The following is a 56571-nucleotide window of genomic DNA, read 5'->3' on the forward strand; positions in this document are numbered from 1 at the left end:
GCCCACGCGGTTGCGTGGTTTGCGCGCCCCAACCCGCACAGCCGGTCCGGCTTGTGCGTGCTCCGCCCTCCCGGCGGTGAGGATGTTCTTGGCGGCGTTCACGTCGGCGTGCTCGATGTGTCCGCACGAGGTACACCGGAAGACCGCTTGGCTCTCGCGGGACTTCCGATCCACCACCGTGCACACGTTGCACCGTTGACTGGTGTACGCCGGATTCACAGTGATCACATGGGTACCCGTATGTCGGGCCCTGCTGCGGGTGGCCAGCTCGATCCGATGCCAGCCCTTGTCCAGGATGGTGCGGTTCAGGCCGGACTTGCTCGCCGCCCCATTGACAAGGAACACGCCCGGCCGTCCAGGATCCGGCCTGGGCTCGACTCCAGCGGTCATGTTCCTGACCGCCAGGGCCTCGAACACGATCAACTCGAAGTCCGCCGCCAGGACATGAGCAGTCCTGGCGGCGAAGTCCTGTCGGCGGTTGCGGATCTTCCGCGCCAGGTCAGCGACCCGCGCGGCGGCTCTCCTCCGCCGGGCCGACCCCCTCATCGTCCTGGCCACGTCCCGCTGGAGCTTCCTGGCATGCTCGACCTCCCGCTCCCGAGCGAACACCTGGTGATGGAAACGCCCGTCCGAGCGGGTCACGACCTTGACCACGCCCCGGTCGACGCCGACCGCGCTGCCCGGATTCGCATGCCGTTCAGACGTGGTCAGGCCGTCGTCGACGAGGAAGCTGACATACCAGTGCCTGCCGTCCCGGCTGATCGTGGCGTTCTTGACCTTCCCGCCGAGCGGGCGGGTGAGGCGGAAGCGGACCCAGCCGAGCTTGGGGAGCTTCGCGCGCGCCCAGCGGCGGTTGAGCCGCTCGACCGTGATCTTCCCTCCTTCGGGGAACCGGAAACTCGGCGCGTTCCTGGCCTTGGACTTCCAGCGGACCTTCCACGTTCCGTGCCGGGCGCATGCCTGGTCCAGGTCGATGAGCGTCTGCTGCAGGCAGTGGCCGGGCACCTCACCAAGCCAGCCGAAGTCCTGCTTGGCTTCGACGAGTTGGCGGGCCTGCTCGTGATAGCCGATGAACCTCCCGCGGCGCCGGTAGGTGCGGCGCTGCTCCAGGGCGGTGTTCCACACACTGCGGCAGGCCCCGCCGATCCGCTCGGCGAACCCGCTCTGCTCCTCGGTGAGGTCCAGCCGGTACCTACGCCCGCTCAGCACGACGCCTCACCGGTTCTTCCGGCTCTCGACATACCGCTCGACGACATCGGCGGGTGTCCCACCCACGGTGGCCACGAAGGAACGGTGGCCACGAGCGAGGAGTTGGTCCACAGCGTCGGCAGTTTCGACCTCAAGCCCGCAAACTCCTGCCGCAGGACCCGGGAGGAGCGGCCCTTCAACTGTAGGTCCACCTCGACCAACAGGTGAACGTGGTCGGGCAGCACCTCCACCTCCACCGGCCACGCCCCCTGTCTCCTCGATCACCTCGCGGAGCAGCGCTTTCAGCCGCGCTTCGATCCGTCCGTCCGGCACCCCCCGCGGCACGTGGGGCACCACACCACGTGAAAGGCGCGCTGGAAGGTGATGCTGCCGTTCGTGCGCGAGGTCACGGCCACCCGGATCAATTTACGGTGTTGATCTATCTACCGCTCAAAGATTCGACAGAAGGGCTTACCCCCATGGCTGAAGCCAGGGGTCCGCGCCCTAGATCTTCGATCGAGGAAAGGCCCCGCGGGGAGGTCGGGTTCCCGGACGGTCACGGCGGTGGCCACGGCAACGGCTATGGCGCCGGCCCGCGCCTCATGCGCCACAGAAATGCCCTACGGTACTCTGGGTTGTCGGTAGATAACTCAACGTGTGCACGTCGACGTGGCGTGTCGCTGGGTCCCGATTTCGGCCTGCTCGAGATGTCGTATCGGAAGGACCGCTGTTCGTCTCAGGGGTAGGAGGTGGTTCACGTGAAGTACGTGTTGATGTTCATCGAGACCGAGCAGTACCGCAAGGACTGGGAGGCCAAGGACCAGTCCGAGCGCGATGCGGCGTTCGAGGCGGTCGGGCGCTGGTTCGCCGAGCACGGCCAGAAGATCACGCACAGCACCCAGTTGCAGCCCGCCCACGCCGCGACCACGCTGCGCCTCAGCGGCGCAGGCGAGCCGGTCATGACCGACGGGCCCTTCGTGGAGGGCAAGGAGGTCGTCAGCGGCTACGTGGAGGCCGAACTCGCCGATCTGGACGAGGCACTCCGCATGGCCAGGTCGTGGCCGGCCTGCCCTGTCGTGGAGATCCGTCCGGCATCATGACCGCCGCCGGGACGCATGAGGCCCTGGCCCGCGTGGTGCGTGAGCACGCGGGCCGGCTGGCCGCGTCCCTCGTTTCCCTTCTGGGCGACTTCTCCGCCGCCGAGGACCTGGTGCAGGACGCCGTGGAGAAGGCGTTGCGGCGCTGGCCCGAGGAAGGGATTCCGGACCGACCTGACGCCTGGCTGTTCACCGTCGCCCGCCGGCGAGGCCTGGACATCCTGCGACGCGAGGCCACGCATCGGACGAAGCTCGCCGAGGTCCAGTGGCCGGCCCAACCCGAACCGGACGATCGGCTACGGCTCATCTTCATCTGCTGTCATCCGGCACTGTCGCGTCCAGCCCAGATCGCGCTGACCTTGCGAACGGTCTGTGGCCTGACGACAGCGCAGATCGCCGCGGCTTTCCTCATACCCGAGTCGACCGTCGCCCAGCGCCTGACACGTGCCAAACGAAAGATCGCCGAGGCGGGAATCCCGTACCTCATGCCGCCGATCGACGAGCTCCCCGCCCGGCTGGGACAGGTGCTCACAGTCATCTACCTGCTCTTCAACGAGGGCTATCTGGCCAGCGCGGGCGAGCGCTCCCACCGGCGAGACCTCGTCGACGACGCCGAATGGCTGGCCGCACTCCTGATGGCGATGGCGCCGAACGAGCCGGAAGCCGCGGGCCTGCTCGCGCTCATTCGGCTGCATCGGGCGCGGGAGAGCGCCCGCTTCGACTCCGACGGTGGTCTGGTCCCGTTGCGTGACCAGGACCGCGCCCTCTGGGACCGCGACGCCATCACCGCCGCCACCGCCCTGCTGAGCCGTACGGCGCGCGTGCACCACCAGCCCGGCCCCTACCAGCTCCAGGCGGCGATCGTCGCCTGCCACGCCGAGGCCGAGAGCTGGGCGGACACCGACTGGGAGCAGATCGTGGTGCTGTACGACATGCTGCTGCACCTCGCGCCCTCACCGGTCACCCAGTTGCATCGGGCCATCGCGGTCCGCTACGTCGACGGCCCGGCGACCGCACTGGCCGAGGTGGACCGCCTCAGCGACGCGTTGACCCGATACCACCTCTTCCACGCCACACGAGCCGAACTGCTGCGGGAGCTCGGGCGCGGGCGAGAGGCAGTGGAAGCTGACGAGCGGGCGCTCGAACTGACCGTCAATCCAGCCCAGCAGGCGCTCCTCGAACAACGGACCTCACCCGATCCCGACGACGAAAGGCGAACCGCCCTGTCAGGAGGCCACCGGGAGCCCGGCACCCCGCCATTCGGGTAGGCCGTCCTCAAGCGTTCTGGCGTTGTATCCGAACCCCCGAAGCAGGCGTACCGCATTCGGGGCCATGACGCAGAATCGGCCACGGCAGTAGGCCACGATCGTCTTCTCGCCCGGCAGCTCCGAGAGGCGGGCGGCCAGCTGGTCGTGCGGGATGGAGAGGGCGCCCGGGATGTGCCCTGCCTCGAACTCGGTTTCCGGCCGTACATCTATGACGAGGACCTCGCCCGTGTCCAACATCTCGGCCAGTTCAGGTCGGCTCACCGGCGCCAGGTCGCGGTCATCACCGAGGTAGTCGCGCGCTGCGCGCTCGACATCGGCGAGCGAGGAAGCCGCCAGCAGCTTCATCGACTCGACGAAGGCGTGGACCGAATCGTCGGCTAGGCGGTAGAAGACGCGGGTGCCGTCCCGCCTGGTCTTCAGGAGCCCGGTGGAGTGCAGCACCTTGAGCTGCGCGGAGGTGTTGCTGAGCTTGAGGCCACATGCCATCGCCAGATCCTCGACGCTCCGCTCCCCTTGGGCGAGCACGTCGATCAGCTCCAGCCGCAGCGGGTTGGCCAGCGCCTTTCCCAGGCGGGCGAACTGTTCGTAGAGCTGGGACTTGCGCCCGCGGTCACTCATGCGACATCCTCCAATTAGTTATGGAATATTGTAACAGCCGGATTCCGGGAGGGACATCGTGGGCTTCTCGCCATCGCAGTTGATCCCGCTCGTCGACGAGGGGCTCGGCAACACCGCATACCTGCTGGCCTTGGGCGACGGGCGTGCCCTGGCCGTGGACGTCTCCCGCGACCTGCGGGCGGTGCGCCGCACCGCCGAACAGTGCGGCCTGACCATCGCCTTCACGGCGGACACCCACCTGCACGCCGACTACCTCTCCGGCTCTCCCCAACTCGCGCACGACACCGGAGCCACGGTGCTCGCCTCTGCCGCCGGCCGGCGCGAGTTCCCGCACACCGCGCTGCTCGACGGAGACGAGGTCGATCTGGGCGGATTGGCCCTGCGGGCCTTGGCGACCCCCGGACATACAACCGAGCACCTGTCCTATCTCCTGCTGGACGGGGAGGTGCCGCTGGGCGTGTTCACCGGCGGATCGCTGATCGTGGGGGCCGCCGCTCGGACCGACCTGGTGTCGCCCGACCAGACGGTGCCACTGGCACGGGCGCAGCACGGATCGCTGCAGCGGCTGAGCCGCCTGCCGGACGAGGTCGGCGTCTGGCCGACACACGGCGCGGGATCCTTCTGCTCCGCCCCGCCCAGCCCCGAACGCATCTCCACCATCGGCGCCGAGAAGCGGACGAACCCCCTGCTGCAGATGGATGACCCGGAAACCTTCGCACGACGGCTGATCGAAGGGCTCGGCACCTATCCGGCCTATTTCTCAGGGCTCCCGGAGATCAACCGTCACGGACCTGGGATCATCTCAACCGATCCGCCGCTGCACCGTGTTCACCTTGACGCGGCGATCGCCGCGGGAGCCGTGGTCGTCGATGTCCGCCCGGTGCTCGATTTCGCCCGACGCCATGTGACGGGATCCATCTCCATCCCGTTGCGACCGCAATTCGGCACCTGGCTCGGCTGGATCGTGCCCGCGTCCCGGCCGTTCGTGGTCGTGCGCAATCCCGAACAGGATCCGGCGGAGATCGTCTGGCAGTCCCTGAAGATCGGCCACGAGAACCTGATGGGCGAGATGGTCGATGACTGGCACGGTGCCTCCAGCACGATCGACGTCATCGGCCCTGATCAGGTCGGCCACAGCCAGGTCCTCGACGTGCGCCAGAGCGCCGAGTACCACGACGGGCACCTGCCTGGCGCGCGTCATGTGGAACTCGGCCGCCTGCCCGACGCCGGCCTGGACGATGAGCCGTTGGTGGTCATGTGCGGTCACGGCGAACGCGCCGCCACTGCCGCGAGCCTGCTCCGCCGTACCGGACATCGGCACGTGGCGATCCTGTCCGGCGGACCAGATGACTGGTCGCGGATCACGAGTCTCCCGCTGGAGCGGGATAGGTGACCGAGACAGCTCGACTGGGGCTACGCGCCAACCTCCCCCAGTTCGCCCTGCTCGTCGCCGTGAACGCGCTGGTCGGGGGCATGCTCGGGCAGGAGCGGACGGTCCTGCCGCTGCTTGCCGATCAGACGTTCGGTGTCCAGGCGTACACCGCGATCCTCACCTACATCGTCGCTTTCGGCGCCACGAAGGCGGCGAGCAACTTCTTCGCGGGCACGCTGTCGGATCGCTTCGGCCGGAAGCCCGTTCTGATCGCGGGCTGGCTCGTCGGCCTGCCGACGCCGGCATTGTTGATCTGGGCACCGAGCTGGGGCTGGATCGTCGCCGCCAACGTACTGCTGGGCATCAACCAAGGGCTCACCTGGTCCACGACGGTCATCATGAAGATCGACCTGGTAGGCCGTCAGCGGCGCGGGCTGGCCATGGGCTTCAACGAGTCGGCCGGCTACGTCGCGGTCGCGCTCACCGCCTTCTTCACCGGCTACCTGGCCGAGCGATACGGGCTGCGGCCCGCCCCCTTCCTCCTTGGTCTTTCCTACGCCGCGCTTGGCCTCGGCCTTTCAGCGCTCTTCGTCAGAGAGACCCGCGGGCACGCGCGTCTTGAGGGCGGTCCCGCTCATGGCGACGAGATGCGGACGTGGCAGATCTTTCTCACCACCAGCTTCAAGAATCCGTCGTTGTCCGCGGTCAGCCAGGCAGGCATGGTGAACAACCTCAACGACGGTCTCGCGTGGGGGCTGTTCCCCATACTTTTCGCCGCGGGCGGCCTGAGTCTCCCGGAGATCGGCCTGCTCACGGCGGCGCTGCCTGCCGTGTGGGGCGCGGGCCAGATGCTCACCGGCGCGGTCTCCGACCGCATCGGACGCAAGCACCTCATCACAGGCGGCATGATCGTCCAGGGACTGGCGCTCGGCGCCGTCGCTTCGGTGGACGACTTCATCGGCTGGTTGATCGCCGTCGCGTTGATCGGCGCGGGCACCGCGATGGTGTACCCCACCCTGCTCGCCGCGGTGGGCGATGTCGCCCATCCCTCATGGCGCGCCCGATCCGTAGGCGTCTACCGGCTATGGCGTGACGGGGGCTTCGCGGTGGGCGCCTTGCTCGCGGGGGTGCTGGCGGACCTGTACGGCGTCCGGGCGGCGGTCTGGGTGATCGCTGGAATCACCGTGGCCTCTGGCGTGGTCGTCGCGGTACGTATGCGGGAAACCCTGGTGGACCGCTGATTGGTCGCCTCGCGAGATCGCGCGGATCTCGACCAGCGTGTCGAACGGCCAGTTCCGCACCATGTCGATGGCTTCCTCCAGATGCTTCACCTCGACCTCGATGTAGCCGCTGACGGCAGCGGACTCGCTGCCGGAGGGTCCGTCGACCAAGCGGACCTTCCCACCGGCTGACCGGCGGAGAGTCGTCGCGGTCACCACCGACGCGAGGTGGCGGCTGTGCCGGATGCGATCAGCGTGGCGAGCGACCCAGCGGTCGATCTGATGGAACGCCTCGTCCTGTTCGTCACCGCTCATCGCTTCCCACGCCACCTCGATCTCTCCGGCGTCGCGGAACACAAGCGCATATCTCACCTGAGCACCTCCTGATACGAAGACGAATAACGATGGGGATATTTCGACATCTCGGCCGAGAGTTACCCAGGCACGCCTTTGGCTCTCCATGACCCGGTGCTAAGCTTTAGAAAAATATAGCCCCTTCACTGCTGCAAGCTGTGCACAGGAGGCATCATGGCTGACTACATCCCTCAATCGTCCCAGGAAGCTCCCGGTGGCACTATGGGAAACAGCTACGGGAGAAGGGAGCTGCTCCGCGGCAGCGTCCTCGCCACAGCGGGCGTGCTCGCGGCAGGATGCACCACGGCCCAAGCCGGCGCCCCGCCCTCGCCGAGGACTCCAGAGGCCGTCCCGCCACTGGACCCCGACAACTGGGAGTCCGTACGCGCCCAGTTCCCCCTCACCCGCCGTCTCGCGCATTTCTCCGCGTTCATGCTCGCCTCGCATCCCGCTCCCGTGACCGCGGCGATCAAGGAGTTCCGCGACGGGCTGGATTCCTTTCCTCAGCAGTACGGCATGGGCATGCAGGACTTCGAGCGCAGCGATCACGTGCGCAAGGCCCTCGCCGGGTACATCGGCGCCAAAGCCGAGGAGATCGCCCTCACCGACAGCGCCACCATGGCCATCGGCGTGGTGTACGGCGGGCTGGGGCTGAGGCCGGGCGACGAGATCGTGACCACCGAGCACGAGTTCTACTCCACTCACGAATCGCTCCGCCTTCGCGCGCAGGCCACCGGAGCGGTGGTCAGGACCGTGAAGCTCTACGACGATCCCGCGCGCGCACGGTCCGGCGAACTGGTGGCGAAGCTGCGCGCCGCCGTCACCAGGAGGACTCGCGTGATGGCGGTGACCTGGGTGCACTCGAGTACGGGACTGAAACTGCCCGTCAAGGAAATCGCTGACGCTCTGGCCGAGGTCAACGCCAAGCGTGACGAGAAGGACCGGATCCTGCTCTGTGTCGATGGCGTACACGGCTTCGCGGCCGAGAACGTGACGATGAAGGATCTCGGCTGCGACTTCTTCATGACCTCGACGCACAAGTGGCTTTTCGGTCCTCGTGGCACCGGCTTCATCTGGGGCAACCCGGCCGCGTGGGCCCGGTTCCAACCTGTCGTCCCGAGCTTCTCGATGCCGGCGTTCGTCGGCTGGCTCTCGGGCCGGTCTCCGAAGGGGGCTCCCGGCGAGTTGGCCACGCTCGGCGGCTACCACACCTTCGAACATCGATGGGCGCTGGCCAAGGCGGTCGAGTTCCACCAGAGCATCGGCCGGGACCGCATCGCCGCTCGCGTCCGTTCGCAGGCCGATCAGCTTCATGCCGGCCTGGCCGGCATGAAGCACGTGCGCGTGGTGACGCCTCGCTCCGCTGAGCTGTCAGCGGGAATCCTCTGCTGTTCGATCGATGGCCTGAAGCCTGAGGCTGTCGTGCAGAAGCTGGGCGAACAAGGCATCTCGGCCGCTGAGACGCCCTACCGGGAGTCCTTCGTCCGGTTCGGTCCGAGCATCGTCACCAACCCCCAGGAAGTCGATCGCGCCATTCGCGCGATGGCGAGCCTGGGCTGACACACTCCGGCCGGATACTCCGCAGCGGGAGTATCCGGCCGGTCTCTTTTCCGGGGCACTTACACGTTGATGGTCCGATCTGCCCAGGAAGTCCACTGGGCGAGCTCCTTCATGGAGGATCTACGCGCGCCTTTGGCGACGCTGCCCTCGCTGATTCCGCGGGCGTCGAGGCAGGCGCCGCAGCAGCCGACCTCTGCCTGCTTGGACGCCAGGCCCTTGATCATATGTCCGACGTTGTAGTAGCCGTCCGGCGTCTTCTGCCCGGCCATCGCCGATGCCACGGCGTCTCCGAAGAGGAAGACCTTGACCTCGTTGCCGTCCTCGTCGAGCATCTGCCTGGCCCACCGGATGCCGTTGTACGTCCGTTCGCTTCCGTACGGCGCATCGTGCAGGACGAACAGGAACTTCATCTGGAGCTCCTCTCAAGGAGTGATCGGTAGGGACGCGACCTGCGGCCGCTCGTGCGCCCGGAGGCCGCGCCCAGACGGCTCCGGAAGACCTTCGAGATCCGGTCCACTCCGATGACCAGGATCACGACAGAGGCCACCAGGGTGGCGAGCTCCTGGTAGCGGAACAGGTGCAGGGCGATGCCGAGGGCCTGCCCGATGCCGCCGGCCCCGACGAACCCGATGACGACGGAACTGCGGATATTGCATTCCCACTGGTAGAGCACCTGGGAGGCGAGGTTCGCCCGTGCCTGCGGGACGATGCCGAGCAGTGCGGTCGTGGCCCTGCCGCCGCCGGTGAGCCGCATGGCCTCCACGGGCCCCGGGTCCACGGCTTCGAGTTGCTCCGAGCAGAGCTTGGCCATCACCCCGGCCGAGTGGAGAGCGATGGCATACACCCCCGCGGCAGGGCCGAGACCCACAGTGGCCACGAACAGCAGCGCCCACAGCAACTCGTGCACGCTGCGCAGCAGCGTCGCGATTCCCCGCGCGGCCATGGCGAGCGGCACGGGTGCCTGGACATTCGCCGCCATCAGGACCGCGAGCGGGAGACCGATCATCGCTCCCAGTAGGAGCGCTGCTATCGACATCTGCAAGGTCTCCACGGCAGCGTTCAGCACCCTCGAAAGAAGCGCCGCGTCGAGATCCGGCGGCATGAGCCCGGAGATCATCTGTACGGCTCCGGCACGTCCCTGGATGAGGGAGCCCAACCCGATGCCGGTGCCCGCGAGCGACCAGGAGACGGCCACCACGACCACCGCCACCACGACCAGACGCAGGGATCTGCGCGAGGGCCGTCCCGATCGAACCGTCAGGTCGTCCATCGTCATATGACCATCTCCGCCGGGTCGACCTTCCCGTAGATGCGCTCGATCTCCTCGCTGTCGGGTGGGGAGCCGTCGTAGACGACCCTTCCTTCGCGGAGTGCGACCACCCGGTCGCAGAACCTGGCCACGTTCAGGTCGTGAGTGGTGGCCACCAGTGTCGCGCCGCTGTTTCTGAGGTGCTCCAGGGCGACGGCGGCCCGTACCGGATCGAGACCTGAGGTGCACTCGTCGGCGAGGAGCAGGCGGGGCCGGGTGAACAGGGCTCGCGCCAGCGCCACGCGCTGGCGCTCGCCTCCCGACAGCTGCTCCACCCGCTTGCTGAGCGTGTGCTCGATCTCGTGCCGGTGGGCCAGTTCGGCGAGCCTGCCGGCGAAGCGACGAGGAACGACTCCGGCGAGGATCGATGCCCAGTCGGCCAGCCGCCATTGGTGTGCCGCCCCGGCCAGGATGTTCGTACTGGCCGTGAGCCCCGGCACCAGGTCGTCCCGCTGGCGGACGCATCCGATTGCTCTTCTCAACCTGGTCACGGCCGTACGGCGGCCGAACGGGCTGGAGCCGTCGATGGCGACCTGCCCTCGATCAGGACGGACCGCGCCGACGATCACACGAAGGAGAGTCGTCTTACCGGCGCCCGATGGACCGAGCAACGCGAGCCGTTCCCCGACGTCGACCTTGAGAGTCACGTCGTCGAGCACCGCCCGCCCTGCGAAGATCACCGTGACCTGCGAGACGTTGATCTCCACGCCCTCTGAGCCCATCACTGCCCTCGTGGCGGGGTCAGCAGTCCAAGGGCGGTGGCGTGCTGACGGACCTCCGCGTAGTCCGTGGCGGTGACGGCCGCATAACTCTTGGCCCGCATGAGATCCAGAAGCTTCGGATCGCGGATGGCGAGGAACGCGTCGGTGACCGCCTTCCGGGACGTTGCGTCGAGATCTCGGCTCGCGACCCACGGGTAGCCCATGACCTGGCGTGTTTCGACGGCCTGAAGCGCTCCCTTGGGCACGCTTCCCTGCTTCTCGAGCCTGTGCAGGATTCGGAGCTCGATTCCGCCGGCGTCCGCTCCCCCGGACAGCACGGCCTGTGCGGTCGCGTCGTGACCGCCGGTGAACGAGACCGACGAGAGCGGCGGGCACGCGGTGAGATCGCCGACATCACACCGGGCGCCCGCGTCGACGATCATGACCCGCGGGTACAGGCTGCCCGACGTGGAGCTGACGTCGCCGAAGGCGAACTTCCCGCCGGCTGCCACCACGTCCTTGGTCGACCTGTACGGCGAGCGCGCCTTCACCACCACCGCGGACAGGTACGCGGGTGTACCGGTCTCCTGGTCTATCTCGGTGACGAGCGGGACCACCCCCGTCTGCGCCTCGGCCTGGACGTAGGTCAACCCACCCAGGTATGCCACATCGAGTTTCTTGGCGACCAGCGCGGACACCACGCCCGCGTAGTTGGTCGCCACGAAGAGCTCGACGTCGGTCTTGAGTCTGTCGGCCAGGTAGGCGCGGAAGGGTTCGTACTGCGCCCGCTGATTCTCCGGTGAGATGTTGGGGATGATCCCGACGCGCAAGGTCGTGGGCAGGCCGTCCTGAGGCTCCTGGCGACCCGAGCCGCAGCCGATGGCCAGGAGCAGCAACGACATCAGGACCGCGACGGCCTTCCGTCCCCGCTTCATCTCCGCTCATCACCGGTGGAAGGAGCCGCGCCGGGGAACCGGGGCGCCGGGGCGACAGGAGCAAGGGCTATCCCGAGCGCGCTCGCGCCGATCAACTCCTTACCCGTGCGGTTGTTGATGGGCATGATCAGTCCGGCCTGCACGTCACGCCACATGCGTTCGAAGGGCTGTGTACGGCTGTAGGCCGCCCCTCCGACCACGTCGGCCAGGCGAGTCATGATCGCTGCCGCGTTGTTCGTGCAGACGTTCTTGACGAAGGCGCACCGCCCCAGTCCTTCCTGCACGCCGAGCTGGCCGATCAACTGTCCGTTCGTCACCTCGGCCGCATGGCGGCGCAGCACACTGCGGTTGACCTCCAAGGCGATCTCGACGTCCGCGATGGCGTCCTGGACGCGGGCATCCCTGTCGAGTCCTCTCCGGCGGATCTGCTCGACGGCCCAGTCAAGGGCTCCCGCGGCGATCCCCGTGTAGACGGCGCCGAAACTGGGAGCGGTCCAGCAGATGATCGTCTCCAGAACCTGGACGTCGAAGTGACCGATCGGGATGGACTGGACGACGCCTTGATCCGGGACGAAAAGATCGTCGAAGACGACGTCGTTGCTCTGGGTGGCCCGCATGCCGAGCGTGTCCCAGGTCTGCTCGATCGTGACCCCCTTGCCGGCGGGATCCACGAGAAGGACCAGCAGCCGAGGGCCCAGCTCGGGATCCTCATATCGGGCGGTGCTCGCCCACATGGTGGCCACCGCGCTGTTGGTGCCGAAATTCTTGCGGCCGTTGAGAAGGAAGCCGCCGTCCACCCGCGTGGCGGTCGTCCTGGCATCGGTGAACAGGTTGGAGGTCCCGATCTCACTGGCGATGGCGGCCAGGGTGAGGTGCCCCGTCGCCGCGAGGCGCAGGACCTGTTCGAGCGGCGGGGCACCGGTCCGGCGCCAGGTCAGCCCCCATGAACCGAGCGGCGCGACGTGCATGGCGTAGGCCAGCGTCGTGGCGCCGTCAGCGGCCGCCAGCTGCTCCAGGACCAACAGCATGTCCTGCTGGTCCGCTCCGAGACCGCCCAGCTCCTCGGGGACCGTCAGCCTCATGAGCCCGGCGTCGCGCAGGTCGTTGTAGTTGTCATGCGGGAACGCGTTGTCCCGATCGTGGCGTGCCGCTCGCTCGGACAGCGCGGGAACCACCTTGTCGGTGAGCGCTAGAAGCGATCTCTGGCGTTCGTCCAGACACTGGCGCATGATGATCTCCTCGAAACTCGATGAGACGCGACGGACGGCGAAAACAGATGCAGATCACGAGGTCACGGAGGTGACCGGGAGGACCTCAGGCTGGGCCGGTCGTGTTCTGAGCAGCAATCCGCTCACCGCGGCCACCAGCGCGATCCCCGCAAGAAGTCCCAGAGCGACTCCAGCCGGTGTGCCGGTCGGAGCTCCCCCGGGTGTGCCGGTCTGAAGGAGCGCCCCCGTGATCGCCACGCCGAGCAGTCCGGCTACCTGCCTGCCCGTGTTCAGCACGCCGGACGCCGCAGGGACAAGGGAGGGCGGGAGTTCGCTGACTGCCTCGACGCTGGCCGGCGCCATCACCAGTCCGACGCCGCATCCCACCACGCCCAACGGCAGGGCCAGCAGCGCGAGCGAAGCCGATTCGGCGGCCAGGACGGCGAAGCCGGCCACGCCGACACCCATCGCCAGCAGTCCGGCGATGATGACGAGCCGTCCTCCCGCCCGATCGGTGATCGCGCCTGCGAGCGGGGACACGAGGCCCGCTGTGACAGCCATGGGCAGGAAAACCAGAGCGGTGTCGATCGCACTGCCGCCGAGCGGCCCTCGCACATGGAGACTGACGACGAGCATGAGGCCGGACAGCACCAGGAACTGTGTGCAGGCCAGCCACCCGGCAAGGCTGAAAGAGCGCCGGCGGAACAAGGCGGTCGGCATCAACGGCGCCTTGTACCGCCGTTCCCACCAGACGAACAGCACAAGCAGCAGTACGCCGGCGACCGCGAACACGGAGCCGAACTCACTCCTGCCGATCAGCGAGTAGGTGATCGCCACGAGACCCGCGGTGGCCAGTGCCACGCCCGGCCAGTCGAGCGCCTGACGCGGTCCCGAGGGGGCATCGGGTACCCACAGGAGGGTCAGTACCAGGGCGACCACGCAGATGGGCACGTTGACCAGGAAGGCCCATCGCCAGCCCCAGGTGTTGACGACCAGGCCCCCTCCGACAGGGCCGATGATCGCCGCCAGTGCCATGGTCGCGCTGATGACTCCGAGAGCCATCCCGCGCCGCTCCTTCGGGAAGACCGTCGCGATGATGGTGAGGCTCTGCGGAACGATCAACGCGCCGCCGACGCCCTGCGCCAGTCTGGCGGCGATGAGCTGCGCCGACGACGAGGACAGGCCGCATGCCAGGGACGCCAGAGCGAAGACGACGAGGCCGGCCAGGAGAAGAACCTTCGGGCCGCGCAGGCCACCCAGACGACCGGCGGTGATCAGGAGCGCCGCATAGGTGAGCACGAAACCGTTGACGGCCCACAGCGCGTGATCCAGGTTGCCTCCGGCGACCCGGACCAGGTCCGGGACCATCACCTGCACGACTGTGGTGTCGACCATGACAACGAATGCCGTGAGACACAGCGTGGCGACGGAACCACTGATCGGTGGTGCTTGTCGCGGGAATTCTCGCGCGGACATGCCAAACGCTCCAAGCTGATCAGGACAGGCGAGGCCCAGGGCGAACCAATACCATGCATGCGAATTTACTTTAGAAATATATAGTCATATTCTATGGAGGCAATGGACCTGTCAAGCCCTCTCCGACCGGGATTCCGGCGCGTGACAAGGAACCTTCGTCACGTAACAGCGGCGTCTGTCAGGAGGAGGCCATGCATGACATGAGGAGCCGCCTCCAGCTGAAAGTCCATCAGCGGATGCAGCCGCCGTACCGCACCCTCGAGCGACAGCAGGCAGAGCAGCGGGAAGACGAACTCCGACTCTGCGAACAGGCGGTTTCTCCGCTGGAGGTCGAACAGTTCGACGGAGAAGGCAGCCAGTTCGAAATCCTTGGCGACCGCGCCGGTGCTCCGCGCCACCAGATCCGTCACATCCCGCCTGAACGCCGAGACGTCGGCACCTTTTTCGACGTGACGCACTGTCGACAACAAAATATCGGCACAAAATTCACCGTCGCCACGGATCATTCCGGCGAAGAACTGCGTGAATCTCGTCCGGGCCATGTCGCTCAACCGGAACATGAATCCGGCATCCAGGATGACGACGGTGCCGTCGGCCCGGAAATAGACGTTTCCCTGGTGCAGATCGACGTGGATGAATCCGTCGACGAAGAGCATGTGGTAGACCGCCCCTACCAGGCGCGACAATCCGGCCTCTTTCGTCTCGGCTGGAAGCTTGTCGGCTGCCGCGCGGTCGAGCCCGTGGACGTACTCCATCGCGATGACACCGCCCGATGACAACTCGTCCAGCACGGCGGGCACCACGATGTCAGGCAGGTCGGCGAGGTCGGTACGCAGCCGCCGGAGATGCTCGACTTCCCGCGAGAAGTCCAGCTGGGCGGCCAGCGACATTCCGACCTGATCAGCGATCTCCACCAGCGGCACCCGGCGCAACATCGGCAGCTTCGCGGCCGCCCTGGTGAGGAACGCCACGATGGCGATGTCAGCGGCGAAGCGCCGGGCCACGTCCGGACGCCGCACCTTCAGCGCCACGTCGGTCCCGTCGTGACATGCGCGGTAGACGCACGCGATGGAGCCGCTGGCCACGGGAGGAGTCCACACAGCGGCTTCGATGCCCGCCGGCACCGTCTCGAAGGCAGTGGTCACCGTGAGCAGAGCCTGCCGGGTGCTCATCGGCTTGACGTCGTCGTGCAACCTGCCCAGCGCGGCGGCCAGCTCGGCGCCGACCAGATCTACCCGGGTGGCCAGTAACTGCCCTGCTTTGAGGAACGCGCCGCCCAACCGCTCGATCATGCCGGCGATCTCCTGGGAGAGACGCGCCCGCCTGTCCTGTCGCCGAGCCGATACGGCCACGATCAGCAGACGGGGCACCGCTGAGGCGACCGTCACGCTCAGATGAAGCACTCGGCCACCGACCCGAGCGGCAGACGACAGGCCAGGCATGTGCGCTCACTCCTGTTCTTCACTCAGGTGCCGCTCCACCACCTCACGGAGCATCTCCGGTGGGGTGTCGAACCCTTCGGCAGGTACAGCCACGATTCCGCTGGTTCGAGAGAAATCGGTCCGATGGCCGCTTTCGACCCGGGCGACACGCACGCGGCGAGGTAGCCGGTCCTCCTCGGCGCTGCCCAGCTCCAAGGCGTCCCAGCGCCTGATCTGCTGTCCCCGATGGCTCACCACTCTCGTCACCACGAGCCCATGGCGGGGGGTGACGAGCTCTGTCACGTGGAGTCCCGACAATGACGACGACCCGGCATAGCACCGCTTCTCCGCCCTCGTGCGTCCATCGACGGGAGGGCACCCGTCGGCCCGGCTGGGCTGAAGAGCGGGATGGGGCCAGGCCATGAGGTCCAGATAGCCGATATCGGTCAGTGGCAGGCAGTCGAACATCAGCCGATCCACGACCTGGATCGGCTTCTTCATCGTCGGCAAATAGGTGTGGATCTGACATGAGGCCGAATCGAGACTCTCCTCAATCCAGACATAAGTTCCGAAGAGTACGTCGGGCTTCAGGACAAAGATCGCGGTGATCGCACTCGTGGCCCTGTCGGAGAACCGTCGCGCGAAGAGGTACCGCATGGGGTTGTGCCCGATCGTCGCTTCGACACCGAACGCATAGGAGTCGAGCCGGCCCGCGCGAAAGTTCGCACGGGCCGGCCCTTCAACGCGCACGCCACTCATCGTCTCGGTGCCTACGCCAGCAGTCTGGCGAGTTCGGCGGGCACCACCGCGCTGGTGATGGGAACGTGGTGCAGCAGGTTCCCGATCTCGATGTCGGCGGCGATCAACTCGCCGAGCTGACGGCCCTCGCTGTCATACAGCGGGTAGGACCTGGATGTACGCGACACGTCCCCGATCGGCGGGACCATCGCGACCCGCGACTCCAGACGGACCACCTGGTCGCCGGTGTCAACGGTCGTGCCGAGCTGCTCTACCTCGAACCGAGGATAGATCATGGTGATACAGTCCTTGATGGGCATCGTCGTCCCATCATCGGGCGCCGGACTCGGCTTGACCCGGGCCCCCTCCGACTTGCTGGGGGTGTTCGAGACCTTGACCTGGCCGAAGATCTCGCTGTGCCCCGTCACCTGGAGCGACAGGAACTGAGCGGTGATCGTCGAACTGGCCCAGTCCAGCTCGGTGGCGGAGTGCGGGTCGTGGCGACGGTAGATCGCCATACCGTGGAGGTCGACGATGTCCTCACCGAGGCCGTCGATGCGCACGTGGATGCGCTCGCGGACGATGAAGGTCTCAAGGGCCGACGGCGTCAGCGTGTAGGGGCGGATGGGGTACAGGTTCCCCGGCCCTCCCCACGCGGATGCGTGACCCTTCACAACCTCCGCCGGAGAGAGGGTGGCGGCGTCGATATCAGCCGCGACCCCCCTGTCGAGGAGTTGCTGAAGGATTCCGAATGGTTCGCTCACAGTTCAACCTTTCGAGTGAGAGCGATGGAGCGGGTTTGCCCGGCGTCACCCGTCAGTTGTCGAGTGACGCCATGAGAGCATCGAGCGAGTCGATGACGTGCGCGAAGTCGACTGTGCGCTCGCGGATCCGGGTCTTGTCGACCGTCTGGTCGCCAAGCTCGATCGCCAGCACCTCGATCAGACGATCGAGGTTGTTGTAGGCAACGCTCACCGGGAAGTGGGCGAGCGGTGTCTCGTGGTGAGGGTCAGCCGGGGGGCCGCCGGACTCGAGCCGGCCGGTGGAGCCGCTCTGCTGCCGCCAGGCCTGCTCCACGGTCAGGTCGTACTGGTGGAAGGTTCCGAGGTAGTGCGGCTTCCACAGGCGACGCAGCTCGTTGGCGCTGATCCTCCTCTCCAGGTAGTCCACGGCGACAGGGACGAACTGCTCTCGGTACTCCTTGAGCAGGGGGCCAACGTCGGGCGACGTCGTCGACAGCGCGCGGTCAGCGATGGTCATGCTTCTCTCCCAACCTGGGCAGCTGATCAGGACACCCGTCCGAGCAAGCTCAGAACGCTGAGCGTCGATATGCACAGTGGATCGCTTTAAATCCATATAGTCAAGAGCCCGATGCCCGATCAACCCAGTTCATCGTTCTGATGAACAAAACACCTTTTGAATAGCGACGTCGCGCCGGTAGAAGGTGAGGGTCCCGAGGATCGCACGTCCCGATCGGTTGACTTTGAGCTATAGATATCGTTAGTTAGTTAATGGAGGCGTTGGGTGCCTGGTGGCCCTCCCGGTCTACAAAACCGATGGGGCGGCGTTCACGTCGCCGGCGGGTTCGATTCCCGTTCGCCTCCGCTGGAGATCCTCGCTGGAACGCCCGAGCGATGGGAAGCACGCATGCACGTAGTCGCGACCGCTGGCCACGTGGATCACGGCAAGTCCACGCTCGTCCGGGCGCTCACGGGAATGGAGCCGGACCGGTGGGCCGAGGAGCGCCGGCGAGGGCTGACGATCGACCTGGGGTTCGCCTGGCGAACTCTTCCTTCCGGACGATCACTGGCCTTCGTCGACGTGCCCGGCCACGAGCGGTTCGTGACCAACATGCTGGCCGGTGTCGGCCCCGTGCCCGCGGTCATGATGGTGGTGGCCGCTGACGAAGGCTGGATGCCGCAGTCGGCCGAACACCTGGCTGTCATCGACGCGCTGGGCATGGCTCACGGGTTGCTCGTCGTCACGCGGTCGGACCGTGCGGACCCGTCCCTCGCCGTGGAGGAGGCGCGCTCCGAGCTCGCGGGGACCTGCTTGGGAGACATCGAAGCCGTCACCGTGAGCAGCACGACGGGCCAAGGCATCGACGACCTGGTGAAGGCCCTGGACAGGCTCGTTTCCGACCTTCCACCCGCGCAACCCGACGCGCCGGTCAGACTGTGGATCGACCGCGTGTTCACCGTCAAGGGCATGGGCACGGTCGTCACCGGCACCCTCCCCGACGGCAAGGTATCGGTGGGCGACGAGCTGGTGCTGAGCCCGTCAGGCCGCCGAGTACGGGTCCGCGGGCTGGAGTCCCTCAAGCGGAAGGTGACATCGGCCTCGGGCGTCTCCCGGGTGGCGCTCAACCTCAAGGGAACCGAGCTGTCGGACACCGTACGCGGGATGGCGCTCACCACTCCCGACCAGTGGACGGCCACGCGCTCACTGGACGTCCGATTGCGGGGGCTGACCAATGACGAGGTCGGCCGCGAGTGCATCCTCCACATCGGATCTGCCGCGGTGGCCGTCCGAGTCCGGCGTCTGGGCAAGGAGTTCGCCCGTCTGACCCTGGCGCAGGCCGCACCCTTTCATGTCGGTGATCGCGCGATCCTGCGGGACCCGGGCTCGCGCCGGATCGCGGGAGTGACGGTGCTCGACGTCCGGCCTCCGTCTCTCAGCGGACGAGGCGCCGCCGCGGCCGCCTGCCGGGAGCTCGCCTCATGGCCAGAGGCGCCGACCGGGCGCGAGCTCCTGCGCAGGCATCAGTACCTCAAGAAGTCCGACTTCGCCCTCATGGGACGTCAGGCCGAGGGGCACCATGCCGCCGGCGACTGGCTGGTCGACCCCGCCCGATGGGCAGTGCTCGGCGGGCAGCTCACGCGACTCGTCGGCGAGTACGCCGGGAAGAATCCCCTGGCTCCGTCCCTGCCCGTGGACATCGCCAAGCAGGCGCTCGGCCTTCCGGATCGACGCCTGGTGGAAGCGCTCGTGCAGCCTCCGATGCGGGTTGAGACGGGCCGGATTCACCGGCCGGCTGCCACGCCTCAGCTGCCTGAGGCGGTGGCCGCCGCGGTACGTCGACTCGAAGACGAGCTCGCCACGGCCCCCTTCCGCGCTCCCGACACGGCACGGCTGGTTGAGCTCGGCCTGACCTCGAAGGCAGTCATCGCTGCCGCCCGTGTCGGCGCCCTGCTCAGACTGGCCGAAGGCGTCGTGTTGCCGCTGGGCGCCGAGCAGGCGGCTGTCGAGATTCTCAGCACCCTGCCCCAGCCATTCACGGCGAGCGAGGCCAGAAGCGCGCTCGACACCACTCGTAGAGTGGCGATCCCTCTGCTGGAGTACCTCGACGACAAGGGACACACCGTGCGCGTGGATTCCACGACGCGGCGAGTCAGGCTCAGGACCGGCAAGCCATAGGAGTCGATCTCTCGGCCGCACGCCTGAGGGTGACGCGCGGAGCCGGCCAACACCTGGCCGCGCCATCGTCCGTCCAGGAAGACCCAGGAAGACTCAGCACATCGTCTTGAGCAAGCTCGTCGTGACCTGTGCGTCCTGACCAGGTGGCACCGTACGCAGATCGACGATCACCCGCCCCCGCTCAGCGCGCACGATCACGGGTGGATCGCAGGCTCGGAGTCGGCTCACCATCGCGGTCTCGGTCACCGCGTGCGGCTTGATCTCCACGACGATCGTGGGCAGCCGCTCCGCCGGCATGCTGCCGCCGCCCACCATGCCGGTCCCCTCCCGTACCGACGCCTGAGGACCGAGCTCGTGCGCCAGCCGATCGGCGCGCCCTCTCAACTCCTCCAGCGGGATGCCGAGCATGCGTAGCACGGGAAGATCCTGCTGACGCCCCGACAGGTGCGCCAGGAGCGTCGCCTCCAGCGCGGCGAGCGTCACCTTGTCGATGCGGACCGCGCGCGCGATGGGATGACGGGCGAGCTTCTGTACGAGGATCGCGTCGCCGACGATGATCCCGGCCTGTGGCCCGCCGAAGAGCTTGTCGCCGGAGAAGACGGCGAGGTCCGCCCCCGCCTTGAGGCTCTCCTCAAGGGTGGGCTCATCCCCCATGCGACCGCGGAGAAGGCCGGAGCCGATGTCGTGGAGGAGGGGGACGCCGGCCTCGCGTGCCACCGCGACGAGGTCGGATACGGCTGGCTGAGCGGTGAAGCCCTCGATACGGTAGTTGGAGGGATGTACCACCATGAGCATGGCGGTGCGCTCATTGATGGCATCGACGTAGTCGCAGAGATGGGTCCGGTTGGTCGATCCGACCTCGACCAGGCGCGCTCCTGCCGCCTCCATGATGGCGGGGATCCGGAACTCGCCCCCGATCTCGACCAGCTCTCCCCTGGAGACGATCACCTCGCGGTCGCGGGCGAACGCGCCGAGGGCGAGGAAGAGCGCGGCGGCCGCGTTGTTGACCGCCATCCCACCGGCGGCTCCGGTCAGCTCTCTCAGCAGGGCGTTGGCCGTGCTTCCCCGCTTGCCGCGCCCGCCGGTCCGCAGATCGAACTCCACGGTCGAGTAGCCGGCGGCGGCGAGCATGGCTTCGCGAGCGGCCTCCGACAGCGGCGCGCGGCCGAGGTTCGTGTGCAGGACGACCCCGGTGGCGTTGATGACCTCCTGGACCCGGCCGACCGTGAGCAGCTCAACGGTCCGCGTGACCGCGGCCGCTATGTCGTCCAACGGCGGCAGCGGCACTCCGTCGAGGACGGCCTGGCGGGCGTCCTCCAGCGCGCGTCGCGCCATCTCGGTGAGGAGGGGCCTTCCCCAGGTGCGCATCTGCTCGGTGATCTGTGGGTGAGCAAGGACGGTGTCCATCTTGGGCAGGGCTCGTCGCGGGTCTCCGCTCATGACCTTCGCCTCCAGGAAGAGAACAACGTCCTGCTGTACTGGTCGTCACACGCCCGCGCGGACATTGATCCGGCCGGGGGTGCCAGGGATGACCTGGCCGATCACCGCTGCGGCGATGCCATGCCCTCGCAGCCGCTCCACGAGATCGCTCGACGGGCTCGGCACCGACATCAGCAGGCCGCCGGAGGTCTGCGCGTCATGCAGGAGGATCGCCACCTCTTCGTCGACCGCGACGCTGATCTGGACCCAGTCCTGAAGGAAGTCCACGTTGGCGCGCGTGCCGCCGGGCACGTAGCCCTTGGCGGCGAGCTCGCGCGCGTCCGGGAGGAGCGGTACGCGGTCCGCGTCCAGGTCCGCCGCGACGCCACTGGCCTTGAGCATCCTGCGTAGATGGCCGAGGAGGCCGAATCCGGTCACGTCGGTCGCCGCGCGCACTCCCATCGAGACGGCCACCTCGCCGGCCGCCTCGTTCAGTGCGACCATGGACGCGACCGCCTCTTCGACTGTCATCCGGTCTACGGCACCCTGTTTGAGCGCGGTGACCACCACGCCTGTCCCCAGCGGCTTGGTAAGAACCAGGTCGTCGCCCACCCTGGCTCGGTCGATGGTCAGCAGGCGCGATGGATCGGCCAGGCCGAGAACTGCCATGCCGTACTTGGGAACGGGATCGCTGATGGTGTGGCCGCCGACGACCGCGCAGCCACCGGTCGCGGCCGTCGCGGCGGCGCCTTTCATCACGTCGGCGAGCATGCTCAGCGGAAGTTCGTCACCCGGCCATGCCGCCAGGTTGAGTGCGACGAGTGGTCGGCCTCCCATGGCGTAGACATCGGAGAGTGCGTTCGCCGCGGCGATCCGGCCCCAGTCATAGGGGTCATCGACGATCGGGGTGAAGAAGTCGGTGGTGAGGATGAGGGCCTGACCCGAGTCGAGCTGGATGACTGCCGCGTCGTCGCCTTCCGCCAGACCCACGATCATTTCGGGGCCTGAAGTGTCGCTGAGCGCTCCAAAACCGTTCATGAGCTGTTCGAGGGAGGACTGAGGGAGCTTGCAGGCGCAGCCCGCGCCCGGCGACAGCGTGGTGAGACGGACAGCAGGCGGGGTGGTTTCGCTCATGACAGCCCTTTCCGGATGAGCGTCGAAAGGCTGGACGGTGAGCGGCCGCCACGGCTGGCGCATTCGCGTGCCGGGCGGCCGCCGTCTGACGGGCCTCTAGTGGCCGGTCGCGCACATCCGGTATCCGTCGTTGATGATCATCTGCGCCATCCCGACGTAGGCGGCGGGGTCGTCGGGGACGATGGCCGCCAGGCCGTCGCAGTAGCGGTTGAACATGCAGAACGCCGCGGCGATGAGCACCGTGTCGTGAATCTCGGTGTCCGTCGCCCCGGCCTGGCGAGCGGCGTCGACCATGGGGCTGGTCACCTCGTGGCCACCTCGCGTGGTGGCGCCGGCGATCGTGATGAGCGCCTTGAGCTTGGCCGAGATCGGAGCGCTGTCGAGGTCGTCGATCACCTTGTCGACCAGCGCCCTGCCGCCGCTGATCTGGGCTGCGCTGACCTCGGAGTGAGTCGAGCTGCAGAACCTGCACTGGTTCAGCACCGAGACGTAGGCCGCGATGAGCTCGCGGTCACCTCGGCTCAGCGAATGGGGATTGCGGAGGAGCACTTCAGCGAGTTCGCCCAGGGGCCGACCGGTCTCGGGGCGGTACTGGAACAGACCCGGCGTGCCAGGAGCGAGCTCAGGGGACATGGCGATATGCGGCATGGTCTCTCCTCTGGAGACAGGTGCACGGCACCCATGGAGCCGCCGCGGCAGGCCGTCACAAAGGCGATTTCTCACGGCCCGCGAGCGCGGGGCGAAGCTCTACCAACTCCTCAAAGTAGACAACTTTAGAGATATATAGTCAAGCATTGCAATCGAGACAAGATGCTCCTTCAATGAAGGCGCGCGCTCACGCCGACAGAGAGGGAAGTGCTGTGCGCTCGACTACTCGGAGCGGCCGCCTCTCAAAGCGGTATCGGCTGCGGAAAGCGATAGCCGCAGGGTGTTCAGCGCGTGGAAGAGGCCATGGGAGCCGCCGTCGCGGGCATGAGGCCGAGAAGCACGCTGGACCTGATCACCGCATCGGTCTCACCCACGAGCGACAGCCTGCCCGAGGCCAGCGCTTCGAAGGGGCTCAGGCGTTTGGCGCCGATCTCCACGAACGTCTTCGCGTCCGTGCGGGCCACCACGCCGGCCTGGCCTGCGTACGGGCCCTCCACAGCCCGCGGAACCCGCCCCTCGATCGCGATGTGGAAGACGACGTCATCGACGTGGAACTGGTAGGCCTCGTCGACGTCAGGTGCCAGCTCAGGGTCGATCATGGCCTGCACCGCGAGGAATCCCCAGTGCGGGCGCACCTCCAGGCCCTCGTCGGGTGCGCCGAGGAACGACATGCCCCAGCGAGCCAGCATGAGGACGGGCTCCCGGAGCCGCTGCCCGAGCTCGGTGAGCTCATAGCCATGTTCCCGCGACTCGGGCTTGATGATCACGCCCAGCTCGACCAGGTTCTTGAGTCGCTCGGCGAGCAGGTTGGTGCCGATCCCCGGGAGCTCGGCGAGGAGCTCCCCGTAGCGGCGGGGGCCGAGAAGCAGCTCGCGAACAATGAGGAGAGTCCACCGCTCGCCCACGACGTCCAGGGCCGACGCAAGGCCGCAGTACTGGCCGTAGTTTCGTCGCGAGTGACCCATGGTGATCTCCTTACCGCGTATCGTACTTTAATTATACATAGAACTTTGCAAGAGCGCTCAACCTTTCGGGAGCTGAAATGAGCACAGACGGTGAAAGCGTTCGACTGCCGGTGATGAACGAGAGCCAGGCTGTCGGCGCCACGGCAGAGCTCTATGCGGAGATGCGTGCGCACTTCGGTTTCGGGCTGGTGCCTGATGTGTTCAAGCTGGTCAGCACGCGCCCCGAGTTCCTCAAGGTCTTCTGGGACGGTTACCGCTCGATCTTCTCGGCCGGACTGCTTGATCGTGAGATCAAGGAGCTGATCGCGGCGTTCGTCGCTCGCGAGGTGTCGTGCGGCTACTGCGTCGACGCTCACGTCCTCTTCCTGCACCTGGTGAGCGCCGACCCGCGCCTGGAGGAGAGCCTGCGCGTCACCGAGATCGACGACATGCCGCTACCCGAGTCCACACGAGTACTCCTCCATCTGGCCGGAGCGATCACGCACCAGGCCTACCGGATCACCGATGACGATTTCGAGCAGGCCAGACAGCTCGGATGGAATGATGCTCAACTGCTGGAGGCGGTGTGGACCGCGTGCCAGTTCAACTGGGTCGCACGCATGGTCAACGCGGCCGGGCTGTCGTCGTTGGGACAGTTGGCCGACCAGGAGGCGAGCAACACCGCGTGAATCGCTAGGTGATGCTGAAGGCGAGCGTGGAGCCTCCTTCGACTCCCACGGTCACCCTGTGACGGGAGCGTAGCCGCCCGTTCAGCAGCGCCGTCGACAGCACGTCGTCGAGTTCCCGCTGCACGATCCGTCGGAGGGGGCGTGCGCCCAGGGCCGGGTCATGGCACATCGCGAACAGCAGATGCTTCGCCTCAGCCGATATCTCGAGCATCGCCCCCGTGCCGTCCAGGAGCCTCTGGGCGACCCCGGCTATGGCCAGATCCATGATGGCCATCAGTTGGGCTCTTCCGAGCCGGGAGAAGACGACGACCTCGTCCACGCGGTTGAGGAGCTCCGGCCGCAGATGCCGCCGAAGTTCGGCATGGACGGCCTCATGCGTGCGCTGGGCCGGCAAGCCGTCTTCGAGGTCGTCATCAGGACCGAAGCCGGAGACGCCGTAGGCCTCTCTGGTCCCGATATTGGTGGTCATGATGACCACCGCACTCGTGAAGGTCACTGTGCGGCCATCCCCCGAGGTGAGCTGCCCCTCTTCGAGGATCTGCAGCAGAACGTCGGCCACGGACGGATGAGCCTTCTCGATCTCATCGAAGAGAACCACGCTGAAGGGGTTCTCTCGAACGTGGCGAGTCAGCCGGCCCCCTTCGTCATAGCCCGCGTAGCCAGGGGGCGCGCCGAAGAGCTTGGAGACGGCGTGGCTTTCGCCGTACTCGCTCATGTCGATCTGGACGAGGGCTTCGTCCTGGCCGAAGAGGAAGGCTGCGAGGGCCTTGGCGAGCTCTGACTTGCCCACGCCCGAGGGCCCGGCGAACAGGAACGACCCGACCGGGCGATCCGGGTCCGCGACGCCCGCCCGTGCTCGGCGTATGGCGCCGCCGACCGCCGCGAGGGCGGAGTCCTGACCGATCACCCGCTTGCGCAGCTCCGCTTCGAGACCCCGCAGACGGGTCAGCTCCTCCACGGTGAGCCGTTCGAGGGGGATCCCCGTCGCGGCTGCGACGACCTCGACCACCAGCTCCTCTGTCACCTGCTGGGGCGTCGGCGGCGCGGTCGATCCCGCCAGCGCGCGGATCCGCGCGAGAGCACCGGCCTCGTCGATGGCATCTATGGCCTTGTCCGGGAGGGAACGTCCTGTGACGTGCCGGTCAGTCAATCGGGCGGCGGCCACCAACGACTCGTCAGTGAACGTGACTCCATGGTGTGACTCGTAACGCGGACGCAGCTCTTTGAGGATCTTGATGGTGCCGGCCACGGTCGGAGGCTCGACGGAAAGTGGTTGGAATCTCCGCTCCAAGGTCGCGTCGCGCGCTATGTGGGTGCGGTACTCCTCGGGGGTGGTGGCGCCGATGATGCGCAGTTCGCCTCGCGCCAGCATCGGCTTGACCAGGGCGGCCGCGTCGAGCCCACCTGTCTCGTCCCCGGCGCCGACAAGGGTGTGCAACTCGTCGACGAAGAGCAGGACTCCGCCGTCGTCACTCGCCTCGTGCAGGACGGTCCGGAAGCGTTCCTCGAATACCCCACGCCGGCTCGCGCCTGCGATCATCGAGCCGAGATCCAGCTCGTACAGCCTCTTGTCGCGCAGTTCCTCGGGCACCTGCCCGCTGACCATGCGGCAGGCCAGCGCCTCGACCAGCGCCGTCTTTCCGACCCCCGGCTCACCCAGCAGAACAGGGTTGTTCTTCCTGCGCCGCAAGAGGATCTGGACGAGGCGCTCGAGCTCCGCTTCCCTGTCGACCACAGGGTCGAGCTCTCCCGCTCGCGCGGCGTCTGTGAGACTCCGTCCGAATCGTCGGAGCAGGAGATCCGCCGAACGGACCGGGCCCGCGGCCACCCTGATCGGCTGCGGCACCTGGTCGAGCTTCTCCAGGACCCGCTCTCTGAGTCGCGCGGGATCGGCGCCCAGACTCTTCAGGACGAGGAGTCCCGCGTCCTCGTCGTCGCCGAGCATGCCCAGAAGGAGATGCTCGGTGTCGATGTCGTCCTGCCCGAGGCGGGTGGCCTCGGTCGACGAACGCTTCAGGAGACCGATGGCCTGTTCACTCAGCGGTAGACGCCCGGCGGAGAACACCTGTCCTCTGCCGACGATCTTCTCCACCTGCTCGTGGACCGAGTCGAGGTCGATCTCGAGCTCCGTGAGCAGCGCTCCGGCGATCCCGCCGGCCTGGACCAGACCGAGCAGGATGTGTTCGGTCCTGATGGTGTTGTGATTGCACATCCTGGCTTCCTCTTCCGCCAGGACGAGCACCTTCCGCGCACGGGGGCCGAGCCGGTCCACCATCTCCGCTCCTCGCTCGGACCCCGGCGGGGCGAAGGCCGGGGTCCGGACTACACGGGCCGGTGCGGGCTTCCGCCCCGCCCTCGCCGTCCGTCATCGCGGACGCCGGCGACTTCTGCGAGCGACCTTTTTTGGGAGATCGGTCCTCCGCGGCCTCCCTGGCCAGATCGAAGCCCGCTCGCCACATGTCTTCGACGAACTCGCGAAGCTTTGCGAGCGTCACCGGACTGGCTCGGTAGAGCCGCCTGGTGCCTTCTCTGCGCTCTGTGATGAGACCGGCTTCTCTCAGGACCTTCAGATGTTGCGACACCGCCGGCCGGGTGACCTCGAAATGCTCGGCGATCTGCCCGGCCGGCAGTTCGGTGGATGCGATGAGGTGGAGGATCGCGCGCCGCGTGGGCTCTGCGATCGCCCGGAGGACGACGTCGAGTTCTTCGGCCGTCGACTCTTCTCGCATCTCACCGGGATGCATGTCGCAGGCGTCTCAGCGCTGCCACAGCCCGACCTGGAGGCCGTCCGGGTCCTTGAAGGTGGCCATGACGCCGATTCCAGGGATGTCGTAGGGGGGCGTGAGGCGCTCACCGCCCTGGGCTTCGATCTGCTTGAGAGTCGCCTCTGCGTCATCGACGACGATGTACATCACGAGAGCGGCCTTGCCGCTTTCGTCGGCCTGGCCGATCCCACCGGGGATGCCCTCACCGGCACCGGTGTCGACCATGCCGTAGTTCATCTGCGGATCGACGTCGATCTTCCAGCCGAAGATGTCGGAGTAGAACGCGCGGGACTTGGCGGCGTCCTTGGAAGTGAGGTCGAACCAAGCGATCGGCTTACCCATGATCTTTCCTTTCGTCATGTCGCGTTGAGTTGGCGGTGCGAGTCGGAGCAGTGAGCCCTCCCGGCGATCGGGGTGGAGTGCCCGGGACCTTCCCCTCTCCCGGGCCCGCGGACAGCGGCTGATGCAGGAGAGGTCAGGGGGCGGCCGGGCCGGGCTGCATGTCGGGTGCCATGGACGCGCCTGATGGCTGGTCCGCCGGCCGACGGATGATCAGTGCGGCCAGCACACCGGCGAAGGTGATCACGCTGAGCGCGATCGTGGCCGGGGTGAAGCCGGAGATGAATCGCTCGGCCGTGCCGTAGCCGCCCTGGGCGGTGAAGATCGCAGCCACGGCCGCCACGCCGAAGACCGCCCCGACCTGCCGGATGGTGTTGCTGACGCCGGCGGCCATGCCCACTTCCATGGGGCTGACCGACCGCATGACTGCCGAGGCGACGGTCGGGAAGGCGATCGCGACGCCGACACCGGCGAGCAGCAGAGGGATGATCATCGGGCCGTAGCCCATCCCTGCGGAGGCCATCAGCGCGATCGCCAGGAAACCGATCCCGTGCAGCAGCAAGCCGACGATCACCAGGGGTCGCTCCCCCATGCTGTCGGCCATCTTGCCCGCGATCGGCGAGATGAAGAGGGCGAGTCCGACCCAGGGCAGGAGCCTGATGCCGACTCCCAACGGGTCGTTGCCCTCGGCGAGTTGCAGGTACTGGGCGAAGACGAAGCCGTTGCCGTAGAGAGCCGCCGCGAGGACGAAGCTCGTCAGGCAACCACCGGTGAAGCTGAGGTTGCGGAACATACCCACTGGCATCATCGGGCTCCTGGCTCGGGTTTCCCAGACCACGAACAGCACCAGGGCGAGTGCGCCGCCGATGAACCCGGCGAGCACAGTGGGCGAGGTCCAGCCCGCCTCGCCGCCGCGTATCAGCGATTGGGCGATGCCGAAGACACCGATGGTGGACAGCAGCAGGCCCAGCAGATCGATCCCGCGCACGGACCCGCGCGTCTCCGCGATCTTCACCATGCTGAGCGCGACGAGGACGATTCCCACGGGAACGTTGAGCCAGAAGATCCACTGCCAGGCGAATCCTTGGATGATCAGGCCACCGACCAGCGGTCCCGCCGCCACGGCCACACCCGAGATGGCGCCCCATACCCCGAAGGCCGCTCCCCGTTCCTGCGGTGGCGTGGCGTCGGTGATGACGGCGAGGGCCAGGGCGATCGCGATACCACCGCCGACACCCTGGAGACCGCGCGCGGCGATCAGGGTCTCTATCGATGTGCTCATCGCGCAGAAGGCAGAGCTGAGGGTGAAGAGCAAGATGCCGATCACGAACAGCTTCCTGCGGCCGAAGCGGTCACCGAGGGCGGCACCCGTGAGGATGAATGCGGCGAAGCCCAGCTCATAGGCGTTCACCGTCCAGCCGAGACCTGCCACCCCCGCCCCCAGTTGCTCGTGAAGGGTGGGAAGGGCGGTCGTCACGACGAGCACGTCGAGCCCGACCATGAAGGAGGCGAACGACGCGAGGACGAGGGTCCATCGCTGCCGTGCCCGTGAGAACCCCTGTGAGGAACTATCACTGACAGTCATGGCTACTCCCAACCAGACAGATTGGCAGGACGGGCAGCGCCCCCGCTCCGCAGACCTGATCGTCCACAGGTCGCTGCATGCTTTTAAACGTTAGCGATGCCTTCCGAAAGCGTCAACTGTCACTTGGTGGGACCATAGGGGACCCCAACGATTCGAAACGTGCCCAGAGGTCGCCCACCCTGGCCGTCGCCGGCACTTGTAGCTATCGCAACGATCCCCTATTTACTATATTTTTTAAAAGTATTCCACGGGAGTTACGAGGAACAGCCTCCAGCCGTTCCGGCGGATCCGCTCGAACGCGCAAGCTCGTACGCTATAGGGAACTCAACCCGCAGCCGCGGTGCCCGGGGCGCTGAGCCGTCATGACCTCAGCGGAACGCGTCGATCACTTCGGCCCAGAGCTCCAAGGGCCGCGTATCCGTCAGAACTGCGAGGCGGATCATCATCTCGCCCACCCCGGCATCAGCCAGATCGCGGCAGCGACCGATGTGGTCGGCGACCGTGCCGGCGTTCACGGACTCCGCGAAGCGCGCGGCACCCTGCCTCCGCGGTCGAAGCCGGTCGACCAGGCCTGCCACGTGCTGGCCTCGGGGACGTCGAGCACCTTCCCCTGGAACGGCTTGGTGCCGGGCCCCCACAAGATCGGGAGAAGGCACAAGGCGTCCTCGAGGAGGTCATAGCGTTCGGGAACGGAGGGGATGATCGTCATCAGGAGTACCAGGGGATGATCGGGTACCAGATGACTCCGGTACGAGCGAGGAGCCTGACATCCCAGTAGAGGAACGTGAAGACGCCAGCCACGAGGAGCGCGGAGGCGGTGACCAGTGCGACGCGACCCGGCTTGGCAGCCATCCAGCGCTGCACCCTGCCGCCTGCCACGACCGCCAGAAGGAGGAAGAGGATCGAGAGGATGACGATGTTCCCGAGCGACTGCATCACGAACGACACCGCGCCGTAGAACGGGTTGTGGCTGTCGGCGACGTCTCGGAACAGGTGCCGGTAGAGACCGAACGGCCTTCCGATGAGGAATGCCCCGATCAGCACTCCCATGAGAACGGATCTCGCGTGCGGGTGACGTCGCGAGATGTTCTCCATGGGATCTTTCACCAGCCCCATCGCCGCCAGCCCCAGGTAGCACAGGACCAGCCCGATCACGCCGAAGACCACCATCGACTGGATGAGGCGTGGGGACAGACCCGAGGTGACCGTGGCTGTCGAGTACTGCGGCATGGAGGTGCCGAACAGGGCGGCGATCACGCCGTAGCCGGCCGAGACCGCGGCCATCCCCGCCACGAGCCAGGCCAGCGGCGGCAGAGCCTGCAGAATCCGGCCCTTCACTGACCGCTTCTGGCCCAGGAGCGGGGCGACGGCTCCCAGCGCCGCGATGTTGCAGGCGGTGAAGGTGCCGCCAAGGCCACTGGCGAAGGCGAAGAGAACACCTGACATGATGCCCGCGATGGGAGCGTCGGTCTCGTGGCCGATGATCGCGCTGGTGACGCCATCGCCTATCACCCGGTCGACGAAGGGCGCCGACCAGAGGATGGTCAGCACGAACCCTGCCAGAATGCTGAGGCTGATCGCCAGCCCACGCCGTGCTGGAACAGCCGGTGCGATGGTGGGGCCGGTTTCCGTGCTTGTCACTGTCCCTGCTCCTTTCCGAATGTGTAGCGGTCAGCCGGGACGATGGCCGCTCGTCCGGCATGGGTACGGTCGACCTGATCGAGGCGGAGGAGACGGAATCCGACCGCGTCTCCCAGCCCTTCTTCGCTCCCCAATCTGCGCAGCAGCTCGGCCAACCCCTCGATCCATCTGCTGTTGTGCAAGGGACCTGCATCCGCCACGTCGAGTCCGAGCCGGAGCAGGACGTACGTCACACATCGCTTCGCGGCGAGATCGTCACCGGCGATGGGGACCGTCGGCGCCGGCCCGCCATGGGCGAGCATCCGCAGCCTTCGAGCCGAGACGCAGTTCAGCGCCTTGACGATGGAACTCTTGGGAAAGTGCTCGGCGAGCATCTCCGCCGCCGAGTCGTGCGCCGAGCCGCTGAGGTCGGCCGGCGCGGGGTTGGAGAGGTCTACCACGACCTTGCCGGCGAGGTGCTCGTGGATCCGTGGAGCGATCTCCCGCCGGCTCACGTCGAGGCTGGTCGCCAGAATGACCAGTTGCGCTTCGAGCGCGACCGTCTCCAGGGGGGCCGCGATGGCACCGGGAACGGTCGAGGCGAGGCGTTCTGCCGTCCGTCTCCTTCCTCCCGCCAGATGGACGGGTAGACCGCCATGGCCCAGGAGCTCGGCCACCGCTGTTCCCATGGCGCCGCACCCCACCACCCCTAATCTGGGGGCATGCGATCGCCGGGCATGTTCTGCCATGGGCACATCCCTGCCGGAAGTCAGCGTCGTTCTGCGGGTGGGGCGTAGGCTTCGAGTGCCTGCAACAGCTCATGCGGCACGTCTGTCGAGACCAGTTCTCCCTCGACGCGCTTCATGCAGGCGACGGTCTGCGCTCCGCGGGCGACGAGCTGCCCGGGCCCCGAGTTGAGCCGGAAGTAGTCAAATCCCATGGCGATGCGGTTGAACTCGATGCTCCGGAGCGACATTCGCACCGAAACCTGATCGAAGGCCACCAGTTCCGCGAAGTACTCGCAAGAGCACGACACGGTGACGAGCGCCAGGTCGACAGCCAGCCGTTCCACGACCCCGGGGGCGTGTGCCGCGAGGAAGCGCTCCCGGCACGCTCCTTGCCACATCAGATAGTGGGCGAAGTACACGTTGCCCACCAGATTGGTGTCGGCGAAGGTCACCAGGTGCTCGTACGCGAAGTGCCGTTTCATGATCCTCCCTTCACCATGACCGAGACGGCGATCGGTCGCGGGGCGCCGTCGACGTGGACGACGGCGGAAGCGATCTGGGCGGATCCACTGCGGAAAAGCACCCACCCCTGTTCGAAGACGCCCTGGATGATCACCGGGGCCTGCGCGATCGCCTGACCTCGTTTCGACAGGCATTCGCGTACGGTCCACAGCCGGGCGAGCGTGTGGCTGTCCGGCTCAGCGGTCAGCATCGCGATCTGCTCGCGCTGCCCGGCCATCGCCGGGGTCTGCGGCTCTCCGGATCCGTCGGAGCCGATCCACTCCCAGTCGCAGGCCAGCGCGGCGGGGCCGCCCACGTGCAACACCCACTCGTCAAGGTGACTCCGGCCGGCGACGTGATCGCGATGGGCCTGGCGGGATCCGGTCCGGCCTCCGGACTTCGGTGTCACGTGCACCTGGACGGGGCTGGCCGGAAGCAGCGCCTCGATGCTCCTTTGCACGTAGGGGCCCAGCAGTACCGGCGGCCACGCACCGGGCTCCAGCGGCCCGATGTCGCGGAGACGTAGCCCCTGCCAGCTCACCACGGTGTCGCCGCGCGGATCGCGAACGGATACGTCGTAGACGTGTTCGGCTCCGTGGCGGGCTCGCTCGACAGCCGAAAGCACGAGCTCATCCGCCGAAACCGTTCCGGTGCCGGCGGTGAAGGCATCGCAGCCGACGGGCAGGAGCCGCCGGTTGGGCACGCAGGCCTGCAGGACGTGGATGGTGGCATCGTTGACTGTCGGATCGCCGAGGACGAGAGTGCCTTCGGAACTCCACCGGCGTCCGGCATCCAGGACCGCGACGCATGCGGTCGCTTCCAGATGCTCGTATCTGCGAAGGCGCTGGAACAGCGGGCCGTGGAAGAAGGTCGGCCCGTACAGGTGGCGTCCGTCGTGGGCGGGAAGCGGTGGCCGCGGACCCTCCACGACGGCGACGGCGGGGCGGAGCGGTTCGAGGCCGACATGGGCGGAGAAGTGGTCGACGGCATAGCCGCTCTCGTCGCTGCGCAGGACGACATCGATCTCACCCGACTCGCTGACGAGAGCGCAGATCCGGATGGTCCGGCCGCCGTCGTCCGGGATGATCACTGGCCGGTCGAATCGGCAATCGGTCAGCCCGCTGATCGCTCGGCCCGAAACCGTGGCAGCGGCCTCGGCCATCGCCTCCATTGCGCAGACCGCCGGGAGAATCATGAGACCGTCGATCTTGTGATCGCCGAGGTATGCGTTCCGATCGGGGTCAAGGTCGGCTTCCGCGATCAGCTCCACGCCGGGCACCAAGGTTCGGATCCGCTGGATGTACGTCTCCGCACGGGGCGCGCTCTCGACCTGGAGGGCGGGAAGTCTCCCGGTGGCGACGACGGTCGGTTCCTGTATGGAGGACGTCAGCACTCGCCCCAGCAACTCGATGCCCGTGTCGACGGGAACGGGGACGACGCCCGATCGCAGCAGGCTGTCGAGCACGTCCAGGCGCTCACCCATGCCGGCCCCGGACCACGCGGTCCAGTCGATGTTGCGAACCTGGCAGTCAGGCAGGTCCCGCGCCAGGACCCGGGCGAGCTCGCGCAGGCGGCCGTTGGCGAGGGCGTAGTGCGCCTCCCCCGCGAGCCCGAAGCGGCCGATCACGGACCCGTAGGTGACCAGCAGCCTCAGGTGCGCGGTGTCGAGCGCGGCCAGGATGTCACGCAGGCCCTGGTGCTTGGCGGCGGCATGATCGATGTAGTCACTCGGCCCCAGGTCCAGGAAGCGCCGGGGCACGTTGATCCCGCTGCTGTGGATCAGCGCGGTGACACTTCCATGGGCGGTGACGACGGCGTCGACGGCCTGGCGTACGGACGCCGGGTCCGTGACGTCGGCGCTGACGTAGATGTGCCGCACGCCCGCCGCGGTCAGCGCATCAAGGTTCGCGCGCAGCTCGTCGTCGGCTTCCGGGTCGCTGCGGCCCAGAAGGGCCACTCGGCTGCCGGTCGACCGCCCCAACGCCAGGGCGGTCTGGAACCCGATCCCCTTTCCGCCACCGCTTACCAGCACCAGATCGCGCGGTCCCAGCGGAAGCTCCCCGTCCGGTACGGGCGTCACAGGAGCGTAGACGACTGTGTGAGCCGTCCCTTCGTCATCGACGACGAGCTCCGGATGCCTGTCCGGAGGGAGGTGGAGAATCCGGGTCACGGCTTCGGCGGCTTTGGACGAGCTCACGCCGATCCATCGAACCGCCTGGTCGACATGCTCCTGTCGGATGGACGCCAGAAATCCGGTCGCCGTATCACCATGATCGACGACAGCGATGGGACGCCGCTCTTCGACGGCTGTCCTGGCGGCATCGACCAGGTCGGTGATGTCCCCCTCCGAGGGATCCTCGGACAGGAAGACGAGCTCGGCGTCAGGTCGCCGGTCGATCGTGTCGAGCTGCGGCGCGATCTCCGCTCGGAGCGGACCGCTCCCCCAGACCCGCCAGGTGATGCTGACCGGTTCATCGGTCAGCTCGGCCTGCTTCCTGCCGGGTAGGAGAAGGCGGTGCCAGGGCGCCAGTCCTGCGATGTTCGGGCCGTCGTCCTCGTCCTCACCTGCCGGAGGCAGCGCGGCCACCTGCTCCGCCAGCTCCGCCAGTGACACATCGGCCAGGACGAGCGGTTCGACGGGTACGGCACGCCCGCACGCCGCGGCCGCCTGCGCGGCGAGCTGGACGACGCGCAGGGAGTTCAGGTGGAGGTCGCTGAGCAACCGGTTCTCATCGCTGATCGTGTCAGGTGGCAGTTCCAGCGCGCGAGCGACCAGGTCCCTCACCACCTCAGCCGGGTCCAGGCTCGGATCGGCTGTCATCTCGGTCGCCGCCACAGGATCGGCTGCTACGGCGGGCAGGAGACTCGGTGACGGGGCCTGCTCGCACGGGCTCTCGAGGAACCGGGGCTCACGCCAGAGGTCGAAGTCGCGGTGGAAGCGTGCGGACAACAGCGGCCGAAGATCGCCGGCGACACCCAACGCGTGGAGGGCACCTGCGACCTGGCTCAGCGCCGTGCTGGAAGGCGTGCCCACGTCCAGTGAGAGAGCGGGCACGCCCGACAGCTCGCCGGCGAGTGGGGCCAACGTGTGCCCGGGGCCGATCTCCACGAGAAGGTCGCTCGTCCGGGCCAGGGCGGACACGGCTTGGCGGAACAGCACAGGGGAGGTGAGCTGGGTGGTGAGCAAAGCCGGTAGGTCTGTCTCCGCGCCTATGCGGTCGCCCGTGATCGTGGAGTAGATCGCGCGGACGGGACGCTCGAACGTGACCCGTCGGAGGTATTGCTCAAGTACCGGCTCGGCCCGCCGGAAGGCGGGCGAGTGGAAACCGTGGCTCACCTTCAGGCGTCTGGCCCTGATGCCACGCTCATCGCATCGCCGCATGACGCGATCGACATCGTGCGTCGTGCCCGCGACCACGTGCGCGTGACCGTGATCGGCGGCGATCACCAGGTCGGTACCGTCGATCAGCCGCAGCGTCAGATCCCGGTCGGCGGCGACGGACAGCATTCCGGTGCAGGCCGCGCCGTGCTCCCCCATGATGCGTCCTCGCGCCGTGGCGAGGTCGATGGTCTGCTGGACGTCGAGGGCTCCGGCCCAGTGCAGGGCGGTGATCTCCCCCAAGCTGTGTCCCACCGCTGCGTCAGCCACGACTCCGAGGCGTTCGAGCCAGCGCAGCGCGGCAAGCGACACCTTGACGATCGCGGGTTGCGCCAGTGCCGTGTCAGCCGGCTCGGTGGACGGGACCTGGTCTGCGAAGAGATCCTCCAGGCCGGGCTGTACGACGCCGAGAGCGCCTGGCTCAGCGGGGACAGGTGCTCCTTGGCCGGTGAAGACGAGGCCAAGGCTGCCTGCCTGACCGATGCCGATGGCGACCCCGGGAACCGTACGGAACGCGGCGTCCTCGCGATCGGCCACGAGTCGCGCGGCCTGCGTCGCTCTCCGGGCAAGTTGGCCGGGGTTCGTGGCGACGACAGCGGCTCGGAACGTGCGGATGCCACCGGCGGTCGATTCCGCCAGGGCAGCGGCGAGATCGACCTGTTCGGCGAAGGAGATGCGGGCAGCGACCTCTGCAGCCCGGTCGAGTTGGGCGAGCAGATCCTCACGCGTATCGGCCGCGAACGCGAACACCTCGGCGTCCAACGGACGACTCGCGAGGAGCCTCTCCTTGGGGGTGAACGTCGGGCGCCTCCGAGAGGCAGCGCTTTCGAGCACCACATGGGTGTTGATGCCGCCGAAGCCCATGGCACTCACCGCGGCCCGCAGCGGCATGTCGTCCGGCCAGGTCTCCGGCGCGTCGACCACCCGTAGCGGAACGTCCTCGCCGCGAAGCGACGTGTGCGGCTCCACGCATCCGGTGGTCGGCGGAATCACCTGGCGGTGCAGAGCCATGACTGCCTTGAGCAGGCCCGCGACGCCCGCGGCCGCCTTGGTGTGGCCGATGTTCGCCTTGATCGAGCCGAGCGCCGCAGGCCGGGTGGTGCGCCTGCCGCCCTGCGCCTCGACCAGAGTGGCGATCTCCACGGGGTCACCCACGGCGGTTCCTGTGCCATGGCCCTCGAACATCGCGACGGTTTCGGGGCCGAATCCGGTGTGCTCATAGGCGCGGCGAACGGCCAGAAGCTGCCCGCCCTTCTCCGGCCTGGTGATCCCGCCCCGCCCGTCAGAGGACACACCCCAACCGCTGATCAACGCCAGCGGTGTGCGCCCCGCCGCGAGAGCGTCCTCGGCGCGCATCATGACCACCATGCCGCAGCCTTCTCCTGGCCAGAAGCCCGTCGGGTCGGCGTCGTAGATGCGCATGTCGTCCGTGGCCAGCGCGCCCGTCCGGGCGAAACCCACGAGCTCGAAGGGGTCGAGGCTGAGGTCGACTCCCCCGGCGATCGCGACGTCGACCTCGCCCGCGCGCAGGGCCTTGGCCGCCGTGATGACGGCAAGGAGGGACGAGGAGCAGGCGCCGTCCACGGTGTACCCGCCGCCGTGGAAGTCGAAGTGATTGCAGATCCGCCCTGCGATGGTGTTCGACAGTCCGCCCGCGAGGGTCTCGTCGTTGGGCTCGGGGAAAGGGCTCTTGAAGGCCCGCTCGAAATCGGCTACGAAACGCGCCTGCTGATCCACGTCCCAGCCCTCATCGGACAGGGCCTGCTGCAGGAGCCGGCGCACATAGGGCCAGCGGAGCCGCAGCGCCCCGGCGCGGCTGAATTCGCCGTTCAGGGTGTTGCCGATGACCACGCCGACGCGGTCGCGCTCGAGACCCCTCCCTTCGGGGTACCCCGCGGCGATGAGCGCATCGGCGGCTACGTTCAGGGCCAGCCAGTGTGTCGTGTCGGTGACGCGGTACACCGATCCCGGCACCCGAAACCTGGCTCGGTCGAATGACCACCCGTCAAGAACTGCGGCGTACCTCGCGTACGTGCCGTCCGCCTCGCCGGCGACATCACTGGAATAGTCGTCGAGGTTGAGCCGGACCTTGGGGATCGGCCTGAACGCCCTTCTGCCCGACATCACCAGTTCCCACAGCTGGTCGACGTCTTCGGCGTCCGGATACCGGCACGATGCCCCGACGAGGGCGATGGGCTGGTACATAGGAGGTCACATCCTGTTCGCGGCAGAGCCGGTGACCAGGCCGGAAGCGGCGATCGGGGTGGCGAGTCCGGGCTGGGACCCCTGGTTGCGCTGCCGCAGCGAAACGACGGCGAGTGCGGCGCCGCGGAGGGCGCAGACGATGACCAGGGCGAAGAACAGGCCGAAGGCGATGTGCACGTGAACCAGAAGGCCGTAGACCGTCGCGGTGGCGATGCCGAACATGACCTGCCGACCAGGCTTGACCGGCGTCGTCCCCGGATCTGTGATCATGTAGTTGGTGAACAGGATGAAAGCGGTGCCCGTCATGACGGTCAGCGCGGTCACCGTGGCGGTTCCGTCGATTGCGGTCCTGATGACCGCCTGAGCCGCGAATGCGCCCACCCAGCCAAGGATCAACGGCATCTTCTTGGTGAGCATGGCGTTGAGCATCGTGCCCGACGCCAGGATCAGTACGGGGATGATCCAGTCGAGCGGTCCGCTGACCCATTCGGTGAAGTGGTACGGGGGTGCGATCCCCACCCAGGGGAACAGCAACAGCACGACGACGATGCCGAAGTTGGACGGGTTGAGCACGTGCTTGTAGGTCCCGCGGAGCCGGACCCGGATCAGGTGCTTGCTGGAGATCGCCACCACGACAGCGAAGATCACCGGCATCAGCCTGTCGTTCGCGTACAGGAGCATGGCACAGGCCAGAGCGCTGATATGCGCCGGCAGCAGGAAGTCCGCGAGATTGCGCAAGCCACCGGCGTACTTCACGGGCCGGCCGTTGGTGACGGCGTCGACCTTCTCCAGGCCGAGTTCGAGGATGTAGGCGACGGCCAGGGCGACGATGGGCGTGGCGTAGGCCTGCTCGAATCCGAGCAGCGTGTGGCCCAGGATGTTGAAGGCGGTGATCGAGATGGCGAACCGTCGCAGCGCGCTCGTCCGGGGGTCTGGCTTGCCTGTCATCGGGTGATCTCCCGTGCTGTTCCATCGGTGTCGAGCAGGAGAGTGCGCCAGCCTGGCGCGAGCTTGACATCGGCGCTGTGCCAGGCACCGCAGATGTCACGCCACTGGACGGTCACGTCCGCGGTTGTGGTGCCGTCGGTCAGGCTGAGCATGGCTTCCGGAGACGAGACCCCTGCGTGGCCGCCGGCGGGATAGACCTGCGCCGTTCGCACCCCCGCCGCCCCCGACCGCACATTGACGGTGGCCCCGATGGCAGGGGAGGTGCCGCCGCGTGCGGGCCCCCGGCATTGGGTCGTCGGGCGGACGAGCCGCAGCCCCAGGAAGGGATGGGTGGTGCTCCGGTTGTTGTGGAAGTAGTGGGACTGGCGCCATTGGTTGGCCACCGCGAAGTCGAGCCGCCCATCGTGGTCCGTGTCGGCGAGGGCCAGCCCTCGGCTGGGTCCTCGGTTCTCGACGCCGAGCCGGGAGGCGAGGTCGATGAAGCGGCCGTCCGGCCCCTTGACGAAGAACCGGTTCGGGTTGGCGCCTGAGAGATCATCGGTCGAGGTGAAGCGCGGCCACATCGCCGGGTCGATGAGCAACTCGTCATTCGTCATCGCCAGTTCCTGCAGCTCCGGCCAGCGGTTGGTGGTGCCCTTGATGAAACCGGTGGCTTGGATGATCTGGGTCTGACCGTCCCCTGCGAAGTCGCCGGTCTTGATGTCCCAGCCCCAGCCGGAGCGGGAGATTCCGAGGGGTTCGCTGTGATCGTCGTAGCGCGCCGTGCCGCCCTCGAAGACGTTCTTGCTCTGGCTGACCCACGCGAAGTTGCTCTCGTGCAGCGCGTAGTCCTCGGTGATGTTGCTGACCACCATGTCGGGAACGTCGTCCTGGTTCAGATCGGGGAAGGCGACGCCCATCCCCTTGAAGGAGTCGAGGCCGAGGGTCTTCGACTTGGGAGTCGTGAAGTGCCGTACCCCTTCCACGAGCTCGAAGCGAGGACGGCCCGGCGTCGAGACGTTCTTGAGCAGCCGGTCAGGGCCGAAGTCGTTGGCGACGTAAAGGTCCGGAAGTCCGTCACCGTTGAGGTCCTGGGCGCCGAGGGCGAGTGTCCAGCCGTTCTCCATTTCCGGCGAGAACGCCGTGGCGGATTCGGCGAAGCGGGCTCGAGGGGCGGTTCCGTCGCCGGCGTCCTGCCAGAGCAGCAGCCGGTTGTGGCCCGCGTTGTACCCGCCGGACATGGAGTCCTGCATCTGCAGTTCGGGCTGCACGGCCTTCGGGTCCAGCACTCTGGCGCCGTCGGGGAAGTAGTTGCCGATCGCCACGTCGGTGTGGCCGTCGCCGTCGAAGTCACCGAGCGCCACGGCGTTGGTGTTCCAGACCTTGTACGGCTGGACGAGTTCCTGCGGAACGAAGGACGCGGCCGTGAGCGGGTCAGCCTTTCTGAGATAGAGGATCGGCGAACGTCCCCAGAAGTAGACGAGCGTGTCGGCCTCGCCGTCTTCGTTGTAGTCGCCGGGGACGCAGCCCATCGGCACCATGGTGGCGTCGTAGGGCAAACCCGTGGGCTTGAGTTCGACGGGGGCGAACCTGTTCCCGCTGCCGGGCACCGGCTGCAGGCGCACTGATTCGTCACGCGGGTCGACCAGGCAGATGTCGTCCGAGCGACCGTTCGCGTCGAGGTCCGCGAGCGCCACGGCCGCTCCCAGCGAGGAGATCCAGTGATCGATCCTCTGGTACGCGGGTGCCACCGTTCGGATGCCCCGGGTGGTGGCCGCCGTGTTCAGCGGGTGCTTTTCGAACGAGAACCGCTGCGCGAGCGACGCGACCGTCTCTGGCGACGCCTCGAAGGGCCGGGACAACTGCCAGCCGGTGACGACCAGCACAAGTGCCAGGATCTGCGCCAGGCGGGACCTCAGACGATGCTTCACCGTTCTCCGCCTCCCGAGTGCAGGGACCAGGCGTGGCGGGTGCCTGCGCGCCAGCGCTCGTACGTCTGCGGGCTGTCCTCGGCTGTCTTGACAGCGGCCAGAGCGGTGTCGGTCCACGCGGCCGCGACGTCGGTTTCCGCGCCGGTGAGGAGTTTGACCGCGCTCGCCACTTCAGAGGTGACGACTCCCGACAGGCAGTGAGCCTTGGCGGCGAACGCTGCCCCCTGTGCCAGGTGGTCGTGATAGCCGTCCGAGACCTGCAGGAGCCGCTCCAGGACGTCGGCCGGCTGGGCTCCCGTATAGCCGGCGGCCAGTCCGATGCCCGCCCAGAGGTCGGCGCGCCGGCCTTGGGGGAATCCGCCGATCACATCGGCGATGCGCGCGGGATCCGCTCCGGCGTAGAACCACAGTGCCCGACCGGTCCCCTGGTCGCGGATGGAGAGCACGGCACCTCTCGCGGAACGCTCCACCTGGCCGTCGAAGACGGCCTCGGGCCGGAAGAAGGCCTGGTGGAAGCCCCAGCCGTCCCAGGCGAGCCACCGCAGTACAGGCTGGTGGGCTCGGATCGCGGTCCACGGGCTCACGTGGAGGCGGGCGAACGCCCAACCGGCTCCCACGTGGATCAGGTGCGCGTAGCGCCGGCCCGCATGACGGTGGAGGGTCGCGAGCCGCCGGCCGCCGGTGAGGGTGAGCAGGTCGAGCAGGACCGCGCTCATCGCAGCCCCTTCGAACGCGAAGCCTCGAAGCTCCGGACTCATGTCCGGGAAGGCCTGCTCCCCCGGCCTGCCGGTGATCATGGCGTTGTAGCCGGCCGCGAAGCTCCGCACAACGGCGTCAAGCTTGGGCTGCACCGCGGGAGAGGCCGGAGAGAAGCCTCGCCGGACGAGATCGAGATCACCGGGGTCGAGCATCAGCGGTCGGCGAAGAAAAGATCGAATAAGCGAGTTCGGGTTGGCCACCGTCCGTACCCCATTACCAGAGAGGGAGGTCTGGAAGGCACCAAATAACAGCCGTCTGCGACTGTCAACAAGAATTTCGGCGGCGAAACCGCTACCAGCGTGAACAAATCCTATAAGAATCTTTTGAATAATGCGCAGTCGCAGCACGGCTACCAGACGCACACGACGTCCACAATCCACCAGGTGCCGAAAGAGTGCTCAGCGGAGCGCTCCCACAGCATAAACCGGCAACATTGCGACAACAAGAGAACTCCTCCTTGGCAGACCATGCCAAGGAGGAGTTCGATCAAGCACTAGGCGGACAGCACGGCCTGCAAACGCCCCAGGATGAAGGGCCAGCCGGTCTGATGCGCGAGGTAGGAGTCCATCAGCAGGGGCGTGAGGTTCTCCCATCCCCTGTGGGTCATCTCGACACGCGTCAACGTGGGACCGAGTTTCTTGAAGAGAAGCTCGACTTCCGTGAAAACGGGGCCCTGAATAACTTCCCAGGTAAAAGCGACCATACGCGGCGGGTCCCAGCGGAGAATATGCCCCCAGTCCCGCTCCGCACCGTCGTCCAGGACCTCGTAAATGCGGCCGCCGACCCATTCTTCCAGGCAGACGTCACGCACTTTTCCTGGCTCGATCGCGAAAGAGTCGATCGGCCACCAGGTCGCGAGTCTTTTGGTGAAGGTGCCGAAGGTGCGGCTTTGGTCCGCCTCCACGTTGACAGCGTGAAGGATCGGCTCTACTCCGGTCCCAGTCGGGCTATTCATCGGCGTGACCTCTGTAGGCGTCGGGACGACGCGCACAAGTCTGCCAGATCGCTCAGCCGACCGCCGTCTCATCGCGCGCTCCAGTATCAGTGCCCTCAACGGATTCGCGAGCCTTCATCATGCTGTCCCGCCACAACGACTCGACCACATCGCGAAGCTGGCCGAGGGCGTCCTCGCTGGCCCGGTAGATCCGCTTGGTGCCATCGCGCCGTTCGACGATCAGCCCCGCGTCCTTCAGCACCTGCAGGTGCTGCGAGACCGCCGACCGCGTCACGTCGAAGTGCTCCGCGATGCGGCCGGCGGGGAGCTCCTCCGTGGCGACAAGACGCAGGATGGCACGCCGCCGCGGCTCGGCGATCGCGCGCAACACCTCGTCCAAGTCTCCGCTCATGGTGCCGATCCTAGCCAGCGGGCGACGGAGGGCTCACCGAAGGAGGAGGTCGCGACCACTTCCAGGACCGTTCGGCCCCCGTATGCCGGAGATCCGGCCGCCCGCGGGTGTCTCACCACGATGCACCTCGCACCCGCCAACCGACATCGATCCCGATGCCGGTACAGCTCGATCTCCTGAGCGTAGGTCCCTTCTTCCGTTAGCGTCAACTGTCAGAAGGGTCAGGCGATCCCACCCGGCGCCATCGACTTCGCGTACTCACGAGGCCGTAGCGGGCGCGCCCGCCCTGCGACGGATCGACCGGCTTCAACCGGCAGGCGGTGCAGCCTCCATTCCAGCATGCCCTCCTCCAGCGGCCGGGCACAGCGTCCGTGCGCCTTGAGCAGCCAGACGGCCTCGGTGGCCAGCAGACAGTGTGAGCTTCGACAGTAGGTGACCACCTCGACCCCGACGGGAATCTCGTCCATCCTGACGCGGAGTTCTTCGAGCGGGATCGAGACCGCTCCGGGGATGTGGGCGGAGAGGTACTCGACAGCCGGCCGCACGTCGATGAGCACCGTCCGTCCGTCGCCCCGTCTCCGCAGAAGTTCCTCCCTGGTGATGGCCGGATCCGAGGGGACCGCCCGCAGGGAGGTCATGCGGGTGATCTCTGGCTCCAGCGCGCGTTTCCTCGAGACCTTCCGCAGGTTCGCATACAGGAGCGCCACGTCTTCTCCCGCCAACCGGTAGTAGATGCGGGTGCCCTCCCTCCGGCTGCACACGAGCCCTGCGTCACGCAGCACCTTGAGCTGCGCGGATGTGTTGCCGATGGGTACCTTCGCCGCACCGGCCAGATCCTCGACGCTGCGTTCGGCCTGCGAGAGCAGGTCGAGCAAGTGAAGCCGGACAGGATTAGCCAGGGCCTTTGCCACGCGGGCGAACTCTGCGAGCACCGTGGTCACGTTGTCAGAGGGCATCACTACCGTGCCTTTTCGCATCGACTTTGGAGTTGTGCACCGCTATGCGTTCCAGCGCTTGAGCCAATCGGTCTCCTGGGCGGCCTTTTCCTCGTGGAACCGGGCCGAGGGTTCGTGGAGGGTCACCTGGGGCGCGGGAACGGCGAGGAACTCTCCCTCCCCCTTGGCGGCCAGGTGGTCCCCGAGTTCGATGTAGCAGGAGCCGTGGCCGTCGAACCACGGCTCGGGCGCTTCGTAGCCGAGGTGGCGAAGCACCCCGTTGGTCACGACGTCCGCGGCTCCCTCGGCGAACACGGCGGCCTTGGGAAGCGGCTTGCCGTTGGGCAGGGTCAGCAACGTCACGTCGCCCAACGCCCATACACCGCGCGAGCCGGTGGTGAATGTCCGGGCGTCCACCGGGATCCATCCCGAAGGACCCAGCGACGTTCCCCTCATCGCAGCGGGCGGCCGGTGTGGTGGCACCGCGGCCAGGAGGTCGAAGCTCTCCCGGCTCCCGTCGGCGAAGTGAAGCTCGCCGGCCTCGCCGTCGACCCGCTCGACAGTTCGCTGCCCGTGGAAGCCGATGCCATACGCCGTCAGCATGTCCACGAGTGTCCGGCCGACGGCTGGTCCCGCCACGGGCATCGGCAGCGGGTCAGGAGTGTAGGTATCGATCGAGACGTCGTCCCGAGCGCCGGTTTCCCGTAACAGATCAGCGAGCAGCAGGGCCCCCTCGAAAGGCGCCGCTGGACATTTGAAGGGCACGCCGGCCACGAGTACGGCCAGGCGGCCGCCGTCGAAGCGCCGCACTCTGTCGTGCAGCCGAGCCGAGCCCTCCAGCGTGTAGAACTCCTCCGCCTGCCCGGCTTCGAGCGCCTCCGCCAGCCCGGGGACCATGGTGGGCGCGAGATCGGCTCCCAGCGCGATCACAAGGGCGTCGCAGGAGAACTCTCCCGCGTCGGTGACGACCTTTCGACGGTCCGGCTCGATCAACCTGACCCTCGCCTTGACCATCTCGACCCCGTGCAGCACGTCCTGACTCGGGCACACCGTGACGTCGGCGGCTCTGCGCCACCCTCGCAGCACCCACAACAGCGATAAGCCGAGGGCGCCCTCGAAGGACTGATCGATGAGAACGACCTTGTCGGATCCGGGGAGTCGTTCGCGGAGCAGACTGGCGACGTTGAGCCCGCCGACTCCGGCCCCGAGGACGATAACTGTCTTTGCCATGGTGCAGAGCTCCCGTCAACTCGGACGTTGGTCTCTTGGCTGCACGAGCACGAGGCGGGAAGCCCCGACCTGAGGCCCCCGATGACGTGTCGGACCAGCACGCATGTTGCTAGCTACCGCTTGACGAAGCAGTGAAAGACGAGGACACAGAGCTAGAAGAACGCTACAATCCTCCATGGATCCATTGATCCATTGCTTCTTGGAGGATTATATGGTGGGAGACCCCAGCAGGAAAGCCTCCCTTTTCGACCAAATCGCCCGCGTTGGTAAGGCTCTTGGTCATGGGAAGCGCCTGGAGCTCCTTGACCTGCTGGCCCAGGGAGAGAGAAGCGTCGAAGTCCTCGCACAGACCGCCGGGCTTGGCGTGACCAGCACGTCAGCGCACCTTCAGACGCTGAAGCACGGAGGGCTCGTGTCCACCCGGCGCGACGGCACGCGGGTGCTCTACAGCCTGGCGGGCACCGACGTCGTCGAGCTCTACGCCCGGCTGCGGAACGTCGCGGCGACACACCTGGCTGACGTGCAGGCGGCCGTGGCGGCCTATCTGGGAGAACACACGGAAGAGGTCACGCGTGACGAGCTGCTCGAGCGGGCGGCATCCGGCAAGGTCACCATTCTGGACGTGCGCCCCAAGGAGGAGTACGACGCCGGGCACATTCCAGGGTCGGTCTGCATCCCGATAGACGAGCTGCCCGATCGGCTCAACGAACTCCCGGCCGACGCGGAGATCGTGGCGTACTGCCGTGGTGCCTACTGTGTGTTCGCGCCGGAGGCGGTCCGCCTCCTCACCGGCAACGGGCTGCAGGCCCGACGGCTGACCGAAGGGATGCTCGAATGGCAGGTGGACGGCCTGCCCGTGGAAACCAGCGACCAGTGAACGATGGCCCCGCCGTCAGCGTCCTGGACGGAGGCCATCGTTCCTGCGTGGTGCTTTTGATGGAGCTGCGGCACCACATCAGCGCCATCGCGCCGGGCGACATGGTGCACCTGATCGCGCACGATCCGGCCGCGCCACTGGATCTCGCCGCCTGGTGCCACCTCACCGGGCACACCTATCTCGGCCAGGTCCCGGGCGACCAGCCCACCTACGCGGTCCGCGTCGAAGCGGGCGCCCTCACGACCGAACCGCGTTCGCCGTGGCGGCGACGTCAGACGCCTACATGAAGTTCCGCGTGTGCAGCGCGGACAGCTCCGCCGCTTCGTCACCCGGGAATCCGAGGCGGACCAGCCGATGCTGCCTCCCCTCATCCATCTCGACCTGAAGCTCCTGAACGGCGGCATAGCCTCTCCGGATGCCCTCCGGGGTCCACTCCCCCGCAGCCAGCACGACGAGAGCGTCGAACACATCCTGGTTCAGCCCGGCGCTCGAGATGAGCGTCTGATGCCGCTGCTCGACCGCGCCGCGGAGCCGGCCCAGGAGCGACGGGTCGACCTTGCCCTGGTGCTGGAGATGGGCCACGCCGAACGCCACGTGCCGAGCCTCGTCCTGGCGGGCCAGGCGGGCGACCTGCCGCGTGACGGGGTCAGGAGCGTTCCGATCGATGAAGGTCAGCAGGTTGAGGAAACTCCCCTCCCCCAGCACCGAGAGCAGGAACGACGCGAGAGAGAAGTCCGGCTCGGTGAGCAGCGTCGCCAAGGACTCCCTGCCGCTGACCGATGACGTGCCCATCTCCCCACCGGTGAGGAGGGCGCGGCGGGTGAAGATCTCCACGTGTCGAGCCTCGTCAGCGGCCTGAACGGCGAGAAGCTGGAGCACTTCGCGAAAGTGCGGGTGGATGCGGGCGAGCAGGCGGGCCGGCACCACCAGAGCCGCCTGCTCGTTCTCCACCAAGAACGTCATGATCTGGACGATCGCCTGCTCGATCTCGGGCGCGAGCCGGACCTCCGCATCCCACCGGACGGCCTTGGCCGGATCCCACTGCGCGGAGGCCGCGTGCGCGTACAGGCTCGGGGCCAGCTCGGCCCAGACGAGCTCCCGTTCGGCCAGGTCGGCGGCAATCTCAGGCCCACCCGGCTCGACCAGGGCTCCTCTGGCTGCCAGACCCCAGTTGAGCTGGGGCCTGGCTACGACGCCATCAGGCCCTGGCCCACCGGCTCGCTCCGCGAGGGCCCACCTGTCGAGGTCTGTCCGTCCGCGAGTGACCCACGCCTTCACTCCGTCGTCGTTCTCGTCGGCCCGCTGGGTCCGATGGCCCTGGGAACGGCACCAGGCCTCCAGGTGGACGACGAGGGCGGGATCGAGCCCCGCGACGGCCAGTTCGGCGCCGGGCGGCAGATCCCGCAGCGCTCGCTGCACCAGCAGGTGAGCCCCCTGCTCGAAACCGAGGTCGCCCAGGTCGAGCACATGCTCGGCGGATGCGCTCACGGCTGGTACCCAGCCGCGGTGACGGCGCCCTCCCGGCTGTAGAAGGACGTCTCGTCGACGGCGGCCTCCAGCGCGCCGTAGCCGCTGGTCCGCCCGCTCTGCCAGCTGGTAAGGCCCTCCAGGTCGAACAGCGGACGTATCTGCGGGTCCACGTAGGACATCGACAGAAGGAGGTCGCCGAACCTCCTCATGACCTCCGCCGACACCGTGTCGCTGACGCTCATGTTGCAGTGATCGAAGCGAGGAGTCTGCGCCAGAACCCGGGTGCTTCCAGCCGCCAGCGTCCCTTCCCGGCCGAACAGCAGGTGGTTCGAGTCGATCATGCAGGCCGCGGCCACCGTACCGGCCGCCAGCGCTCGTGCGGCATCCCGCTCGCCACCGATGTGATCGCCGTGCAGGCCCACGCCGACGTCGAAACGGCGAACGGTGATGTCCACCCCCGGCCGCAATCCCCGTTCAGCCAGGAACGAGCACGGCAGCAACGTGGCCTGCGGCGAGTCGATCGCTCCCACGGCGATGGTCTCACCCTTGAGATCAGCCAGATCCTTGTACGGCGAGTCGGCACGGACCACGACGACCGAGGTGAGATCACGATCGGTGTCGCGCATGACGAGAGGCGTCAGCCGCCGGCCGTTGGCCTCAGCGAGGCGCCGGCTGCGGATCCACGAGAGCGGCGAGTTCCACGCGGCGTCGATCCGGCCACTGGCCAGGTCCTCCGCCTGGCGTTCGTAGTTGGAGTAGAGAACGAAGTCGAACGGGAAGCCGTGCTCGTTGAACCACGAGCGGAATCCACCCCAGATGGTGACGACCTTGGGGTCGTAGGCCACGGCACCCATGAGCAGAGCCATCGCATGTCCTCCTAGAAGAGCGGCAGACCGAGCGTGGCCCGGCCGACGAAGTCCTGCAGCGCCTCCGTGGTCGGCGCCATGACCCGGGCCGCGAGCGCGTCGCGGAACAACCGCTCGACGCCCGTCGACCTGCGGAAGGCCGAGCCGCCGCAGAGCCGCATCACACCATCGGCGACCTCGGCCGCGGCCTCTCCCGCCACGGCCTTGACCTGCAGCACCCGCAGGGTCGCATCCGCTCGCCCGCTCTCCAGTGCGGCCAGGGTGTCGTCGCGGAACGTACGGGCGGCGTCGGTCTTGGTGCGCAGCTGCGCGAAGCTCGCGCGCTGGAGTGGCTGCTCGGCGAGCGTCTGCCCCAGGTGGTCGAGCCGTGTACCGACAAGGTGATCGTGGGCCGCGGCGACGAGCGCCTCCATCAGGCCGATCGAGAAGGAGGCGTTCAGCACGAGGAAGTACGGCAGAGCGGTCTGCAGTGCGATGTCGAGCCCGGAGCCGTCCGCGCCGAGCATCGCGTCGCGGCTGACCGTCACCCCCTCCCCCTTGATCGGGTTGGACGCGTTGCCCCGCAGGCCGAAGCCGTCGAAGGGACCGCGGACGTGCAGTCCGGACGACCGGCTCGGGACGTGCCAGATGCTCATCGGACCGTCCGCGGCCAGCGGCTTGCTCGACCAGACGTAGCTGTCCGCTTCGCCCGCCGCGGTCACCCAGCTCTTGTCGGAATCGAGCCGCGCCTGCTCGCCGTCAGCGGTGGCGGTGCCGAGCGGGGCCCAGAAGTGGCTGCGGGATCCGGCCTCGGAGAAGGCGAGCGTGGTCAGATGCTCGTTGCGCGCGATCGCCTGCCGGACGTCCTCGCCACCGTGGTTCTCGATCAGGGCCGTCGCCGCGTAGTGCATCAGCACCACCATCGCGGTCGAGCCACACGCGCCCGCGAGCCGTTCGATCACCTGCGCGGCTGCGGCCATTCCCGCGCCTCGGCCCCCGACATCCTTCGAGCTGATGAGGCCGAGCAGGCCGGCCTTGGCGAGAGCGTCGATACCGGCACGCGGGAACGTCCCCGTCCGGTCCGTCTCGGACGCCTGGGGGGTGATCGTGGATTCGATGACGGATTCCAGTGCTGCGAGGTGCTCGGAGGGCATGACTCATCTCCGCTCTCATCGATGGCCGAAAAGAAGCGCTCGTGTCAACTGGTGAATATTCCCTGTATCCAAAACACGAGAAATACGACGACCTAAAGCGGCCATCTCTTCGGGGAGCCTATGCAAGGCTTCCGTTAGCGTCAACTGTCAGACAGGGGAGAAGTTGTCGCTGCCCGAGCGGGAAACTTTCACCTCAGGTGCCCCATAAAACAGTTGGGAGCCGGGGTGAACGTCAGCACTTGACAGGAGTTCCACCGCTGATTCGGCTAGTGTCTCGGTGGTCGCCCGCCTACCCGGGGCAGGCGATCTTCGATGGCGGGCGCGGACGACGACCCTCGGGCGCCCGGCGCCCGCGTGGCACGCGGTGCCACTCCGGCGCTCGCCGGAGACCGGAGGATTCACCGCCGATTCGGGTCACGATATTCTCGCCACCGTTGGCGCTCATTTGGCCGAGCGGCGCAGGACGACTCGCCGGCACAAGAGAAAGCTTCATCTTATAAAGGCCTGCGACCAACCACGGGGTTCTCGCATTGACGCGATCTCAGCGTATCCGGAGACCAGCGGACCCGCCGTCGGGATCGAGACCCCCAGGTCCTGCGATATATCGGGCATCAGGCCGGCAATGATGAATTCGGTGAGGCCGATGCCGAACACGTCGATCGTCGACGCCGGCAGCGCGATGGGCATCGAGGCGCCCCGCTGTCCCGGAGCCGGGTCGGATGGTTGGGTCCGCTTCCAGCGGAACTCGTGCGCCGATGGCGGGCTGCCGTGGGCGATACGGTCGGAGGGTGAGCACTTCAGCGTTTACCACGGCGATCGCGCAGGCCCGTGACCTGCTCAGGTGGCGTTCACCGCTGCGCACCGAGTTCTGGGCGGCCAGGCTCTGCGCAGGGCTGGAGCAGGGTGGCGCGGAGGAGTTCGTGCGGGAGCTGGTCGCCTCCGACACCACGGAGGCGCGGCTGACCCTCGCCGCCCTGATCGGCGTCGACGGCGCTCCCCTCGCGAGGGTCGGCACCGGTGAGCGTCTCGGTGGTGACGGGGGCGCGGCCGAGGACGGCGGCTCTGTCCAGGGTGGTGGATCGTACGCCGACGACGAGGGGTCCGGGGGCGAGGGGCTCGGGGCGTGGGCCGAGGCGGGGCGGGAGGCGGTGCGCGCGTTGCCCGGGTGGGTGGCTCGCATGGGCCAGGTCACGTGCGAGGGGGCCTGGTACGGCAAGGCCGACCGCTACGGGCAGCAGACCCTCGCCGCGCTGCACTTCTGCTACCACAACGGCAAGGAGCCGCACGTCCTCGTCGTGGGCATCGACCAGGTCAACGGCGGACTGGCGGTGGACGCGCTGGTCGACGAGGTGAAGTTCCTGGACGACCTCCGGCTCGACCCGGCCGAGCCGGGCGTGGTGGCCGGGCGGATGCTGGACGCGTTCGAGCTGACCGAGCGGGTGATGGGGGCGATGGTCGCCGACACGTTCCCCTCGGTCCGGCCGTTCGCGCTCGGCCGCGCGCTTGCCGTGCCCCATCCCGTGCGTCCTGCGCCGGACGACGTCGTCTCCACGTTCCGGGGGTTGCCCGGCGTGCCGGGGGCGGAGGAGGCGTTCGAGAAGTTGGTGGAGTTCGTGGGGGATCGTCCGCTGTGGTGGAGCCCTGCGAGGGTGTCGCAGTTCCTCACGTCGTGGCTGCCCAGAGAGGCCATCCTGTCGCAGGAGGCCATCGCGGCCATGCCGGAGGTGGTCCGGGCGTGGAGCCGGTCCAGTGGTGACCATCGTGAGGTGCTGGAGCGGGTGGAGACGGAGGCGCCGCTCCTGGCCGGGCTGATGGCCGACGAGTCACTGGCCGGGCTGGGTAAGCGGATCGCCCTGAGCCGGCTGCGTGTCGAGGGCGACCAGCCGTAGGCGGCCGTGGCTGTGGTCGGTGGGTCGGTGGAGTCGTGGTAGTGGGTTGGACGGGAGACGCGGACGGGCGGCTATGCTGCGCAGTGACGTGTACGCCGCCCCCAAGGGTGTGACAAGGGAGATCGACCGATGTACAAGGAGTTCGCTGCCGAGGCCGTGGTCTGGGTGGTGCCGATCGTGGTACTCATCGGCCTGGCCCTGATGATCACTGCTTGACCGGCCGGGGGCCGAGCCAGGCTCGGGCCCCTGGCTCCCTTTCTTCGTTCTTTCTGTTCTCCTGGTGAATGTTCCTCGGGCTGACGTTCCTTCGGCGGAGGTTCCCCTCGCGGGTTTCCGGTCGGCCGGCCCCCGCCAGGCGTCGGCGGGTCAGGCGTAGTACTCGTAGGCGACCACCGTTCGGGCCTCTCGGTCCCAGCGGATCTCCCCGTCCAGCCAGCGGTTCCACAGCTTCGCGAGCGTGCTGGAGCGGACCGTGCAGCCGGCCCACCGGGTGGCCCTGGGGCGGATGCCGCCGACGTAGTCGTAGCACGACCCGGCCTTACGATTGTTGATCTCCAGGCGGGCGTTCAGGGTCACGTCGTGGAGCCGTTCGCGGGAGACGTTCCTGATGCGGACCTTGATCCGGCAGGTGTCCTTGCAGCGGCCGAAGTAGATCTTCGTGCGGATGAGCTTCGGGCGCGCGGTCGTCGTCACCGCGATGCGGCCCGCGCTGGTCGCGCCGGCGGTGGTGGCCCTGGTCGCCAGGGTGGCCGCTGCGGTGGCGGGCCTGGTGGCGACGGCGGGTGGGGCGGTTGTCGCGAGGGTGGCCGATAAGACGAAGGCGGACAGGCGGTTGCGCATGATGCCCCCAGTGCGGCAAGTGGCCGCTTCCCCCGTCGAAAGCAGCCTCAGCCCCCTCGATTAACCATCACGAAGGACACCGGGTCAACACATATCCGGGTATGTCAGGGAACACGGCCTACCCCGTGAACGGCGGCGTGTCCCCCGTCTCGTTGAGCTCCGCGATGGCCAGCTCGGCCGTGGTGCGGATGTCGAAGAACTTGTCCAGGGCCGTGATCGCGAACAGGTGCTTGCACCTGCCGTTCAGCCCCGACAGCAGCAGCCGCCCGCCGGAGGCCGTGACCGCCTTGTGCAGGTAGACCAGCACCGAGAGACCCGAGGAGTCGCAGACGCTCACGGCCTGCATGTCGATGACGAGCAGGGGTGGTTGGGTGAGGTCGAGGGCCTTGGTCACGCGGTCGCGCACCTCGGCGGCCGACGCGAAATCGAACTCCCCCGTGAGCCTTGCGATGACACAGGGGCCCTGGAGCCCCAGGCTGATCGACAAGGCTTGCTCCGAAGTCACCCAGCTCCACCTACCCGCATTGCACGATTGATGCCACCACTTTACGCAAAGTAGCGTCTCGGGTTGAACACCAGCATCTGCTCGATCTGCTCCTGGGTCACCCCGGAGTCGACAAGCGCGGCCACGACGTCATCGTGAATGTGATCGTAGCGCCAGTTGGGAGCCAGCGTGTCAAGGGTCTCCTGCCAGGCGCCGCCGAAGTAGTCCATGAAGCAGGCGGCGTCGTGGCTGAGCACCATCCGGTCGGCGTATCCCCGCCGGCACAGGGCGGCGATCGTGGCCACCCGCTGGGCGGTCGGGTTGTAGATGTCCAGGCCGAACCGGTCCATCCCGAGCGTGGCACCGGTGTCGGCCAGCCGCATGAGGTAGTCGAGGTCGTTGGTGTCGCCCGCGTGCCCGACGACGACCTTGGTGAGGTCGACGCCCTCCTTGGCGAAGAGGTCGAGCGTCATCGGCCCGGTCCCGGCGAAGGAGTTGGTGTGCACGGTGATCGGGGCGCCGGTGCGCAGGTGGGCTTGCGCGACGGCCCGGCAGATGCGTTCGACGCCGGGAAGCAGCCCCTTCTCCTCGACCACGCACTTGAGGAACGCGGCCTTCACCCCGGTCTCGCCGATGCCTTCGGTGAGGTCGCGCACGAAGTCCTCGGCCATCGGCTCCGGCATGTCCAGCAGCAGGCCGGGGCCGCGGTGCTCGTACTGGTGGGGCAGTTCCTCGAAGCAGTAGAGGCCGGTCGCCACGATGATGTTCAGCTCCGGCACCTCGGCCGCGATGCGCTGGATGCGGGGGATGTACCGGCCCAGGCCCCACACGGTGGGGTCCACGATGGTCCGCACGCCCTTGGCCGCGACCGCCCGCAGCTTGCCGATGGCGTCGGCGACCCTGGCCTCCTCGTCCCACCACGCGCCCCGGCCGTAGCTCTCCAGGTGCTCGGGGGACAGGACGAAGACGTGCTCGTGCATGAGGGTCTGGCCGAGCTGGTCGGGCTCGACGGGGCCACGGACGGTGTTGACGGACATGAACGCCTCCATACCGGCTGGTCGGTCCAGGTGCGCGTCAGCCTAGGCCCACCGAGCCGCCGGGACAACGCCCCCCCCGCCGACGTGCGCGGTCACCCGGTCTTCGGAGCGGGCACGACGAGCACCGGCCGGTCGGCGTGGTGGAGTACCCGGTTGGCCGTGCTGCCGACCAGCAGCGAGGTGAGCCCGCCGAGGCCGCGCGTGCCCGTCACGATCAGCGTGGCGTCGAGCTCGGCGGCGACCTCCACGATCGACGACCACACGGCGGCCGGGCGGATCTCGGCCCGCGGCGTGGCGTCGAGCCCCGCCTGGCGGGCCAGCTCGGTGCCCTCGGCCGCCAGCCGCTCCATCGCCCCGCGCATCGCGTCGTCCTCCTCCGCCGAGTGCCCGACGGGCATCATCAGCCCCACCGGCACCGTCACCGCGCGTTCCCACACGGTGAGCACGACCGCCCGCTGCCCCTTCAGCAGCGGTCCCGCGAACGCGACCGCGGCCTTGGCGTCCTCCGAACCGTCGTAGGCGATCAGTATCGTCATCGTCACCACTTCCCTCAGCCGTTTCCCCCTCCTCTACCGATCCGCGCCCGTTTCACGCACGACAGGCGGGTAGCCCCATGTCGTGACCTCCTCCCCTCCCTGAAGGGAAGGGAGTCCAACCGTCGCCGGTTGGCCTTCCTGCTTCACCGCCGGTCGCCTCGCAGAGAGGACTCTCGTTGAGGTCTTACACCAGCTCCACAGGCGTTTCAGCTCTCCGCCAGCCCGGCTGCGAGCACGTTGCGTGCCGCGTTGACGTCCCGGTCGTGGACCGCCCCGCAAGCGCACTCCCACGTCCGGACGTTCAACGGCATCCTGTCCCGCAAGGTCCCGCAGGCCGAGCACAGCTTGGAGGAGGGGAACCAGCGGTCCACCACCACCAGCGTGCGCCCGTACCAGGCCGCCTTGTACTCCAGCATCATCCGCAGATCCCGCCAGGCCGCATCCGAGATGGCGCGGGCCAGCGACCGATTCTTGACCAGGTTGCGGACGGTCAGGTCCTCCACGGCGATCACTTGGTTCTCGCGAACAAGCCGGGTGGTGACCTTGTGCAGATGGTCCCGGCGCCGGTCGGCGATCCGGGCATACACCTTCGCCACGCGCAGCCGGGCCCCGGCCCGGTTGTTCGATCCCTTCTGTTTGCGGGCGAGCGCCCGCTGAGCGCGGGCCAGCCTGCGCCGGTCGGCCCGCTCATGCCGATGGTTGACGATCTTCTCGCCGGTCGAGAGCGTCGCCAGCGCCGTAATGCCCGCGTCCACACCCACCGACCGCTCGACGGGCGGCAGCGGGCTGATCTTCTCCTCCACCAGGATGGACACGAACCAGCGCCCGGCCGCGTCCCTCGACACGGTGACCGTGGACGGCTCCGCACCTTCCGGCAGAGGGCGCGACCACACGATCGCCAGCGGCGCGTCCATCTTCGCCAGGGTGAGCTGCCCGTCCCGGAAGCGAAACGCCGAGCGGGTGTACTCCGCGCTCGCGCGCGAGTTCTTCCTGCTCTTGAACGTGGGGTATCTGGCGCGACGGGCGAAGAAGTTCGCGAACGCCGCCTGCAGGTGGCGCAGCGCCTGCTGCAACGGCACCGACGACACCTCACCCAAAAACGCCAGCTCCGGCGTCTTCTTCCACGCCGTCAGCGCCGCGGAGGACTCCACGTAGGAGACCCGTTTGCCTTCCAGCGCATAGGCGCGGGTGCGTTCTTCCAGCGCCTTGTTGTAGACGAGGCGGACGCAGCCGAACGTCCGGGCAAGCTGATCCGCCTGCTCGGAGGTCGGATGGCAGCGGTACTTGTAGGCACGCCTGACGATCTGCGCCACGCCTCACAATCTATCGCGAGATCGGTTGAGCGCTGGCCTGTTGTCATAGACGGAGGTTCGCCTGGCGGCGAATCGCCTGTTCCTGCCCTGCTCCGCAAGGGTCCGATTCCTGCCCCGCCTGAAGGCGGGGGTCTCCTCGGAGGTATCTGATGACCGTTACGAGGTTCCAGGACCTGCCGCTGGCCGAGCGTGACCGGAAGTGGGACGCCGCCGCGGCCGACAAGCGGGTGCGCGCGTGGGCGGGCGCCGAGGACCGGCCCAACGAGAAGTACCGGCAGGCGCACGTGTGGTACGACGGCGACGACGCCGACGAGTTCGGCGCGTACAAGCTGCCGATCGCCGACGTCGTCGATGGTGAGCTGAAGGTGGCCCCGCGTGCCGTCATCGCCGCCGCCGCGGTCGTGGACGGCGCCCGGGGCGGGGTCGACCTGCCCGATCAGGACGTCCCCCGTGTCAAGGCGCACCTGGCGAAGTACTACGCCAGGATGGGCGACACGCCGCCCTGGGACCGCTGAGCGGCCCGCACGGCCGAATGCCTGAGCATCGACAGTCCCACGATCGCCAGCACACCGATCTCGGTGATCACGACGACCCGCTGGGTCAGCCCGGCCGGGATGTCGCCGTCGACCAGCGGGATGCCCACCATGCGCACCACGTACGGCGTCACGACCAGCACCAGCGCGCCGAGCGCGATCCCGCTGAGCACCCGCACCGCCTTCGCATACCGCGTCCGGGTCCTGGCCAGCAGCATCCCGGCGGCGGGCATCGCAAGGAAGGCGGCGAAAGCGGCGTAGCGGTGGATGCCGCCCGACAAGGAGAGCGGCACTCCCGGCCGGTCGGTGGGGAAGGCCCCGATGAGGAACATGCTGACCGACCAGGCGACGAGCAGCGCCACGACCCAGCGGCCGGCGCCGGCCCTGCGCAGCGCCTCGGCGGTCAGCACCCCGCCCACCGCGAACAACGTCAGCGAGGTGGGCAACAGCCAGCCGTCCGGATGGAACGCGTACGTGCTGATCACGTCGTACATCGGGTCGAGCCCGGCGCGGGCGTGCAGGGCGAGCATCGCACCGGCCCCGGCGGCGTTGGCCGCCAATCCACTCACAAGCAAAGCCTTCATGCATTCAAGCTCGTGGAGCGCGGCTTCGCCGACCATCGGAGAT

53 protein-coding genes, 1 tRNA gene and 3 pseudogenes are annotated in these 56571 nt (G+C 67.7%); 13 read left to right on the forward strand and 44 right to left on the reverse strand.

Annotated features, from left to right (window positions below; genetic code table 11):
- On the reverse strand, positions 1 to 1209 hold a 1209-nt coding region (locus tag FHU36_RS37890), incomplete at its 3' end, for an RNA-guided endonuclease InsQ/TnpB family protein (RefSeq protein ID WP_185088964.1).
- Between the two features lie 6 nt (positions 1210 to 1215).
- Positions 1216 to 1604, reverse strand: a pseudogene (gene tnpA, locus FHU36_RS37895) (IS200/IS605 family transposase).
- 342 nt (positions 1605 to 1946) lie between these two features.
- Here tnpA and FHU36_RS37900 point away from each other — a divergent pair.
- Both FHU36_RS37900 and FHU36_RS37905 read left to right on the forward strand, forming a co-directional pair.
- Entirely contained in the window at positions 1947 to 2288 is a 342-nt protein-coding gene (locus FHU36_RS37900; protein ID WP_185088965.1) for a YciI family protein, read from the forward strand.
- Positions 2285 to 3553: an RNA polymerase sigma factor gene (locus FHU36_RS37905; protein WP_185088966.1), complete on the forward strand. Its 1269-nt coding sequence runs from the start codon at positions 2285 to 2287 to the stop codon at positions 3551 to 3553. The genes FHU36_RS37900 and FHU36_RS37905 overlap by 4 nt, the downstream gene beginning before the upstream one ends.
- Here FHU36_RS37905 and FHU36_RS37910 read toward each other — a convergent pair.
- On the reverse strand, positions 3512 to 4171 hold the full coding sequence (locus FHU36_RS37910; RefSeq protein WP_185088967.1) for an ArsR/SmtB family transcription factor: 660 nt from the start codon (positions 4169 to 4171) through the stop codon (positions 3512 to 3514). The genes FHU36_RS37905 and FHU36_RS37910 overlap by 42 nt on opposite strands.
- A gap of 181 nt (positions 4172 to 4352) precedes the next feature.
- Between FHU36_RS37910 and FHU36_RS37915 the strand changes: the two genes are divergently transcribed.
- From FHU36_RS37915 to FHU36_RS37930, 4 genes are all read left to right on the forward strand, one after another.
- Positions 4353 to 5564 (forward strand): MBL fold metallo-hydrolase, encoded by a 1212-nt coding sequence (locus FHU36_RS37915; protein WP_312892119.1) that lies wholly within the window; start codon positions 4353 to 4355, stop codon positions 5562 to 5564.
- Complete coding sequence (locus FHU36_RS37920) at positions 5561 to 6784, forward strand: MFS transporter (RefSeq protein WP_312892120.1); 1224 nt, start codon at positions 5561 to 5563, stop codon at positions 6782 to 6784. The genes FHU36_RS37915 and FHU36_RS37920 overlap by 4 nt, the downstream gene beginning before the upstream one ends.
- 216 nt (positions 6785 to 7000) lie before the next feature.
- Positions 7001 to 7150, forward strand: a complete 150-nt coding sequence (locus FHU36_RS37925; RefSeq protein ID WP_185088969.1) for a hypothetical protein — start codon at positions 7001 to 7003, stop codon at positions 7148 to 7150.
- A gap of 141 nt (positions 7151 to 7291) precedes the next feature.
- On the forward strand, positions 7292 to 8677 hold the full coding sequence (locus tag FHU36_RS37930) for an aminotransferase class V-fold PLP-dependent enzyme (RefSeq protein ID WP_185088970.1): 1386 nt from the start codon (positions 7292 to 7294) through the stop codon (positions 8675 to 8677).
- A gap of 59 nt (positions 8678 to 8736) precedes the next feature.
- On the opposite strand, the gene FHU36_RS37935 is transcribed toward FHU36_RS37930, so the two are convergent.
- From FHU36_RS37935 to FHU36_RS37980, 10 genes are all read right to left on the reverse strand, one after another.
- On the reverse strand, positions 8737 to 9087 hold the full coding sequence (locus FHU36_RS37935) for a DsrE/DsrF/TusD sulfur relay family protein (protein WP_185088971.1): 351 nt from the start codon (positions 9085 to 9087) through the stop codon (positions 8737 to 8739).
- On the reverse strand, positions 9084 to 9953 hold the full coding sequence (phnE, locus tag FHU36_RS37940; protein ID WP_185088972.1) for a phosphonate ABC transporter, permease protein PhnE: 870 nt from the start codon (positions 9951 to 9953) through the stop codon (positions 9084 to 9086). The genes FHU36_RS37935 and phnE overlap by 4 nt, the downstream gene beginning before the upstream one ends.
- On the reverse strand, positions 9950 to 10708 hold the full coding sequence (locus FHU36_RS37945; protein WP_185088973.1) for a phosphonate ABC transporter ATP-binding protein: 759 nt from the start codon (positions 10706 to 10708) through the stop codon (positions 9950 to 9952). Before FHU36_RS37945 ends, phnE begins: the two co-directional genes overlap by 4 nt.
- Positions 10708 to 11622: a phosphate/phosphite/phosphonate ABC transporter substrate-binding protein gene (locus FHU36_RS37950; RefSeq protein ID WP_185088974.1), complete on the reverse strand. Its 915-nt coding sequence runs from the start codon at positions 11620 to 11622 to the stop codon at positions 10708 to 10710. Before FHU36_RS37950 ends, FHU36_RS37945 begins: the two co-directional genes overlap by 1 nt.
- Positions 11619 to 12851: an acyl-CoA dehydrogenase family protein gene (locus FHU36_RS37955; protein WP_185088975.1), complete on the reverse strand. Its 1233-nt coding sequence runs from the start codon at positions 12849 to 12851 to the stop codon at positions 11619 to 11621. Before FHU36_RS37955 ends, FHU36_RS37950 begins: the two co-directional genes overlap by 4 nt.
- A gap of 54 nt (positions 12852 to 12905) precedes the next feature.
- A complete protein-coding gene (locus tag FHU36_RS37960) occupies positions 12906 to 14306 on the reverse strand; it encodes an MFS transporter (RefSeq protein ID WP_281394586.1) in 1401 nt (466 codons plus the stop codon).
- A gap of 158 nt (positions 14307 to 14464) precedes the next feature.
- Positions 14465 to 15694, reverse strand: coding sequence for an ABC1 kinase family protein (locus FHU36_RS37965; protein WP_185088977.1), 1230 nt, complete (start codon positions 15692 to 15694; stop codon positions 14465 to 14467).
- Positions 15695 to 15754: 60 nt separating this feature from the next.
- Positions 15755 to 16477, reverse strand: a complete 723-nt coding sequence (locus tag FHU36_RS37970; RefSeq protein WP_185088978.1) for a hypothetical protein — start codon at positions 16475 to 16477, stop codon at positions 15755 to 15757.
- Between the two features lie 20 nt (positions 16478 to 16497).
- Positions 16498 to 17229, reverse strand: a complete 732-nt coding sequence (locus tag FHU36_RS37975; protein ID WP_185088979.1) for a DUF6073 family protein — start codon at positions 17227 to 17229, stop codon at positions 16498 to 16500.
- A gap of 52 nt (positions 17230 to 17281) precedes the next feature.
- Positions 17282 to 17725, reverse strand: coding sequence for a hypothetical protein (locus FHU36_RS37980; RefSeq protein ID WP_185088980.1), 444 nt, complete (start codon positions 17723 to 17725; stop codon positions 17282 to 17284).
- 253 nt (positions 17726 to 17978) lie between these two features.
- Here FHU36_RS37980 and FHU36_RS37985 point away from each other — a divergent pair.
- Positions 17979 to 18071, forward strand: a tRNA-OTHER gene (locus tag FHU36_RS37985).
- A gap of 41 nt (positions 18072 to 18112) precedes the next feature.
- A complete protein-coding gene (gene selB / locus FHU36_RS37990; protein ID WP_185088981.1) occupies positions 18113 to 19882 on the forward strand; it encodes a selenocysteine-specific translation elongation factor in 1770 nt (589 codons plus the stop codon).
- A gap of 93 nt (positions 19883 to 19975) precedes the next feature.
- Here the strand turns inward: selB and selA are convergent, their stop codons facing one another.
- The 4 genes from selA to FHU36_RS38010 all read right to left on the reverse strand — a co-directional run bounded on the left by selA (position 19976) and on the right by FHU36_RS38010 (position 24048).
- Positions 19976 to 21322, reverse strand: coding sequence for an L-seryl-tRNA(Sec) selenium transferase (gene selA / locus FHU36_RS37995; RefSeq protein ID WP_185088982.1), 1347 nt, complete (start codon positions 21320 to 21322; stop codon positions 19976 to 19978).
- Positions 21323 to 21367: 45 nt separating this feature from the next.
- The gene (gene selD / locus FHU36_RS38000; RefSeq protein WP_185088983.1) at positions 21368 to 22435 is read right to left on the reverse strand and encodes a selenide, water dikinase SelD; all 1068 of its coding nucleotides are present in this window, start codon (positions 22433 to 22435) and stop codon (positions 21368 to 21370) included.
- Positions 22436 to 22531: 96 nt separating this feature from the next.
- Positions 22532 to 23083, reverse strand: a complete 552-nt coding sequence (locus FHU36_RS38005; protein WP_185088984.1) for a carboxymuconolactone decarboxylase family protein — start codon at positions 23081 to 23083, stop codon at positions 22532 to 22534.
- Positions 23084 to 23367: 284 nt separating this feature from the next.
- Positions 23368 to 24048: a winged helix-turn-helix transcriptional regulator gene (locus tag FHU36_RS38010; protein ID WP_185088985.1), complete on the reverse strand. Its 681-nt coding sequence runs from the start codon at positions 24046 to 24048 to the stop codon at positions 23368 to 23370.
- A gap of 77 nt (positions 24049 to 24125) precedes the next feature.
- Between FHU36_RS38010 and FHU36_RS38015 the strand changes: the two genes are divergently transcribed.
- Positions 24126 to 24716, forward strand: coding sequence for a carboxymuconolactone decarboxylase family protein (locus tag FHU36_RS38015; protein WP_185088986.1), 591 nt, complete (start codon positions 24126 to 24128; stop codon positions 24714 to 24716).
- A 4-nt stretch (positions 24717 to 24720) separates the two neighbouring features.
- On the opposite strand, the gene FHU36_RS38020 is transcribed toward FHU36_RS38015, so the two are convergent.
- From FHU36_RS38020 to FHU36_RS38100, 17 genes and pseudogenes are all read right to left on the reverse strand, one after another.
- Entirely contained in the window at positions 24721 to 26991 is a 2271-nt protein-coding gene (locus FHU36_RS38020) for an ATP-dependent Clp protease ATP-binding subunit (RefSeq protein ID WP_246503216.1), read from the reverse strand.
- Between the two features lie 214 nt (positions 26992 to 27205).
- Positions 27206 to 27460 (reverse strand): annotated as a pseudogene (locus tag FHU36_RS46995) (ArsR/SmtB family transcription factor); the annotation flags it as partial.
- A 12-nt stretch (positions 27461 to 27472) separates the two neighbouring features.
- Positions 27473 to 27823, reverse strand: coding sequence for a VOC family protein (locus FHU36_RS38030; protein WP_185088988.1), 351 nt, complete (start codon positions 27821 to 27823; stop codon positions 27473 to 27475).
- A 133-nt stretch (positions 27824 to 27956) separates the two neighbouring features.
- Complete coding sequence (locus tag FHU36_RS38035) at positions 27957 to 29405, reverse strand: DHA2 family efflux MFS transporter permease subunit (RefSeq protein ID WP_281394612.1); 1449 nt, start codon at positions 29403 to 29405, stop codon at positions 27957 to 27959.
- A gap of 368 nt (positions 29406 to 29773) precedes the next feature.
- Positions 29774 to 29920 carry a hypothetical protein gene (locus tag FHU36_RS38040; protein ID WP_185088990.1) on the reverse strand — a complete coding sequence of 49 codons (147 nt, stop codon included), beginning with the start codon at positions 29918 to 29920 and terminating at the stop codon, positions 29774 to 29776.
- Positions 29917 to 30114, reverse strand: coding sequence for a hypothetical protein (locus FHU36_RS38045; protein ID WP_185088991.1), 198 nt, complete (start codon positions 30112 to 30114; stop codon positions 29917 to 29919). Before FHU36_RS38045 ends, FHU36_RS38040 begins: the two co-directional genes overlap by 4 nt.
- Entirely contained in the window at positions 30114 to 31046 is a 933-nt protein-coding gene (locus FHU36_RS38050) for a hypothetical protein (RefSeq protein WP_185088992.1), read from the reverse strand. The genes FHU36_RS38045 and FHU36_RS38050 overlap by 1 nt, the downstream gene beginning before the upstream one ends.
- Positions 31043 to 31774, reverse strand: coding sequence for an NADPH-dependent F420 reductase (locus tag FHU36_RS38055; RefSeq protein WP_281394588.1), 732 nt, complete (start codon positions 31772 to 31774; stop codon positions 31043 to 31045). The genes FHU36_RS38050 and FHU36_RS38055 overlap by 4 nt, the downstream gene beginning before the upstream one ends.
- 20 nt (positions 31775 to 31794) lie before the next feature.
- The gene (locus tag FHU36_RS38060; protein WP_185088994.1) at positions 31795 to 32235 is read right to left on the reverse strand and encodes an acyl-CoA thioesterase; all 441 of its coding nucleotides are present in this window, start codon (positions 32233 to 32235) and stop codon (positions 31795 to 31797) included.
- A complete protein-coding gene (locus FHU36_RS38065; protein WP_185088995.1) occupies positions 32232 to 37838 on the reverse strand; it encodes a type I polyketide synthase in 5607 nt (1868 codons plus the stop codon). The genes FHU36_RS38060 and FHU36_RS38065 overlap by 4 nt, the downstream gene beginning before the upstream one ends.
- A 6-nt stretch (positions 37839 to 37844) precedes the next feature.
- A complete protein-coding gene (locus FHU36_RS38070; RefSeq protein ID WP_185088996.1) occupies positions 37845 to 38786 on the reverse strand; it encodes an enediyne biosynthesis protein UnbU in 942 nt (313 codons plus the stop codon).
- Positions 38783 to 40696 (reverse strand): CRTAC1 family protein, encoded by a 1914-nt coding sequence (locus tag FHU36_RS38075; RefSeq protein ID WP_185088997.1) that lies wholly within the window; start codon positions 40694 to 40696, stop codon positions 38783 to 38785. The genes FHU36_RS38070 and FHU36_RS38075 overlap by 4 nt, the downstream gene beginning before the upstream one ends.
- Positions 40693 to 41817, reverse strand: a complete 1125-nt coding sequence (locus FHU36_RS38080) for a DUF1702 family protein (RefSeq protein ID WP_185088998.1) — start codon at positions 41815 to 41817, stop codon at positions 40693 to 40695. Before FHU36_RS38080 ends, FHU36_RS38075 begins: the two co-directional genes overlap by 4 nt.
- A 131-nt stretch (positions 41818 to 41948) precedes the next feature.
- On the reverse strand, positions 41949 to 42359 hold the full coding sequence (locus FHU36_RS38085) for an SRPBCC domain-containing protein (RefSeq protein ID WP_185088999.1): 411 nt from the start codon (positions 42357 to 42359) through the stop codon (positions 41949 to 41951).
- Positions 42360 to 42462: 103 nt separating this feature from the next.
- Positions 42463 to 42801: an ArsR/SmtB family transcription factor gene (locus tag FHU36_RS38090; RefSeq protein ID WP_185089000.1), complete on the reverse strand. Its 339-nt coding sequence runs from the start codon at positions 42799 to 42801 to the stop codon at positions 42463 to 42465.
- 221 nt (positions 42802 to 43022) lie between these two features.
- Positions 43023 to 43742 (reverse strand): ArsR/SmtB family transcription factor, encoded by a 720-nt coding sequence (locus FHU36_RS38095; protein WP_312892121.1) that lies wholly within the window; start codon positions 43740 to 43742, stop codon positions 43023 to 43025.
- 57 nt (positions 43743 to 43799) lie between these two features.
- Positions 43800 to 44966, reverse strand: a complete 1167-nt coding sequence (locus tag FHU36_RS38100) for an NAD(P)/FAD-dependent oxidoreductase (protein ID WP_185089001.1) — start codon at positions 44964 to 44966, stop codon at positions 43800 to 43802.
- 175 nt (positions 44967 to 45141) lie between these two features.
- Here FHU36_RS38100 and FHU36_RS38105 point away from each other — a divergent pair, with 175 nt between their 5' ends.
- Together FHU36_RS38105 and FHU36_RS38110 are read left to right on the forward strand one after the other, a co-directional pair.
- A complete protein-coding gene (locus FHU36_RS38105; protein ID WP_246503219.1) occupies positions 45142 to 45843 on the forward strand; it encodes an ArsR/SmtB family transcription factor in 702 nt (233 codons plus the stop codon).
- Positions 45844 to 45890: 47 nt separating this feature from the next.
- The gene (locus FHU36_RS38110; protein WP_312892122.1) at positions 45891 to 46130 is read left to right on the forward strand and encodes a sulfurtransferase TusA family protein; all 240 of its coding nucleotides are present in this window, start codon (positions 45891 to 45893) and stop codon (positions 46128 to 46130) included.
- Here FHU36_RS38110 and FHU36_RS38115 read toward each other — a convergent pair.
- From FHU36_RS38115 to FHU36_RS38130, 4 genes are all read right to left on the reverse strand, one after another.
- Positions 46123 to 47331 carry a ferritin-like domain-containing protein gene (locus tag FHU36_RS38115; protein ID WP_185089003.1) on the reverse strand — a complete coding sequence of 403 codons (1209 nt, stop codon included), beginning with the start codon at positions 47329 to 47331 and terminating at the stop codon, positions 46123 to 46125. The two genes, FHU36_RS38110 and FHU36_RS38115, sit on opposite strands and share 8 nt — an antisense overlap.
- Positions 47328 to 48179 carry a phosphate/phosphite/phosphonate ABC transporter substrate-binding protein gene (locus tag FHU36_RS38120; protein ID WP_221497274.1) on the reverse strand — a complete coding sequence of 284 codons (852 nt, stop codon included), beginning with the start codon at positions 48177 to 48179 and terminating at the stop codon, positions 47328 to 47330. Before FHU36_RS38120 ends, FHU36_RS38115 begins: the two co-directional genes overlap by 4 nt.
- Before the next feature lie 11 nt (positions 48180 to 48190).
- On the reverse strand, positions 48191 to 49312 hold the full coding sequence (locus tag FHU36_RS38125; RefSeq protein WP_185089004.1) for an acyl-CoA dehydrogenase family protein: 1122 nt from the start codon (positions 49310 to 49312) through the stop codon (positions 48191 to 48193).
- 489 nt (positions 49313 to 49801) lie between these two features.
- Positions 49802 to 49999, reverse strand: coding sequence for an MFS transporter (locus tag FHU36_RS38130; protein ID WP_185089005.1), 198 nt, complete (start codon positions 49997 to 49999; stop codon positions 49802 to 49804).
- 101 nt (positions 50000 to 50100) lie between these two features.
- On the opposite strand from FHU36_RS38130, the gene FHU36_RS38135 reads away from it, so the two are divergent.
- Complete coding sequence (locus tag FHU36_RS38135) at positions 50101 to 51201, forward strand: hypothetical protein (protein WP_185089006.1); 1101 nt, start codon at positions 50101 to 50103, stop codon at positions 51199 to 51201.
- Between the two features lie 366 nt (positions 51202 to 51567).
- On the opposite strand, the gene FHU36_RS38140 is transcribed toward FHU36_RS38135, so the two are convergent.
- From FHU36_RS38140 to FHU36_RS38160, 5 genes and pseudogenes are all read right to left on the reverse strand, one after another.
- Positions 51568 to 52041: a hypothetical protein gene (locus FHU36_RS38140; RefSeq protein WP_185089007.1), complete on the reverse strand. Its 474-nt coding sequence runs from the start codon at positions 52039 to 52041 to the stop codon at positions 51568 to 51570.
- A gap of 118 nt (positions 52042 to 52159) precedes the next feature.
- Positions 52160 to 52546: an STAS domain-containing protein gene (locus FHU36_RS38145; RefSeq protein WP_185089008.1), complete on the reverse strand. Its 387-nt coding sequence runs from the start codon at positions 52544 to 52546 to the stop codon at positions 52160 to 52162.
- A gap of 41 nt (positions 52547 to 52587) precedes the next feature.
- Entirely contained in the window at positions 52588 to 53562 is a 975-nt protein-coding gene (locus FHU36_RS38150; RefSeq protein ID WP_185089009.1) for a phosphotriesterase family protein, read from the reverse strand.
- Between the two features lie 92 nt (positions 53563 to 53654).
- Positions 53655 to 54098 (reverse strand): universal stress protein, encoded by a 444-nt coding sequence (locus FHU36_RS38155; protein ID WP_185089010.1) that lies wholly within the window; start codon positions 54096 to 54098, stop codon positions 53655 to 53657.
- A 33-nt stretch (positions 54099 to 54131) separates the two neighbouring features.
- Positions 54132 to 55411 (reverse strand): annotated as a pseudogene (locus tag FHU36_RS38160) (RNA-guided endonuclease InsQ/TnpB family protein).
- A 149-nt stretch (positions 55412 to 55560) separates the two neighbouring features.
- Here FHU36_RS38160 and FHU36_RS38165 point away from each other — a divergent pair.
- On the forward strand, positions 55561 to 55926 hold the full coding sequence (locus tag FHU36_RS38165; protein WP_185089012.1) for a hypothetical protein: 366 nt from the start codon (positions 55561 to 55563) through the stop codon (positions 55924 to 55926).
- Here FHU36_RS38165 and FHU36_RS38170 read toward each other — a convergent pair.
- Positions 55887 to 56528 (reverse strand): DUF998 domain-containing protein, encoded by a 642-nt coding sequence (locus tag FHU36_RS38170; RefSeq protein WP_185089013.1) that lies wholly within the window; start codon positions 56526 to 56528, stop codon positions 55887 to 55889. The two genes, FHU36_RS38165 and FHU36_RS38170, sit on opposite strands and share 40 nt — an antisense overlap.
- Positions 56529 to 56571: the final 43 nt, after the last annotated feature.

It is taken from the genome of Nonomuraea muscovyensis (assembly GCF_014207745.1).
In the GTDB taxonomy this organism is placed as follows: domain Bacteria; phylum Actinomycetota; class Actinomycetes; order Streptosporangiales; family Streptosporangiaceae; genus Nonomuraea; species Nonomuraea muscovyensis.

Coding starts and splice junctions, on each gene's coding strand:
- FHU36_RS37960 (WP_281394586.1), bottom strand. CDS start 14,306: ATGTCCGCGCGAGAATTCCCGCGACAAGCACCACCGATCAGTGGTTCC.
- FHU36_RS37955 (WP_185088975.1), bottom strand. CDS start 12,851: ATGCGCCAGTGTCTGGACGAACGCCAGAGATCGCTTCTAGCGCTCACC.
- FHU36_RS38005 (WP_185088984.1), bottom strand. CDS start 23,083: ATGCCGCATATCGCCATGTCCCCTGAGCTCGCTCCTGGCACGCCGGGT.
- FHU36_RS37910 (WP_185088967.1), bottom strand. CDS start 4,171: ATGAGTGACCGCGGGCGCAAGTCCCAGCTCTACGAACAGTTCGCCCGC.
- FHU36_RS38060 (WP_185088994.1), bottom strand. CDS start 32,235: ATGAAACGGCACTTCGCGTACGAGCACCTGGTGACCTTCGCCGACACC.
- FHU36_RS38155 (WP_185089010.1), bottom strand. CDS start 54,098: ATGACGATACTGATCGCCTACGACGGTTCGGAGGACGCCAAGGCCGCG.
- FHU36_RS38065 (WP_185088995.1), bottom strand. CDS start 37,838: ATGTACCAGCCCATCGCCCTCGTCGGGGCATCGTGCCGGTATCCGGAC.
- FHU36_RS38020 (WP_246503216.1), bottom strand. CDS start 26,991: ATGGTGGACCGGCTCGGCCCCCGTGCGCGGAAGGTGCTCGTCCTGGCG.
- FHU36_RS38030 (WP_185088988.1), bottom strand. CDS start 27,823: ATGGGTAAGCCGATCGCTTGGTTCGACCTCACTTCCAAGGACGCCGCC.
- selB (WP_185088981.1), top strand. CDS start 18,113: ATGCACGTAGTCGCGACCGCTGGCCACGTGGATCACGGCAAGTCCACG.
- selD (WP_185088983.1), bottom strand. CDS start 22,435: ATGAGCGAAACCACCCCGCCTGCTGTCCGTCTCACCACGCTGTCGCCG.
- FHU36_RS38170 (WP_185089013.1), bottom strand. CDS start 56,528: ATGAAGGCTTTGCTTGTGAGTGGATTGGCGGCCAACGCCGCCGGGGCC.
- FHU36_RS38015 (WP_185088986.1), top strand. CDS start 24,126: ATGAGCACAGACGGTGAAAGCGTTCGACTGCCGGTGATGAACGAGAGC.
- FHU36_RS37945 (WP_185088973.1), bottom strand. CDS start 10,708: ATGGGCTCAGAGGGCGTGGAGATCAACGTCTCGCAGGTCACGGTGATC.
- FHU36_RS38055 (WP_281394588.1), bottom strand. CDS start 31,774: ATGGCAGAACATGCCCGGCGATCGCATGCCCCCAGATTAGGGGTGGTG.
- FHU36_RS38100 (WP_185089001.1), bottom strand. CDS start 44,966: ATGGCAAAGACAGTTATCGTCCTCGGGGCCGGAGTCGGCGGGCTCAAC.
- FHU36_RS38070 (WP_185088996.1), bottom strand. CDS start 38,786: ATGACAGGCAAGCCAGACCCCCGGACGAGCGCGCTGCGACGGTTCGCC.
- FHU36_RS37930 (WP_185088970.1), top strand. CDS start 7,292: ATGGCTGACTACATCCCTCAATCGTCCCAGGAAGCTCCCGGTGGCACT.
- FHU36_RS38010 (WP_185088985.1), bottom strand. CDS start 24,048: ATGGGTCACTCGCGACGAAACTACGGCCAGTACTGCGGCCTTGCGTCG.
- phnE (WP_185088972.1), bottom strand. CDS start 9,953: ATGACGATGGACGACCTGACGGTTCGATCGGGACGGCCCTCGCGCAGA.
- FHU36_RS38125 (WP_185089004.1), bottom strand. CDS start 49,312: ATGCCCTCCGAGCACCTCGCAGCACTGGAATCCGTCATCGAATCCACG.
- FHU36_RS38035 (WP_281394612.1), bottom strand. CDS start 29,405: ATGACTGTCAGTGATAGTTCCTCACAGGGGTTCTCACGGGCACGGCAG.
- FHU36_RS37935 (WP_185088971.1), bottom strand. CDS start 9,087: ATGAAGTTCCTGTTCGTCCTGCACGATGCGCCGTACGGAAGCGAACGG.
- FHU36_RS38120 (WP_221497274.1), bottom strand. CDS start 48,179: ATGGCTCTGCTCATGGGTGCCGTGGCCTACGACCCCAAGGTCGTCACC.
- FHU36_RS38150 (WP_185089009.1), bottom strand. CDS start 53,562: ATGTCCGTCAACACCGTCCGTGGCCCCGTCGAGCCCGACCAGCTCGGC.
- selA (WP_185088982.1), bottom strand. CDS start 21,322: ATGAGCGGAGACCCGCGACGAGCCCTGCCCAAGATGGACACCGTCCTT.
- FHU36_RS38165 (WP_185089012.1), top strand. CDS start 55,561: ATGACCGTTACGAGGTTCCAGGACCTGCCGCTGGCCGAGCGTGACCGG.
- FHU36_RS38045 (WP_185088991.1), bottom strand. CDS start 30,114: ATGACGATCATCCCCTCCGTTCCCGAACGCTATGACCTCCTCGAGGAC.
- FHU36_RS37950 (WP_185088974.1), bottom strand. CDS start 11,622: ATGAAGCGGGGACGGAAGGCCGTCGCGGTCCTGATGTCGTTGCTGCTC.
- FHU36_RS38140 (WP_185089007.1), bottom strand. CDS start 52,041: ATGCGCAACCGCCTGTCCGCCTTCGTCTTATCGGCCACCCTCGCGACA.
- FHU36_RS38130 (WP_185089005.1), bottom strand. CDS start 49,999: ATGCCCATCGCGCTGCCGGCGTCGACGATCGACGTGTTCGGCATCGGC.
- FHU36_RS37980 (WP_185088980.1), bottom strand. CDS start 17,725: ATGACCATCGCTGACCGCGCGCTGTCGACGACGTCGCCCGACGTTGGC.
- FHU36_RS38090 (WP_185089000.1), bottom strand. CDS start 42,801: ATGAGCGGAGACTTGGACGAGGTGTTGCGCGCGATCGCCGAGCCGCGG.
- FHU36_RS38105 (WP_246503219.1), top strand. CDS start 45,142: ATGGATCCATTGATCCATTGCTTCTTGGAGGATTATATGGTGGGAGAC.
- FHU36_RS37905 (WP_185088966.1), top strand. CDS start 2,285: ATGACCGCCGCCGGGACGCATGAGGCCCTGGCCCGCGTGGTGCGTGAG.